The following is a 55,368-nucleotide window of genomic DNA, read 5'->3' on the forward strand; positions in this document are numbered from 1 at the left end:
CGCCGTCGGCGTAGCGGGCCGAGATCGCCAACCCGTCGATCTTCGGCTCGACCGTGTAGCCCGCCGCCGGCCGCCCGAGGATGCGGTCGAGCCGGGCCGCCCACTTGGTCAGCCCTTCGGCGTCGAAGACGTTGTCGAGGCTCAGCATCGGCGTGGTGTGCGGCACATCGCCGACCACGCCACCGCCGGCGCCGACAGTTTCCGTCGGCGACTCCGCGACCGTCCACTCCGGACTCGCGGCCTCGGTGGCGGCGACCCGGGCGATCAGGGCGTCGTAGGTGGCGTCGTCCATCGCCAGCGTCGAACCCGAGTAGTAGTCGCGAGCCGCCGCACGGATCTGCTCGACCGCGGCCGTGTAGTCGGCGCGCGAGTCGAAGGCCGCAGCGTGCGCGGGATCGACGGTCGTGGACATCTTGGCCCCCATGAGCAGCATCGGACGAACACCACGACCCTAGCGGGCGGGTACGACAAGACGGCGTCAGCCGGCCGCCGTCCGACGAGCGGCGTACGCGCGCAGGGCTCGCAGAAAATCGATCTTGCGGAAGCCGGGCCAGTAGACGTCGCAGAAATACAGCGAGGAGAACGCCGACTGCCAGAGCAGAAACCCCGACATCCGTTGCTCGCCACTCGTCCGGATGACCAGGTCAGGGTCCGGCAGCCCGCTCGTGTCGAGATGCGCGTCGATGTCAGATGGTGCGAAACGGTCTGCCAGCGCGAGCGGCGACTCTCCGGACGCCGCCGCCGCGACCAGACCCCGCCGAACCGCCTCGACCACCTCCGACCGGCCGTCATAGCCGATGGCCACCGTCAAGGTCCACGGCCGGTCCCGGGTCGCCAGAACCGCGTCCGAGAGCGCCAGCCGAGTCGAGGACGGTAACAACGAGACCTGCCCGGCGACCCGCACCCGCCACGGGCTCGACGGGCGGGCCAGCCGCTCACGGCACGCGTCCTCGATCAGCCGCAGCAGGTGGTCGACCTCGCCCGCCGAGCGCTTGCGCAGGTTGTCGGCCGACGCGGCATAGACCGTGACGCAGCCGATGCCGAGTTCACCGCACCAGCCGAGGACCCGGTCGAGGTGCTCCGCGCCGTGCCGATGTCCGTCGCCGGATGAGGCGTACCCCATCTGCTTCGCCCATCGGCGATTGCCGTCCGTGACGATCGCGACGTGCCGCGGCACCGAGGTCAACGTGCGTCGAAGTCTTCGCGCATAGGCGCGCTCGGCGAGCGCTCGCACCGACGTGATCATGCCCGATCAAACCACGAAGGCCGTCCGAGAGGGGGAAAATCAATCCCGGAGACGGGGGGTACGCGCATGCGCGTGGCAGTCATCGGCGGCACCGGACTGGTCGGGCGCCAGACCGTGGCGGCGCTCGAGGCCAGGGGTCACGACCCGGTCGTGGTGTCGCGGAGCACGGGCGTCGACGTGATCACCGGTGACGGGCTCGAGGCCGCGCTCGACGGGGTGGGCGCCGTCATCGACGTGATCAGCTTCGAGTCGGCCGACCGGGCCGAGGCGGAGAGCTTCTTCGCGACGGAGACCGAGAACCTGCAGGCCGCCGAGCAGCGCGCGGGCGTCGGCCACCACGTGCTGTTGTCGATCGTCGGGGTCGACAACGTCGAGGGCAACGCGCACTACGCCGGCAAACGCATCCAGCAAGCCATGGTCAGCGACGGCGCGACCCCGTGGACCATCGTCGCCGCGACCGAGTTCTTCGACTTCGCCGCGATGGTCGTCGGGTGGACCCGCACCGGCGACACCGCGGTCGTCCCGCCGCTGTTGGTGCAGCCCATCGCGGTCGCCGACGTGGCCGACGTCCTGGCCGAGGTGGCGGTGGGAAAGCCGTTGGGCCGCACCATCGAGATCGCCGGCCCGGACACCCACGACCTGGTCGACATGGCCCGCCGCACCCTGACCGCGCGGGGCGAGGCCCTCAGGCTGGTCGCGAGCTGGCGGGACAGCCCGCTCGGCGTCGAGATGGCGGGCGACGTGCGCCTGCCCGGCGACGGCGCCCGCATCGCGCCGACCACCTTCGAGACCTGGCTGGCGGCCGAGAGCAGGGGCTGACGAACACGCCACCCTGCTGCCATCCTGAGGCGTGACCACCGCGCGCACGACCACAGTGGACCGCCGACCGGAGCTCGACGCGATCCGCACGCTGGTGGTCGTCGGCCTGGTGTTCTTCCACTCCGCGCTGGTGTTCGACGAGAACGACGACTTCTACGTCAAGAACGCCGACACGACCAGCATCACCACCGTGCTCGCCGGTTTCGCGGTCCTGTGGGCGATGCCGGCGCTGTTCCTCATCGCGGGCTTCGGCTCGTGGCACTCGATGGACCGGCGCGGCCCGGGCGGCTTCGCGCGCGAGCGCCTCCAACGCCTCGGCGTGCCACTGCTCTTCGCGATCCTCACCTTCCTGCCGGTGCCACCGTGGCTGCGACTCAAGGCGGTCGACCCCGGCTACCACGAGAGCTACCTGGCGTTCCTGCCGAAGTTCTACACCGTGCACCTCGACCTCGCGGACTTCCCGTTCGTCCTGGGCGGCGACTACTTCGAGACCGGCCACCTCTGGTTCGTCGTCCTGCTGCTCACCTTCGCGCTGCTGCTCGCGGCCGCGAGCAGGTGGGCGCCACGGGCGGGCGAGGCCAAGGAGGCGCTGGCCCGCGCGGTCGGCCGGCGCGGGGTGGTGCTGCTGCCCGCGGTCGTGATGTCGGCGATCTGTGCCTTTGTCGGCATGGAGGAGGCGTTCGCCGGCTGGAGCCGCTGGGCGTACCTGCTGTTCTTCCTCAGCGGTTTCCTGCTCGCCTCCGACGACCGCTTCCGGGTGGCGATGCGGCGAGACGCCGTGCCCGCCGCCATCACAGCGGCCGCCGTCTTCGCGGTGACCGGCCCGGTCCTGCTGACCGCCGGCGACGACCCCTTCACGGCGATGACCGCGCACGCGATCGTCGCCCGGGCGCTGTTCGGCTTCGCCGGCTGGTGCGCGGTGGTGGCGATCCTGGGCCTGCTCGACCGCCGCAACACTACGCGCACACCAAGAGAGCCCAGCCGCGCCTACCTCTACCTCGCCGTCGCCGCGCTCCCGATCTACGTGCTGCACCAGCCGATCGTCGTCGCTGTCGCCTACGGGGTCGTGCGCTGGGACGCGCCCATCATCGTCAAATATCTGGCGATCGTCACCGCCGCCCTGACGTTGACCCTGGCCGCGTACGAGTTCCTGGTCCGCCGCACCAGGCTCACCCGCTACCTGTTCGGCATGCGCCTACGATGAGCCGAATGAGTGACAACCGAAGGGCCCTCGTGGTCCGCGGCGGCTGGGACGGACACGTACCGGTCGAAGCGACCGACGGGTTCGTGCCGTTCCTCCGCGAACAGGGCTTCCAGGTCGACATCAGCGAAACCCTCGACGTGTACGCCGACCCGACCGCGCTGACCGGCCTCGACCTGATCGTCCAGTGCTGGACGATGGGCACGGCGACCGACGCCCAGATCGACGGCCTGATCGGTGCGGTGCGCTCCGGCACCGGTTTCGCCGGCTGGCACGGCGGCATCGTCGACTCGTTCCGGTCGTCGACCCGCTACCTGCAGATGACCGGCGGCCAGTTCGCCGAGCACCCGGACAACTTCGTCGACTACGAGGTCGAAGTCGTGCCGGAGCGCGCCGAACATCCGATCGTCGTCGGGCTGCCGGCCAAGTGGTCGCTGCACACCGAGCAGTACTGGATGCTCACCGACGAGCTGTCCGACGTTCTGGCCACCACCCGGTTCCGGGCGACGGCGGACACCGCCTGGCGCGATGACGTGGTGGTGCCGGCGGTCTGGACCCGCCAATGGGGCCAGGGCAGGATCTTCGTGTCCACGGTCGGGCACAAGCTCGAGGACCTGGACCACCCGGACGTACGCACGCTGACCGAACGCGGCCTGCTCTGGGCGGCGCGCCAGGCCTAGGGGCAGTCGGGCGCCTTGCACCCTCGGCGGGCTTTGGCATGCAGTTCGAAGTCGTGGTGGCTGATCCGCACCAGGCTCAGCCGGGGGCGCATCGGGCCGCGGGCCCAGTAGGACCGCACCCGATCCAGCTCGCGTAGGGCCGCGGCCTCATCCGACCGCGGACAGCCGAACTCATGGTCTCCGGCGGGCCACTCCAGGCGGACCGCCCACAGCGCGTTCCTCCGCAACACAGTCTTCCCCTTCGATGCATCCAGCGTGCCTGGCCGGCCGAGGGGGAAGTCACCGGCGTCCATGATTTTACCCGTTACACGGCTCCGGAAACTGTCGTGAAGTAGTGCGAGAGAAACGCGTCCGGGTGGACTTGCGACGCGACCTCGTGCGGGCCGTGGGCGTCGGGTCGCCACCGGGTGCCGCCGTCGGTGGTGTCCACGGTCACCTCGCCACGGGTGAAATCGCACAGCTCGGGCGCGAAGATCGTGGCGGCCGCGAGCGGGTCGTGGAAGGTCACCTGCGGGCGCTCGGCGAACCACGACCCCGCCAGGTCCGCCACGGGGTGGAGCAGTGGGTGGTCGCAGCGGGCCAGGAAGTCGCCGGCGTCCATCCGTACGCGCCGGGTGACGTCGAGGCCGACCGAGCGGTGCACGCGGGCGGAGGCCGCGTAGACGCGGGCCGCGGCGTAGGGGTCGTTGCGGATGTTCCACTCCGGACCGCCCTGCCCGAGGAACGCCCCGCCCATCAACACCAGCCCGCGCAGCAACGACGGGACGGCCGGGTCGACCGCGAACAGCAGCGCCACGTTGGTCAGCGGGCCGATGGCGAGCAGGGTGACCTCGCCCGGGTGGGCGTGGATCGTGCGGCGCAGGAACTCGACCGCCTCGCCGATCGGGAACACCTCGTCGTGCGGCCACCGCTCCAACGCCGCGGCCTGCGGTGGCGGCTTCTGCAAGGGTGGTCCCACCAGCGGGACCCCGGCGCCGGGCAGGATGGGCACGTCGCGCCCGGCGACCCGGCACAGCACGCTGGCCAGCGATGCGCGGTCGACCGGAGCCGCGGTCACCGTGGTGATCCCGAGCAGCTCGCACTTTGGCTGCGCGAGCAGGTACGCCAGGCAGACGGCATCGTCGATGTCGTTGCCGATGTCGGTGTCCAGCAGCACTAGCTCGGCCATGGCACCAGGATGTCAGGACACCTCGGCCAACCGCTCGGCCAGGATGATTCGGGAAGCGGCCTGGATCAACGCCAGATGTGAGAACGCCTGTGGGAAGTTGCCCAGGTGCCGCCCGGTCTTCACCTCGAACTCCTCGGCGTACAGGTTGAGCGGTGAGCCGACCTTGAGCAGCCGCTCCATCAGTTGGACCGCGCGCTCCACCTCGCCGATCGCGGTCAGTGCGGACACCATCCAGAACGAGCAGATCAGGAACGAGCCCTCCTTGCCGGACAGGCCGTCGTCGGTCTGGTCGGTGTGGTAGCGCAGCACGAACCCGTCCTCGGTGAGGTCCTTGGCGATCGCCTCGACCGTCTTGCGCATCCGCTCGTCGCTCGACGGCAGGAAGTTGTAGAGCACGGCGAGCAGCGTGGAGGCGTCCAGCGCGTCCGTGTCGTAGTGCTGGCGCAGCACACCGTCGTCCCGTACACCGTGGGCCAGGATGTCGTCGTGTATCTCCTTGGCCGATGCCGCGAGGCGCTCCGCCGAGTCCTTGTGCCCGCGGATCTCGGACAGCCGGGACGCCCGGTCCATCGCGATCCAGCACATCAGCTTCGAGGAGACGTAGTGCTGCGGGTCGCCGCGGGCCTCCCAGATGCCCTGGTCCGGGTTGCGCCAGACCTTCTCGGCCGACTCCGCCTGGCTGGCCACGATCGGCCAGAGCCGCCGGGGCATCCGTTGGCTGCGCCTGGTGTGCAGGAGCACCGAGTCGAGCACCGCGCCGAACACGTCGTTCTGCCGCTGGCTGTAGGCGCTGTTGCCGATCCGCACCGGCCGCGCGCCGTCGTACCCGGAAAGGTCGTCACGCAGCTTCTCGGTGAGGTCGCGGCGCCCGTCGATGCCGTACATGATCTGCAATGTGCCGTCGTGGTTGGGCTCGATGTCCGCGACGAACTGCATGAACTCGTCGGCTTCCCAGTCCAGGTTCAGATAGTGCAGCGCCTGCATGGTGAACGAGCTGTCGCGCATCCAGGTGTACCGGTAGTCCCAGTTGCGTTCCCCGCCCGGCGTCTCCGGCAGGGAGGTGGTCAGGGCCGCCACGGTCGCACCGGTCGGCATGTACGTCAGCCCCTTGACCGCGAGCGCGGATCGCTGCAGGGCGTCCCGCCAGCGGTGGTCCGGGATCCGGGCGCCGGCCAGCCAGTTGCGCCAGTAGGCCGTGGTGTTGTCGATGCAGGCCATCGCCTCGGCGAAGGTGCCCGGGGTGGCGAGCTGGTCGGCCCAGGACAGCACGCAGTACGCGTGGTCACCGCGGTTGAGCCGGCGCCGGCCACGGATCCGGTTGCCCTCGATGCCCATCGCCATGTCGGACCGCAGGCGCACGGTGACCCCGGCCCCGGTGCCGTCGGCCACGTGCTGGTCGTTATCTACAAAGGACCAACTGGCCGGGGTGCGTCCGTAGTCGAACGCCGGCTCGCAGATCAGCTCGATGTCGACGTGCCCGTCTAGGCATTCGACGGTACGCACGAAGAGGTGGTCGGCGTCCTCGTCGTACGGCGGCCGGCTGTGCGGGGTGACCAGGTCCGGCCCGTTCGACGGACCGATGGTCAGCGCGTCGCGGACCTGGATCCAGCCGGTCAACGTGCGCCAGGTGGTGACCAGCACGTTGGTGCCCGGCTCGTAGTCGCGCGCGGTGAAATGGTTGATCCCGTAGGGACCGAGCCGGAACATCCCGGACTCGCGGTCGAGCACGCTGCCGAAGATGGCAGGTGAGTCGAACCGGGGGACGCACAGCCAGTCGACCGAACCGTCGGGCGCGACCAGCGCGCCGGTGTGGCAGTTGGAGAGGAAGGCGTAGCTCTCGATCGGCGGGAACGGCGAGCGGACCGGGGTACTCGTGACCCAGCCGCTCGCCGCCCGCACGTTCCGCCCGCCCGCCGCGACCAGCCCACCGGCACCGGAGATCGCGGCGGCCGCTTCGGCATTGTCCGGGTTGCTGGTCATGGCGTCACATCACCGCATCGGAGCGGTGCCGGTGCGGGGCAGGTCGCCGGTGTCGTCGCGCATGGCGTGCGTGCCCATGGTCTGCGGCTTCCAGACGGCCAGCGCCCAGATCACGAACACCGCCATCGCGATCTCCAGCAGCGACCAGAACGGGTAGTAGGGAATGAAGAAGAAGTTGGCCGTGGCGGACAGCACGGCGAAGAAGATGCCGAGCCCCCGAGCCCAGGCGGCGCCGGTGAACAGCGCCAGACCAGCGAGCGCGGCCAGCGCGCCCAGCACGATGTGCAGGATGCCCCAGCCCGTGGTGCTGAACGAGTAGAGGTAGTTCTGCGTCACGACGAAGAAGGAACCCCTGACGACCGCGACGATTCCCATCACGAGCTGCCAGAGACCCATCATCAGCAGAACCACCGCGGCGAAGATCGCACCGCTCGCCGCCCACAACTGCCTGCTCGACGTATCCCGCGTCATCGCGTACCTCCGATGCTCGGACGTGTGGCTTCCCCATCGTGGCAGAAGTTTCCGAATCGCGAAGTAAGTTCTTATTTTGGGTGGTCTTGAAGCTGTGCCAGAAGTGTCGCCAGCCGATCCCGCCCGGCGGTGTCAGCCGGATCCTTGATCCGTGCCACCAACACCACCTCGGCGCCGTCGAGCGTCACGGTGAGCGCGAGATGCCGCAACAACTCCTGCTCGGTAGCCAACCGCGCCACCGCGCCCACGATCCCGAACCCAGCGGGCCAACGAACCTCAGCGGCGACCTCGGTCCGATGCGCCAACCGCCCGCCGGTGGGCCGCACGATGGCGGCAGGCCCCCCGCCCCACGGCGTAGGCGGCGGCAACCGATGCGTGGGAATCCGCATGACGACCTCCCAACCCCACCCCACCGTCCCAGACCCGACCCAGCGCCCGGACCGCTTTCCCGACGCCCAAACCCCCAGTCCTCATTGGCGTGTCACCACCCAGGGCGTGTCACCCGCCGAGCAGCGGTATCTCCCGGGAGGTCAGTCGGCGGCGAGGATGGTGGATCGGGTGGGGATCGGGCCTACCGCGCCGTGGCCCTGGGTGGTTAGGGCTCCGGCTACTGCGGCGTAGTGGGCTGCTTCCGCTGGGGTGGCGCCGGCTGTCAGGTGGGCCATGAAGGCGCCGTCGAAGGCGTCGCCGGCGCCTGTGCTGTCCAGCGGAGTTACTGGGTGTGGCTTGATCTCTGTCAGGGTGGCCTCGTGCCAGAGCAGGGCTCCGTCCGCGCCCAGCTTGAGGACTACCGTGCGGGGGCCTCGGGCGGCGTACCAGTCGATCACCGCTGTTGGGTCTGTCGCGCCGGTCAGTAGGCGGCCTTCCTCGATGTTGGGGAAGACCACGTCGCTGAGCTCGATGCTGCGGGCGACCACCGCGCGGGCGCGTTCCAGGGGCCAGAGTTGCGGGCGGTAGTTCGGGTCGTAGCTGACCAGCGTGCCGGCGGCGCGGGCCACGGTCATCGCGTGGAAGGCCGCGTCGCACGCCGAGACGCTGATCGCCTGGGTTATCCCGGATACGTGCAGGGCGCGGGCGGACGCTACCGCCGGCTCGGGTACGTCCGCGGGGGACAGTCGGCTCGCGGCCGAGTCCGCCCGGTAGTAGGTGAACACGCTGCGGGCCGGGTCGCGGGAGATGAAGTAGACGCCTGTGCGCTCGCCGTCGGCTCGTACCACGTGGGTCGTGTCGATTCCTTCCGCTTCCCAGAGGCGCAGGAACGCGTCGCCGAACGGGTCGGTGCCGACTCGGGTCACGTAGCCCGTGCGGGCGCCCGAGCGGGCGGCGGCCACGAGGAAGTTGGAGGTGTCGCCGCCGAAGCCGGTGGCGAACTGGCCGGCGGTGTCGAGCGCCGCGTGGCCGATGGTGCTGAACTCCAGGAGCGGTTCACCGATCGCGATGATGTCCATGGCGAGTGACAGTATGCGAGGGTCACCTTCGATGCCTTCGAGGAGCTGCAGATGACGTCGAACGCCCGGGACCTGCTCGCGATCAGTCCGGTGATCCCGGTCGTGGTGGTCGAGGACGCGGCTAGCGCGGTGCCCCTGGCCGAGGCGCTGCTGCGTGGTGGGGTCGGGATCATCGAGATCACCCTGCGTACGCCGGACGCTCTTGCCGCATTGGCGGCGGTGGCCAAGGCGGTGCCGGAGATGCGGGTCGGCGCCGGCACCGTGGTCACGCCCGGGCAGGTCGAGGCAGCCCGGGACGCGGGCGCCACGTTCCTCGTGAGCCCGGGTGCGACCGACGCCCTGGTCGACGCGGCCCGCACGTCCGGCCTTCCGTTCCTGCCCGGTGCCGGCACGGTGAGCGAGATGCTGGCGTTGCGCGAGCGGGGGCTCGACACGCTCAAGTTCTTCCCGGCCGAGGCGAGCGGCGGGCGTGGCTACCTGTCCTCGGTGCACGGGCCGCTGCCGGACCTGGCCTTCTGCCCGACGGGCGGGGTCACCGCCGGCACCGCCGCCGACTGGCTGGCGCTGCCCAACGTCGGCTGTGTCGGTGGGTCCTGGCTGACGCCGGCCGACGCGGTGCGCGCCCACGACTGGGAGCGCGTCGAGCGCCTCGCGCGGGAGTCGACCAGCTTGCGGCTGTAAACCTGTCGCACGCATGGTGGAGAGTAGAAGCGTGCAGATCGGGATTCTCGGGCCGTTGGCGGTCACCGCCGAGGGGCGGCCCGTCGAGGTGGGCGGCGCGCGACTGCGGGCGCTGCTGACCCGGCTCGCCCTCGATCCGGGCCGGCCGGTCGGCACCGAGGCGCTGGCCGACGCGGTCTGGGGCGACGCACAGCCCGCCGACCTCGCCAACGCATTGCAATCACTGGTGTCACGGCTGCGTCGCACGGTGCCGGGGATTCCGGTGTTGCTGGGGCCGGGCGGCTACCGGCTCGACCTGCCCGCCGACGCGATCGACGCCGAACGCTTCGTCATCCTGGCCCGTGACGGGCGCGACGCGCTGGGTGGCGGCGACCCCGAGAAGGCGGTCGGCCTGCTCCGCGACGCCCTCGCGCTCTGGCGTGGGCCAGCCCTGGCCGATGTCGCCGACGCCGGGTTCGCCGCGGCGCCCGTCGCCCGCCTCGACGAGGTGCGACTGGCGGCGGTCGAGGACCGCATCGACGCCGAGCTGCGCCTGGCCGGGCCGGCCCACCTGGTCGCCGAGCTCGACGAGCTGGCGACGGCCCACCCGCTGCGGGAGCGGGTCTGGGTGCTGCGACTACGGGCGCTGGCCGCGGCCGGGCGGCCCGCCGAGGCGCTGGCCGCCTACGACGAGTTCCGGCGGCGGCTGGCCGACGAGCTGGGCGCCGATCCGTCGGCCGAGCTGCGCGAGGCACATCTGGCCGTGCTCCGTGGTGAGGGTCAGCCGCGGCGCACCATGCGGGGCAACCTGCGGGCCGCACTGACCAGCTTCGTGGGGCGCGACACCGAGCTCCACCGGGTCGAGCGGCTGCTGGCCGAGGGGCGGCTGGTCACCCTCGTCGGCCCGGGCGGCGCGGGCAAGACCCGGCTGGGCACGGTGGCCGCGGCCGCGCTGGCGGCGGGGAGCGTCGACGAGACCTGGATGGTCGAGCTGGCTCCGGTCACCGACCCCGCCGACGTGCCGCAGGCCGCGCTGGTCGCCATCGACGGCCGGGCCGCCGGGTTCACCGAGCCCGGGCGCCGCCAGGCCAACCGCGACGCGATCACCCGGCTGGTCGAGGCGCTCGCCTCGATCGACGCGCTGATCGTCCTCGACAACTGCGAGCACGTGATCGACGCGGCCGCCCGGCTGGCCGACGAGCTGCTCGCCCGCTGCCCGCGACTACGCATCCTGGCGACCTCCCGCGAGCCGCTCGGCATCACCGGCGAGGCGCTGTGCCCGCTGCCGCCGCTGGGCCTGCCGGCCCAGGATGAGGACGACGTCGCCGCGTACCCGTCGATCCAGCTCTTCCGTGACCGCGCCGCGGCCGTCCGGCCGGGGTTCGAGGTGACCGTGGACAACGCCGCCGACGTCGTGGAGATCTGCCGGCGGCTCGACGGGCTTCCGCTGGCGATCGAGCTCGCCGCGGCCCGCCTGCGCACCATGTCGACGGCGCAGGTCGCGGCTCGGCTCGACGACCGGTTCCGGCTGCTGACCGGGGGCAGCCGCACCGCGCTCGAGCGGCACCGCACGCTGCGCGCGGTCGTCGCGTGGAGCTGGGAGCTGCTCACCGACGACGAGCGCCGGCTGGCCGAGCGGCTCGCGGTGTTCCCGTCGACGATCACCGCCGAGAGTGCCGCCGGCGTCGCCGCGCCCGACGCCTCGCTCGACGCGGTCGCCGACCTGCTGGCCGCGCTCGTCGACAAGTCGCTGCTGCAACTGGTCGCCGACGGGCGTTTCCGGATGCTCGAGACCATCAGGGAATACGGGCTGGAGCAGCTCGTCGCCGCCGGTGAGGCGACCCGGCTGCGGGCCGCGCACGCGGCCTACTTCCTGGCCTGCGCCGAGCGGATGGAGCCCCGGCTGCGCACCAGTGACCAGCTCCGCTGGCTCGACGAGTTCGACGCGGACCGGGCCAACATGATCGGCGCGCTGCACTACGCCGCGGAGACCGACGACGCGTCCACGGCGATCCGGCTGGCGGCCGCGCTGACCATGCCGCTGACCATCCGGGGCGACCACGAGCAGACGGTGGCCCTGCTCGGCCGGGCGCTGGCGGCCCGGGGCCCGGCGCCGCTCGGGCATCGGGCGGTGGTCGCCGCCATCCACCTGCTCAACCAGATCTTCACCGGCACCTGGCCCGGTGACGTGGCCCTCGCCGAGTTGCAGGCGCTGGTCGCGGCGGCATCTCCCCGGTCACACCCGTTCCTGCCGGTGATCGAACCGATGATGACCATGTTCACCGACGACACCGAGCGTGGGCTGGCGGCGGTCAACAAGGGTCTGGAAGGCGCCGACCCGTTCACTCGCGGCCTGCTGCTCTCGTTGAGCGGCAGCATCAAGGAGAACGACGGCGACGCCGACGGCATGCTCGCCGACCTGACCGCCGCGGCCGAGATCCAGCGCGCTCTGGGGGAGCGGTGGAGCCTCGGCATGACGCTCGGATCGCTCGCCGACGCGCTGTCCAAACGGGGCGACCTGGCCGGAGCGACCGCCGCGCTCGAGGAGGCGTCCCGGCTGGCCGTCGAGCTCAACGCCCGGGAGGACATCGGCTACCAGCGGGTCTGGCAGGCCAACCTGCGGGCCCAGGCCGGCGATCTCGAGTGGGCGCGGGCCGACCTCGAGCGGTTCCTGGTCGAGTCGTCGCGGGACGGGTCCGCCAACCGCACGGCGGCGTTCGTGGTGATGATGCTCGGCGAATACGACCGCCAGGAGGGCAAGCTCGACAGCGCGCGCGAGCGCTACCGGCAGGCCGAGGAACTGCAGACGCTGGAGCACATGGTGGCGCCCCAGTTCCGGGGCATGCTGTTCGGGTTCGAGGCGCACGTCGCGATCGCTGAGGGCCGCCTCGCCGACGCGCGGGCGCTGGCCACCGAGGGCATCGAGCGGGCGATGCTGGGCAAGGACATGCCGGTGATCGCGCTGATCGCGACGGCCACCGTGTCGCTGCGGTCCGCGCTGGGCGAGTCGGAGCGGGCGGCCGAGACACTCGGCGCCGCCGACTCGTTGCGCGGCAGCCCTGACCTGTCCAACTACGACGCCCAACTGCTGACGGAGACGCTCCGGGGCCGGTTGGGCGATGAGGCCTTCGACGCCGCGTACGCCCGGGGACGCGCGTTGAGCCGGGCCGACGCACTCGCGTTCGTCGACCCGGCCCAGGACACCGACCTTTGACCTCACACCCGGCGGCGGTAGAACCTGACCGCGAGGGGTGCGAACACCACGATGATGCCCACCGACCAGAGCAGTGACTTGGTGACCGTGTCGCCGACGGGGCCGCCGGTGAGCAGTGCTCGGGCGGCGTCCATCACGTCCGACACCGGGTTGATCTTCACCCAGGCTTGCAGCCAGCCCGGGAGGGTGTCGGTCGGCACCATCATGTTGGTGCCGAAGGTGAGCGGGAAGAGCACCAGGAACGCCGTGCCCTGCACCGCGCCCGGCTCGCGCATGATCACGCCGAGCAGGACGAAGATCCAGGTGATCGCCGAGGCGAAGAAGATCACCAGTAGGCAACCGGCCAGGGCGGTCAGCGGGTTCGTGCCGATCCGGAAGCCGATCGCGTAGCCGAAGCCGAGCAGCACCACGATCGAGACCACGAACCGCGCAAGGTCGCCCATCACCGAGCCGATCAGGGGCGCGGACCGGGCGATCGGCAGGCTACGGAACCGGTCGAAGACGCCCTTCTTCACGTCGGTGTTGAGGGAGAAGCCCGTCGCCACCGCTGCGAACATCACCGACTGCACCATGATCGCCGGCAGTAGATACTTCAGGTACACGGTCTGGGAGCCGGAGATGGCGCCGCCGAGCAGGTACACGAAGATCACGACGAACATCACCGGTTGGAGCGTCACGTCCAACAACTGCTCGGGCGTGCGCAGCGTCTTGATCAGGCTGCGCCGGGCCAGGGCCAGGCTGTGCCGGGCGATCCGGAACGTCCGGGCCGGCGGCTGGCCTGCGGGGCCGGCACCGGTGATCGGCGACGTCGCCGGAGAGCGCTCAAGTGTCGCGGTCATGCCGCCACCCCCACCTTGCTGTCGTCGTCCGCGGTTGCCGGCTTGCCGGTCAGCGTGAAGAACACCTCGTCCAGGCTCGGCAAGCGGAGCGACAGCTCCATGACGCCGATCCCGGCCTCTTCGATCCGGCGTACGACGGTCGGGAACGCCCGGTCGTCGTCGATCGGCACGGTCAGCACACCGCGTCCGGGCGACTCCGGCTCGCGCTGCGCGACGGCGGTGAGGATGCTGCCCACGTCGGCCAGCCGCGCCGGGTCGGTCGGCCGGACCAGGATGGTCTGGCCGCCGGCGATCTGCTTGAGCTGGGCCGGCGTACCGTGCGCGATGACCTTGCCGTGGTCGATCACCGAGATCTCGTCGGCGAGCGCGTCCGCCTCGTCGAGGTACTGCGTGGTGAGCAGGACCGTCGAGCCGTCGTCGACCAGCGAGCGGACGACACCCCACATGTCTTCCCGCTTCGTCGGGTCGAGACCCGTGGTCGGCTCGTCGAGATAGATCACGGCCGGCCGGCCGACCAGGCTGGCGGCCAGGTCGAGCCGGCGGCGCATGCCCCCCGAGTACGTCTTCGCCTGCCGGTTGGCCGCCTCCGTGAGGTCGAACCACTCCAGCAGCTCGGCGGCCCGCACCTTGGCGTCGCGGCGCCGCAGGTCGAGCAGCTCGCCGATGAGCACCAGATTCTGCGTGCCGGTCAGGTCCTCGTCGACCGACGCGTACTGCCCGGTCAACCCGATCAGCCGGCGCACCGCCCCGGCGTCCTTGACCACGTCGTGCCCGCCCACCGTGGCCCGCCCCGAGTCGGGCCTCAGCAGCGTGGCCAGGATGCGCACCGCCGTGGTCTTCCCGGCCCCGTTCGGCCCGAGCACACCCAGCACGCTGCCCTGTTCGGCGGCCAGATCGATGCCGGCCAGGGCCGTGGTCTTACCGAAGCGCTTGACCAGACCCTCCGCCTGGAAAGCGAGGCTCATCGTGTTCCCCCTTGGTCGTCTTTCACGTGACCAAGATGCCGGGCACCGCTGGCAGCGCGCGCACACGCGGCTGGCACGGCCCTGCCAGGCCCGCGTGCGACGTTCGGTCGGCTTTCGGTCGCGGCTGGTCACATGGACGCACCGACAACCGGAGGAGTTGCGATGAAGAAGCGGATCATGCTGGGTGTCGCCGTGGCCGCCGCGGCGGCGGGAGCGGCGCTGGCCGGCACCGCGGCCTGGGCGGCGGACGACGGTGCCGACGGCGCCGACCTGCGGATCAGTTACGAGCAGGTGGCCGGCACGGACTGCCCGAAGGGCGCCGACAGCGCGCCGGAGGCCGACCTGTGACCCAGGCGCACCCGGAGCTCGAAGAGGTGTTGTTCGCGGTCAAGCGGGTGATCGTGGGGCAGGACCGGCTGGTGGAACGCCTGGTGGTGGCGTTGCTGGCCGACGGCCACTGTCTGTTGGAAGGCGTGCCGGGCGTGGCCAAGACGCTGGCGGCGCAGACCCTGGCCGAGACGGTCGGCGGGACGTTCTCGCGGATCCAGTTCACGCCTGACCTGGTGCCCTCGGACATCGTGGGTACGCGGATCTACCGCTCGTCGACGGAGTCGTTCGACGTGGAGCTTGGCCCGGTGATGGCGAATCTGTTGCTGGCCGACGAGATCAACCGGGCTCCGGCCAAGGTGCAGTCGGCCCTGTTGGAGGCGATGGCCGAGCGGCAGGTGTCGATCGGCGGCAAGTCGTGGCCTGTGCCCGACCCGTTCCTCGTGCTGGCGACCCAGAACCCGATCGAGTCCGAAGGCGTCTACCACCTGCCCGAGGCGCAGCGGGACCGGTTCCTGATGCGGGTGGTCGTCGCCTACCCGACCGACCAGGAGGAGCTGGGCATCCTCTACCGGATGAGCACGGACAGGCCAGAGCCAAAGCGGGTGCTGGACCCCACCCGGGTACGCGATCTGCGCGCCGCGGCCCGCGACGTCTTCGTGCACCACGCACTGGCCGAGTACGTGGTCCGCCTGGTCGTGGCGACCCGCGACCCGGCCCGGTTCGGTGCCCCGGACGCCGCAGCCAGCCTGGCGTACGGCGCGAGCCCGCGCGCCACGCTGGGCCTGGTGGCCGCCGCTCGCGCGCTGGCCCTGTTGCGGGGCCGCGACTATGTCCTGCCGGCCGACGTCACGGACCTGGCGGTGGACGTGCTGGCGCACCGCCTGGTGCTGTCCTTCGACGCGGTGGCCGACGAGGTCACCGCCGAGTCCATCGTGGAGCGCCTCCTGGTCGCGGTCCCAGCGCCCCGGATCGCGCCCTACGAGGCCGAGCGGGCGGCGGCATGACGGCGACCGTCAGCCAACTCGCGCCCGAACGGCGGCTGCGGCGGCTGGAGCTGCTCGTCACCCGTCGGCTCGACGGCCTCCTCCAGGGCCAGCACCTGGGCCTGCTCCCCGGGCCGGGGTCGGAGTTCGCGGGCTCGCGCGAGTACCGGCCGGGTGAGGACGAGGTGCGCCGGATGGACTGGGCGGTCACCGCCCGCACCAACGTGCCGCACGTACGCGAGGTGGACGCGGACCGCGAGCTGACCACCTGGGTGCTGGTCGACGGCTCGGCCAGCATGGACTTCGGCACCGCCGAGATCGAGAAGCGTGAGCTGGCGGTCGCGGCGGTGGCAGCGGTCGGCTTCCTGACCGCAGGCGCGGGAAACCGCCTCGGCGCACGGCTGGCAGGCGGGACCCGGCGCGCGTTCCCGGCCCGGACCGGGCGCACCCACCTGCGTGCCGTGCTGCGCGCTCTGCTCGACGCGCCACGCGTGCCGACCGGCTCAGCACCACCGCCGCTCGCGTCCGCGATCAACGATGTGGCCCGTGCGGCCCGGCGGCGCGGTCTCGTCGTGGTGGTCTCCGACTTCCTCGACGACTCCGACTGGGCGACCGCGCTGCGCCGCCTCGCCGCCCGGCACCAGGTGCTGGCGGTCGAGGTCGCGGACCCGCGCGAGCTCGAGCTTCCCGACGTCGGCCTGATCACGCTGGTCGACACCGAGACCGGCCGGCGCCGGGAGGTGTCCACCGCGAGCCGTCGCCTGCGAAAGGACTACGCCGAGGCCGCGGCGGCGCAGCGGGCCGCGGTCCGGACCGCGATCCGCGGTGCCAGCGCGGTTCACCTTCCACTGCGGACGGACCGCGACTGGGTGGCCGACATCGTGCGGCATGTGCTCCTTCAACGCCGGCTCGCCGCCACCGCGCCGCGACGCGAAGGAGGTGGGGCATGACGTTCCAGAGCCCGTGGCGGCTCCTGCTGCTGGTCGGCGTGGCCGCCCTGCTGGCCGCCTACGTCCTGCTGCGGCGCCGGCGCAGCCGGTACGCCGTGCGGTTCACCAACCTGCGGCTGCTCGACAAGGTCGCCCCGGACCGGCCCGCCTGGCGCCGCCACGTGCCGGCCGGACTGTTCCTGGCGATGCTCGCGCTGCTGACGGTCGGGTTCGCCCGGCCGACCGACGAGGTGCGCGTGCCCCGCGAGCGCGCGGTCGTCATGGTCGCCGTCGACATCTCGCTGTCGATGACGGCGACCGACGTGGCGCCCGACCGGCTCGCGGCGGCCAAGGAGGCGGCCAGCGGGTTCGTGGCCGGACTCCCGGACACGTTCAGCGTCGGGCTGGTCGGTTTCGCGGGCAGCGCCACGGTCACGGTGGCCCCGGTCACGGACCGGCAAACGCTCGCAGCCGGCATCGAACGGTTGGCCGAGGGCAACACCGGCCGGCAGGGCACCGCGATCGGCGAGGCCATCTACGCCGCACTGGACGCGGCCGCCGGCGTCGACCCCGAGAACCCGCCGCCGGCCCGGATCGTGGTGCTGTCGGACGGCTCCAACACCGCGGGCCGCGATCCCGGCGAGGCCGCGGCCACGGCGCTCGCGGCCGGCGTGCCGGTCGACACGATCGCGTTCGGCACGACCGACGGCGTCATCGAGATGCAGGGCCGCGGCCAGTCGGTGCCGGTCGACGGCGAGACCCTGCGCGCGGTCGCGGAGGCGACGGCCGGGAGCTACCACGAGGCCGGCAGCGCCGACGAGTTGCGCGCCGTCTACGACGACATCAACACCACGGTCGGCTACACCACGCAGACCCAGGACGTGTCGGCCCGGTTCATCGGCATCGCGCTGGTCCTCGCGGCACTCGCGGCGATCGCCTCGATGGTCTGGTTCGCCCGCCTTCCTTAGCGCTAAGGAGCAGCAATGAGCGGCCTCGGCACCACCCCACGCGGCCCCGGGTTCGTGTCCCCCCACATCGAGCCCGGGGTCCCCACGGACCCTCCCGCCACCGCCGGTCCGGCGGGAGGGTCCGGCCGGGGACGGCCACGGTGGCTGGTCGCCGGCCTGGCGACGGTCGGCGTCTCGGCGGTGACGGGCGCGCTGGCCGGAGGTTGGGCAGGCGGCGGCGACGGCAACCAAGGCCAAACAGCCCAGGCCCCGCCCCCCGCCACCGCCACGCCCGCGCCCGCCGGCGGAATGCCCGGTGACCTGGTCGGGGCGGCCGCCGCCGCGCTGCCGGGCGTCGTCTCGGTGCGGGCGGGCACGTCCGGCGGCTCCGGCTTCGTCACCAACCAAAGTGGACACGTCATCACCAACAACCACGTGGTCGCCGGAGCGTCGACCGTGTCGGTGGTCGGCGCCGACGGCCGGCGGCGCACGGCCGAGGTGATCGGTCGCGACCCGGGCAACGACATCGCCGTGCTGCGGGTCGCGACGCCGGCCGGGCTGCGCCCGCTGGCGTTCGCGGCCGCGGCACCCCGGGTCGGCGAGCCCGTCCTGGCGGTCGGCTCGCCGCTCGGCCTCTCCGGCACGGTCACCGCCGGCATCGTCAGCGCCCTCGATCGGCAGGTCCGGCTCGGCGCGGGCGTGCGGCGGACCGCGATCCAGACCGACGCGTCGATCAACCCCGGCAACTCGGGTGGCCCGCTGGTCAACGCCCGTGGCGAGGTGGTTGGGGTGAACACCGCGATCGCCACACTGGAGGGTGGCGGCAGCATCGGCATCGGCTTCGCGATCCCGGTCGAGCAGGCCCGCGCCGCGGCACAGCGAATCATCAGCAGCGGTGGATAGCGTGAAGTGATGCGGTTGCTCGTGGTGGAAGACGAGGAGGATCTCGCGGCGGCGGTGCGGCTCGGCCTGACCCGGGCGGGCTACGCGGTCGACGTCGCGACCGACGCGGGTCAGGCGTACGACCGGCTCTCCTACACGGCGTACGACCTGCTGCTGCTCGACGTCAACCTGCCGGACGGCGACGGCTTCGCGATGTGCCGGGCGATCCGCCGGGGCGAGGTGCCGGTGGCGGGCGGCGGTGACCTGCGGGTGTTGATGCTGACCGCGCGCGGCGCCCTGCGCGACCGGGTGCGCGGCCTCGACGAGGGCGCCGACGACTACGTGGTCAAGCCGTTCGCGCTGGCCGAGCTGCTGGCCCGGGTGCGGGCACTGCTGCGGCGCGACACGGGTGGCCCGCACGCGGTGCTCACCGTCGGCCCGTTCACGCTCGACGCGGCCCGGTTCGAGGCCGCCCGCGGCGGGACGCCGCTCGCGCTGACCAACAAGGAGTTCGGCGTCCTGGAGTACCTGATGACCCGACCGGGGCGCGTCGTGCCGGCCGAGGAGCTGCTCGAGCATGTCTGGGACGAGAACGCCGACCCGTTCACGCAGACCGTGCGGGTCACGGTCGGCACGCTGCGCCGCAAGCTCGGTGGCGAGGCGATCGAGACGGTGGTCGGGCGGGGCTACCGGCTGCGGGAGGCGCCGTGCGACGGCTGACCCAGTCGATCAGGTTCCGGCTGACGGTCCTCTACTCGACGCTGCTCTTCGCGCTCGCCGGGACGGCGCTCGGCGTCACCTACGTGGCCGTCGAGCGGGCCACCGACCCCAAGCCGGTCACCAAGCAGTACCAGGCCGGGGTCTTCAAGCAGGGGAGACCCGTCGGCACGATCGAGGTGGCCGAGGTCGACCAGATCGAGTCGGCCGTCAACTTCGGCACCCTCCAGACGTTGCGCAACTATTCGCTGTACGCGCTGGCCGGCCTGTTCGTGGCCAGCCTGGGCATCGGGTGGGTGCTGTCCGGCCGTGCCCTGCGTCCGGTCGGCGCGATCGTCCGCACCACCCGCGAGATCCAGGCGACCGACCTGTCCCGGCGGATCCGCCTCGGCGGCGCCCGCGACGAGCTTCGGGACCTGGCCGACACGATCGACGACATGCTCGACCGACTCGACGACGCCTTCCGCGGCCAGCGCGAGCTGATCGACGACGCCTCGCACGAACTGCGCAACCCGCTCGCGGTGATCCGGGCCAACCTGGACGCGTCGCTGGTCGAGGCGCCCGAGGCGACCGAGGCGGAGCGGATCCGCGCCGTCGCGGTGATCGACCGCGCCGCCAACCGCATGTCCCGGCTGGTCGAGGACCTGCTGGCCACCGCGCGCCGGGACGCGGGCGGGCTCGCCGACACGGATGTCGACCTCGGTGCCGTGGTCCGCGAGGCAGGGGAGGAGTACACCGCCGTCGCCGCCGCCAGCCAGGTCTTCCTGGCGTACGACATCCGGCCGGGCCTGACCTATGTCGGCGACCACGACGCGCTGCGGCGCGCGGTCGGCAACCTGCTGTCCAACGCGGTGCGGCTCTCGCCGGAGGGCGGCACGGTCACCGTGGCGGCCGGGTCGGCACCGGGCTGGCGCTGGATCGCCGTCGCCGACCACGGTCCGGGCATCGCGGCCGGTGACCAAGGCCGGGTCTTCGACCGCTTCTGGCGTACGCCGGACACCCCGGCCGGACGGGATCGGCGCACCGGGCTCGGCCTCGCGATCGTGCGCCAGATCGTCGAGTCGCACGGTGGCCAGGCGGCCCTGCACTCGACACCCGGCCGAGGCAGCACGTTCGCGCTCTGGCTCCCGCTGCCGAACGCCGACGGCCCCCCGCCGGCCGAGTCACCCATCTAGGAGCTGTCCCGCACCACCAGCGTCGGGTTGAAGATCACTGTGCGGGGTGACCGGTGCGGTTCGCGGAGGCCGGCCAGCAGCAGCCGGGCCATCTCGGCGGCCATCTCCTCGACCGGCTGGCGGACCGTGGTCAACTGCGGATGTGCCTCGAGCGCCGCGCTGCTGTCGTCGAAGCCGACCACCGAGACGTCACCGGGAACGTCCCGACCCGCCTCCTGGAGCGCCCGCACGGCACCCTCGGCCATCAGGTCGTTGGCCACGAAGAGGCCGTCGATCCGCGGGTGCTCGGCGATCAGGGCACGGGCGGCCGCCTCGCCGCTGGCCCGGGTGAAGTCGCCCTCGACCACGGGCGGCGCGGGCAGGCCGTGGCGGGCCAGCGCGTCGCGGAAGGCCGACAGCCGGCCCTGACCGGCCGGCATGTCCTGCGGACCGGCGATCGTCGCGAGCCGCCGCCGGCCCCGGGAAACCAGGTGGTCCGCGGCGAGCGCGACCCCGGCCGGCTGGTCGACGTCGACATAGCTGAGCGGCACCGGCCGGCCGGGCCGGGCGGAGAGCACGGTGACCACACCCATCTCGGCGAGCTGGCCGGGGAACGGGTCGGCGGCGTGGCTGGAGATCAGCAGGACGCCGTCGACGTGGCCCTGGCGGAGGTAGCGCAGCACCTGGTCGTGCGCCGGCGGGTCGGCCGGGATGATCACGAGGTGGATGCCGTCGGAGCGGAGCACCTCCTGGGCGCCGGCGGTGATCCGGCCGAAGTACGGGTCGGTGAAGACCCGGTTCAGGAAGGTCGCCGCGTACTCCCGGTGGTTCGGCGGCTCACTGATCACCAGGGCGACGGAGTCCGTCCGGCGGGTGACCAGCGACCGGGCCGCCAGGTTGGGCACGTAGCCGGTCTCCTGGATGGCCCGCTCGACGACCGCCCGCAACCGCGGGTCGACGGTCGGCACGTCGTTGATCACGCGGGACACGGTGGCCCGGGACACGCCGGCCGCGACGGCCACCTCGTCCAACGTCGGTGGACGCGGCAGCTCCGCGCGAGGGGTGGTCACGCGACCAGTTATAGCACCGGAACCAGTTCCGGAACTTCCAGTATTAGCGGACCCCGCCGGCCCTGGAGTGGGCCGACGGGGTCGATGAGTACGAGTCACGGTGTGCCGTTGACGCCGCACTTGATGACGGGCCGGATGCAGTCCCGTACCCGGCGGTCCATCTCCGCCACGGGCCAGGCGTTGAAGAAGTCGCCGTGCATGGTGAACCCGCGACCCGACGCGAGCCGGATCCGGGCCGGGTCACCGTTGACCGGATACCTCAGCACCTGGCGCAGCTTCGGCACCGGCACCGGGTGGGTGCTCGGGCAGTCGTTGTTGACCGGGTACGCCATGTGGCTCTTGTGGTTCGGCGAGTCCAGGTCGACCCCGTTCCAGCACTGTGGGAAGTCCAGATAGGACTCCAACATGCTGCCGGCCGGGCAGTTGATGAAGTCCTTGCCCGCCCCGGCCTCGTTGTGGTGCAGGCACGACCACCGGGAGATGGTGGTCGCGTCCGGCGCGGTCGCCTGCGCGTTGCCGGCGACGATCCGCAGGCCGAGCGGCAGCGACTGGATCCGGGCGGTCACGTCGGGCCGCACGCCCTCACCGAGGTAGTAGAAGATCCCGGTGACCGGCTCGACCGGCTGGTTGTCGTAGTACAGGGTAGGCACCCAGTACGACGACAGGTCGATGCTCGGGTTGCAGTTGCTGGTGCCCGACTGCAGGCTGCCGAGGTTGGTGTACGCGTTGACGTTGCGCGCCCCGAAGAAGCTGTGCATGTGCGAGGCGCCGGGCAGACCCGGGTAGATGATCGGGTCGTCCGGGAGCCGGTGCGAGAACGGGCAGTCCGCGAGGAACTCGGACACCCGCACGATCGGCCCGGTCGGCGGCGGCGGCTGCGTGGATCCGCCGACTCCGTACACCTGGAACTCCCAGAGCGAGACACCCCACTGGGTGGCCCGCCGGGTGGTGTTGATCCGCACGTAGCGGCCGCTGCCGGAGACGGTGAGGTCCTGGTTGCCGCCGGTCGCGGTGGTCGTGCTGTAGATGGTCGTCCAGCTGGTGCCGTTGGTCGAGGTCGCGATGGTGTACGCCGAGGCGTAAGCGCCCTCCCAGCGGAGCACGACCCGGCTGATCGTGGCACTGGCGCCGAGGTCGACCTGCAGCCACTGCGGGTCACTGAACGCGCTCGACCACCGCGTGCCGTTGTTGCCATCGACGGCGTTGCTGGCGGGGCTTCCGCCGTTCTCCGTCGACGAGGCGGTGGCCGTGCGGCCCTGTGAGATGAGCGGGTCGGCCGCGACGGCGTCGCCGGCGGCGGCCACCAGGTAGCCACCGAGCAGCAGAACCAGCACGGCGGCGAAGCTTCCTGTTCGTCGCATGGGAACTCCTAGGGGACTAGTTCTGGTAGACCCGGACGTAGTCGACGAGCATCCGGGACGGGAACGGGGTGGTGCCGTCCACGGGGCCGGGGAAGTCGCCGCCGACCGCGAGGTTGAGGATCACGTAGAACGGGTGGTCGTAGACCCAGGGACCGCGGGTCGCCTCGACGGTGGCCTTGCTGGCCACGAAGACCGTGGTGCCGTCGAGCTTGAAGGTCATGCCCTTGCTGTCCCACTCGACTGCCCAGACGTGGTAGTCGTTGGCCAGGTCGGCGCCGCCGGGAGCGGTGTACTTCAGGCCGTAGCCGCCACCGCCGTTGTAGGCCGGCGCGTGCAGGGTCGAGTAGCCCTCCAGCGTGTTGCGGCCGAGGACCTCCATGATGTCGATCTCGCCGTTGTAGGGCCACGGGCGACCGGTCAGGAAGTCGGCGCCCATCATCCAGAACGCCGGCCACAGGCCGTTGCCCTTGGGCACCTTGACCCGCGCCTCGATCCGGCCGTACTGGACGTGGAACTTGTTGCCGGTGTTCATCCGGTGCGAGGTGTAGTCGCGACCACCTGCGGTCTCCCGGCGGGCCTCGATGACCAGTGAGCCGGCGCCGTCCATGTTGGCGTTGTTGTTGTTCGTGTAGTACTGGATCTCGTTGTTCTGCCCGGTGCCCGGATCGATCGTCCACTTAGCGGGGTCCGGCTTCGATCCGGCGGCGCCGTTGAACTCGTCACTCCACACCAGACGGTTGGCGGGGAAGGTCGGGTCCGCCGGCATGGCCGGTGGCGTGGTCGGGTTGCCGCCGGTGCCGTACACCTTGAACTCCCAGAGCGAGTAGCCGTAGGGCGTTCCCCGCGCGGTCCCGTACATCCGGACGTAGCGGCCCGTGCCGGTGGCGTTGATGGTCTCCTTGAACCCGGCGCCGGTCGTGGTGGAGTAGATGGTCGTCCAGGTTGTTGCGTTCGGTGATACCTGGATCTGGTACGAGCGCGCGAACGCCGGATCCCACTGGAGCACCACCTGGGTGATGCCGGCGGTGGCGCCGAGGTCGACGTAGATCCAGCCGGGGTCGACCCAACCGGTGGTGCTGCTGGTCGCCCAGCGGCTGGCCGGGTCGTTGTCGAACGCGCGCGCCGGCGTGCACTCGAAGCAGTTGCCGTCGCTCTGGCTGGTGCTGGCCACGGCCGGCTTGTTGTACGAGAGCAGCCGGGCCGTGCCGCCGGGCGGCGGGTCGGTGGGCGGGGGATCGGTGGGCGGGTTGGTCGGGCCGCCGCTACCGGTACGGATCTGGAACTCCCAGAGCGAATAGCCGTACGCGGTGCCTCGCGCGGTGCCGTAGACCCGCACGTAACGGCCGGTGCCGCTGACCGTCAGCACCTGGGTGCCGCCGGCGCCGGTGGTGGTCGAGTAGACGGACGTCCAGGTCGCGGCGTCGGTCGAGACCTGCACCTGGAACGAGCGCCCGAAGGCGGCTTCCCATTGCAGCGTCACGCCGCAGATCGACTGCGCCGAGCCGAGGTCGACCTGCAACCACTGCGGGTCGGTGGCCGCGCTGGACCAGCGGGTGCCGGCGCTGCCGTCGACCGCGGAGCTCGCCGGGAACACCGTGCTCTGTACCGACGACGCGGTGGCGGGACGGCCCAACGCGGCGTTGGCGGTGCCGCAGCCACCGGTGCCACCGGTGCTGCCGTACACCTGGAACTCCCAGAGCGAGACGCCGTAGCCGGTCGCCTTGGCGGTGGCGTTGACCCGCACGTAGCGGCCGCTGCCACTGACCGTGAGGTCCTGCACGCCGCCCGTGCCGTTGGTGGTGGTGTGGACGGTGGTCCAGGTCGTGCCGTTGGCCGAGGTCTGGACCGTGAAGGCGGTCGCGTACGCGGCCTCCCAGTTGAGCACGACCCGGCTGATCGTGGCCGTGTCGCCGAGGTCGACCTGCAGCCACTGCGGCACGCTGAACGCGCTCGACCAGCGGGTGCCGGCGTTGCCGTCGACGGCGGCGGAGGCCGGCGTGCCGGCGTTCTCGGTGGAGGATGCGGTCGCGGTGCGACCCTGTGAGATCAGCGGATCGGCCGCCGCGGCGGTCACTGTGGTGGCCACCAGCAAGCCGGCGAGCAGCGCCAGCACGGCGCCGCCGAGCACGGCCAGGCGCCATCGTCGGCCGGGTAGAACCCGACTCATATGGATCTCCTTTACGTGGGACGGGACGTAAAGAGAGCGCTCTCTTCCGCGCCACTCTGACGGCTAGCCCAATCCCTGTCAATGGCTGACGTGCGTCGATGTCTTGGGGTGCCAAACGCGCTCGCAAACAGGTGCGATTGGCGGATCTCGATCGCTTGACGCGGCGTCCGGCATGTTGCACCGTTGAGGAAGCGCTCTCCCAACCCGGTCTTGCAGCATGTAACGAAACCGCAACAGCTCCTTGACATGGCGCTCACGGTCCTCGATGGTCGGGAACCAAGTGAGAGCGCTCTCTCTCATCCGGCGTCACGCACCCCCCGCACCACACCACGTCCCAGACTCAGATCCGAACTGTGACCGCCGATCGCAGCACCTGCCGTGGAGAGCGCTCTCCAAGCCCTGCCCATTCAACCGATCGCCTGGAGGAGTCCATGCGCAGGTTCACCGCGGTCGTCCCGATCGCCATCGCGGCAATGCTCGCGACGGCGGCATGCGGGAGCGACGACGGCGACAACCAAGCTGCCGACGACGGTCCGGTATCCCTTACGGTCGCGACGTTCGGCGAGTTCGGATACAAGGAGCTGTACGACGAGTACATGAAGCTCCACCCCAACGTGAAGATCACCGAGCGGATCACCAAGACCGAGGACCACCACAAGAACCTGGCCGCGCACCTCGCGACCAACACCGGCGCCGCCGACATCGAGGCGCTGGAAGAGGGCTGGATCGGCCAGTTCACCGCGCAGCCGTCGAAGTTCGTCGACCTCACCGAGTACGGCGCCAACGACATCAAGGCCCAGTGGCCCGAGTGGAAGTGGAACGTCGGCGCGTCGAAGGACGGCAAGGTGATCGGCCTCGGCACCGACGCGGGCGGCATGGCCATGTGCTACCGGTCGGACCTGTTCAAGAAGGCCGGCCTGCCGACCGACCGCGCCGAGGTCTCGAAGCTCTGGCCGACGTGGGAGCAGTACATCGAGACCGGCAAGAAGTTCGAGGCGGCCAAGGTGGCCGGCGCCCACTTCTTCGACGGCCCGACGGTCATGTACCGGTCGATCCTCGGCCAGGCCCCGGTCGGCCTCTACGACGGCGACAACGTCGTGGTCGACAGCAACCCCGACGTGAAGAAGGCGTTCGACCTCTCCGCGCAGGCGGTGACCTCAGGTCTGTCGGCTCGCGCCGAGGCGTGGACGCCGGCCTGGAACGCCGGTTTCGCGAAGGGCACGTTCGCCACGCTGGCCTGCCCGTCGTGGATGATGGCCTACATCCAGACCCAGGCCAAGGACGCCTCCGGCAAGTGGGACATCGCTGACGTCCCCGGTGGTGGCGGCAACTGGGGCGGCTCCTGGCTGACCGTTCCGAAGCAGGGCAAGCACACCAAGGCGGCGTACGAGCTCGCCAAGTGGCTGACCGCTCCGGAGCAGGAGGTCAAGGTCTTCCAGAAGTACGGCAACTTCCCGTCGACCCTCACCCTGTACGAGGACCCGGCGATCAAGGACTTCGTGAACCCGTACTTCAACAACGCACCGGTTGGCCAGATCTTCTCCAAGTCGGTGACGACGATGAAGCCGCAGTACCTCGGCCCCAAGGCCGGTGACATCAACACCCAGATCATCAACGGCCTCACCCGGATCGAGCAGGGCAAGCAGACGCCCGACCAGTCCTGGCAGCAGGTTCTGACCGACGTCAAGGCCCTTCTCTAAGACGATCCCCGCTCGCCTGGTCCCGGTGCGCTGACCGCGCCCGGGACCACGGCGCGCACCGACAACCGGAGGTGGCTGGGATGACCCAGTTGGCGACGGAGGAGCGGGCGGGGCCACGCCGCGGCCTGCTGCACCGCCTCGACGTCAAGGGCTCGCCCTACCTGTACATCGCGCCGTTCTTCATCCTGTTCCTGGGGTTCGGCGTCTTTCCACTGATCTTCACGGCCTGGGTGTCACTGCACGAGTGGAGCCTGCTGTCCGAAGAGCACACCTGGATCGGCTTCGGCAACTACACCAAGCTCTTCGACGACCCGGCGTTCTGGAACGCGCTCTGGAACACGGTCTCGATCTGGGTGATCTCCACCGTGCCGCAGCTCGTGCTGGCGCTCGTGCTGGCGCACATCCTCAACCAGCGACTGCGCGGGCAGACGTTCTGGCGGATGAGCGCGCTGATCCCCAACATCACCAGCGTCGCCGCCGTGGCGATCATCTTCAGCCAGCTCTTCGGCCGCGACTACGGTCTCTTCAACTGGGTGCTCGGCCTCTTCGGCATCGACAAGATCGACTGGACCGCCAACACCTGGAGCTCGCACGTCGCGGTGTCCACGATGATCATTTGGCGGTGGACCGGCTACAACGCGCTGATCTACCTGGCGGCGATGCAGGCGGTGCCCAAGGAGTTGTACGACTCGGCCTCGCTCGACGGTGCCAGCAGCTTCCAGCAGCTCCGCAAGATCACCGTGCCGGCGATCCGGCCGACCATCATCTTCACCGTGATCATCTCCACGATCGGTGGCATGCAGGTCCTCGCCGAGCCGCTGCTGTTCGGCGGCAACGGGTTGACCGGCGGCTCCGACCGGCAGTTCCAGACCCTCGCGCTCTACCTCTACGAGGTCGCCTTCGGCCGGTTCGACTTCGGCTACGCGTCGGCGAGCTCGTGGGTCATGTTCTTGATCATCGTTATCGTCGCGGCGATCAACTTCGGGATTATCAGCCGGCTTCGGAGGAGCTGATGGCAACTACCCTCGCCCCACCGCCCCGGCACGTCAGCCCGCCGCCGACCGCCCGCCGCCGGATTCGCCGTGCGCTGCGTCGTCGACCCGGCAAGCTCACCTACCTGATGTTGACGGCGATCGCGTTCTTCTCGTTCTTCCCGCTCTACTGGTCGGTGGTCGTCGCCTCACAGGACAACAGTGCCCTGGGCAAGATTCCGCCGCCGGTCCTGTTGGGGAGCAACCTCTGGTTCAACCTCAAGCGGGCGTTCACGATGGTCCCGTTCGAGAAGGCTCTGATCAACTCGTTCCTGGTGGCCGGTGCCATCACCGTGAGCGTGGTGCTCTTCTCCACGCTGGCCGGCTTCGCCTTCGCGAAACTGCGCTTCCGCGGCCGCAACATCCTGCTGCTGAGCATCATCGGGACGATGATGGTGCCGACCACGCTCGGCATCATCCCGCTCTACATGTTGATGGCGAAGATCCAGTGGACCGGCACGATCTACGCGGTCATCGTCCCCGCGATGGTCAACGGTTTCGGCGTCTTCTTCATGACGCAGTACCTCACCGAGGCGGTGCCGACCGAGCTCCTGGAGGCGGGCCGGGTCGACGGCTGCTCGACCATCCGGCTGTTCTGGCACGTCGTGCTGCCGGCCGCCCGGCCGGCGGCCGCGGTGCTCGGCATGCTGACGTTCCTGACCGCGTGGAACGACTTCTTCTGGCCGTTGGTCGTGCTGACACCGGAGGATCCGACCGTCCAGGTCGTGCTCTCCACCCTGTCGGCCGGCCGGATCACCGACTACTCGTTGGCCCTGACCGGTGCGCTGATCGCGATCCTGCCGCTGCTCATCGTCTTCGTGGTGCTCGGCAAACAGATCATCGGAGGAATCATGCAAGGAGCCGTCAAGGGATGACCATCGTCGAGGAAGCCACCGACGCCCGTCCGCTGCGGTTCCCGGAGGGGTTCCGGTGGGGGGCGGCCACCGCGTCGTACCAGATCGAGGGTGCGGCGCAGACCGACGGCCGGTCACCGTCCATCTGGGACACGTTCGCGCGTACGCCGGGCAAGGTCGACGGCGGACACACCGGCGACGTGGCCTGCGACCACTACCACCGGTTCGCGCAGGACGTGGCGCTGATGGCCGACCTGGGCCTCGGCACGTACCGGTTCTCGGTCGCCTGGCCGCGGATCAAGCCGGACGGCAGCGGCCCGGTCAACCCCAGCGGCCTGGACTTCTACGACCGGCTGGTGGACGCGCTGCTGGCTGCCGGCATCGAGCCGATGGCCACGCTCTACCACTGGGACCTGCCCCAGGCGCTGGAGGACCGGGGCGGCTGGACCAACCGGGACACCGCGTACGCGTTCGCCGACCTGGCCGCCGCCACGGTGGCCCGGCTCGGCGACCGGGTGCCGACCTGGACCACGCTGAACGAGCCGTGGTGCTCGGCGTTCCTGGGTTACGCCAGCGGGGCGCACGCGCCCGGCCGGCGGGACCCGCGGGCCGCCTTCGAGGCGGCGCACCACCTGCTGCTGGCGCACGGGCTGGGCGTCTCGGCGCTGCGCGCGGGGGGAGCGCGGGAGGTCTCGCTCACCCTCAACCTGACGCGGGTGACGCCGCACGACCCGGTCGACCCGCACGACCGAGCGGCCGCGACCCTGGTCGACGGCCTGCAGAACCGGATCTTCCTGGACCCGGTGCTCAAGGGCGCTTATCCGCAGGACATGCGCGACCTGTTCGACCGGTTCGGCGCCGCCGGCGTCATCCACGACGGCGACCTGGCCGCCATCGCGGCGCCGATCGACCTGCTGGGCGTCAACTACTACCAGCCCTCGCTGGTCGCCGCCCAGGTCGGTGCCCCGCCCAACCCGTGCTACCCGGGCAGCGAGGGGATCGTTTACCCGTCCCAGGAAACGCCGGTCACGGCGATGGACTGGCCGGTCGACCCGACCGGGCTGGGCGACCTGCTGGTCCGGCTCTCGGTCGACTACCCGGGCACGCCGCTGATCGTCACCGAGAACGGCGCGTCGTATGTCGACACATTGGTCGACGGGCGGGTCGCCGACGTGGCGCGGATCGAGTACCTCGACGGCCACGTGCGGGCGGTGCACGACGCGATCCGCCGGGGAGCCGACATGCGCGGCTACTTCGCGTGGTCGCTGCTCGACAACTTCGAGTGGGCGTACGGGTACGACAAGCGGTTCGGCCTGGTCTACGTCGACTACGCCACGCAGCACCGCGTGCCCAAGGACAGCGCGCTCTGGTTCCGTGACGTGATCCGCCGCAACGCGATCTAGATCAGGGGACGGTCCGGTCGATCGCGGCCGGGCCGTCCTTGTCCAGTTCCGCCTTGGCCCGCGCGACGTTCTCTGGTGTCGGGTCCTTGCCCTCCGCCTCGGCCAGGTCCTCCGGGTCCCAGGGCTGGTCGGAGCCGGTGCGCGGCTGCCAGCCCGGCTCGCGGAAGACCGGGTTGTCGGTGTCGGGCTCGCCGCCGGTCTCGAACTCCGAGATCGCGGTCTCGTCCTCGGCGGCGTCCGCCACCTCTTGCGACTCTTCCAGAGGCCGTTCATCGCTCATGGCCGCCCACATACCCGGCTGGCGCCCCGGTATGCCCAGCGGCCCCGGCGTTGTACTGTCGTGCCTCGTTCCGACAAGACTGGGGCCGGAGTGAAACGAGGGAAGCCTGCGGTGCGCCTGCTGGTGGCGTGTCTGCTGCTCACGCTGGGCGGATGCTCCGCGCCGCGGGTCGAGGTCGTGTCCCGGTCCCCGGTGTGGCTGTCCGCCGACGCCATCTACTTCTTGCGCGCCTCGGGCGCCGACCCGGCGGAGCTCTGGGTGCGCCACCCGGCGTCGGGTGACGAGCAGTCGGTGGGCGCCGGCGTTCCGGACCCGTGCGGCCCGCTGGACCACCTGTTCCGGGTGCCGGACGGCCGGCTCGGTGTCGCGCTGCGGTGCGGGCAGACCGGCCGGCTCATGGCCTTCGACCCCGGGTCAGGCTCGTTCGAGCGGCTGGGTGACCTGGCCTCGTGGGCGGCCCAGGTGACGCTGGCCGCCGACCTGCGCGGCGGCTACACCGCCGGCGCCAGCGACCGGTGCTGGTCGCTGTCCAACATGGCACTTCCGCGGGGCGAGCTGAGCCCGACGCTTCCGGAGCTCACCTGCGCGGCCGGCGCGTCCGCGCGTTCGCCGGCCCTGACCAGGTGGGGCGGCCTCGTGTTCGCCGCTACCCGCGATGCCCCGCCGGCTGGTGACAAGCGCCGCTGGTCGGTGCACCTGGCCGGCTTCCAGGGCGTCCCGTACAAGGGGATCGGCCCGACGTTCGAAGGGCTGCCGGATCTCGACCTGTCGCCGGACGAGTCCACCGCCGTCGTGACGGCCACCCGGTTCGGACGCTCGCGGCTGATCCTCGTCAGCCTGCGCGACGGCGAGAGCCAGGAACTGCTCTCGTCGACCGAGAGCTTCTCCGATCCGACCTTCGCACCCGACGGCGCGCAGGTCGCCTACAGCGACCTGCGCGCCATCAAGGTCATCTCCGTGCCGAGCTGAGGTCTGAAAGGAAGGGACCCTTATTAACGCTATGCGTTAATAAGGGTCCCTTCCTTTCGGTTCAGCCTCGGGTGATGCGGACGTCGTCCACACCGGCCTCGACCAGGCTGGCGGTGCTCGCGTCGACCGCGCGGAACACGATCCGGACCGATTGCCCGGCGTACGCGGTCAGGCTCGCCGTCCGGGTGGCCCAGGCGCCGTTGCGGTTGCTGGCCGCGCCGGCCTGGGTGAACAGCGTGGTCGTGCCGCCGCTGTGCACGACGGCCGCCGAGAACGAGTCGGCGCTGCTGGAGTTGCTGCCGTGCGCCAGGTACCAGGAGAACGACAGGTTCAGCGGGCCGGTCGCCGGCAGGGTGATCGCGGGGGACTGGATCGTCGTGGTGCCGCCGTCGACGTCGAAGTCGCCCGCGGCGGTGCCGGCCGACGCGCCGGTGACCAGGTCGTTGGTGCCGCTGACGGTGGTGCCGAGCTGCTTGGCACCGCTCGACGTGGTGGCTGCCGGGTCACCGCGCACCCACTGGCCCAGGGTCGCCGTGTCGGTGCCGGCCGGGTTGGCGGTCCAGCCGGTCGCCGTCTCGAACGTGTCGCTGTAGACGGTGGCCGGCGGTGCGGGCGGGCTGACCGCGACGTTCCAGACCGCGTACGCGATCGCGTCGGCGTTGCGGTCCAGGGCGGTGTCGTTGATGTTCGTGGTGGTGTCGCAGGACCGGTGGTAGCAGACGTCGTACGCGACGCCGGACGAGCCGCCCCACTTGCTCGCCTGTGCCGCCGTCTTGCGCCCCTCGGCGCCGGTGAACGTGCCGCCGGCCGGGATGCCCGCCGCGATGAACGGCCCGTAGTCGCTGCGGCCGTCGAAGTCGGTCCCCTCGGTCGGCACGCCGATGCTGGTGAAGTACTCGGCGAGGACCGCTTCGAGCTGCGCGGAGCCGGCCGGGCCGGGACCCGCGCCGGTGCCGTCGGAGTTGTCGCCGTCGTACAGGAAATAGCCGGGGTTGGGCGAGCCGACCATGTCGAAGTTGTAGTAGGCCTCGATGTTGGCCCGGGCCGCCGCGTTCAGGCTGTCGACGTAGAAGTCCGAGCCGATCAGCCCGCGCTCCTCGGCGCCCCACCAGGCGAACCGCAGGTGCCGGGTCGGCGTGATGCCCTGCCGGGCCACCTCCAGCGCGACCTCGAGGATCGCCGCCGAGCCGGAGCCGTTGTCGTTGATGCCCGGGCCGGCGGCCACGCTGTCGAGGTGCGCGCCGACGATCACGGTGTTGGTGGTGTCGCCGCCCGGCCAGTCGGCGATCAGGTTGTAGCCGGTCGCGCCGCCGTAGCTGAACGACTGGACCGCGGTCGTGTAGCCGGCCGCGTCGAGCCGGCCGCGCACGTAGTTGACCGAGGCCAGGTAGCCCGGCTGGCCGTGCGCCCGGTTGCCGCCGTTGGCGGTGGCGATGCTCTGTAGCTGGGTCAGGTGCGCCTTGACGTTGGTCAGCGGGATGTTGGGTCCCGGCACGGCGGCCACGGCCGGACCCGCGCCGGTGGTCGCGGTCAGCGCGGCCGTGACGACGGCGGTCAGCAGAATGGGGATGATTCGGGGAATCCGCATGTCGCTCCCTTGTGGGTGAACGGGCATGTGCCGGCCGTATGGTCGCGACGAGTGCGGATACGGACAAGATATCGATGGGTTTCTTTCCCGGGTACGCTGAAAGTGACCTGTGAGCTGAAACACCATCCTTGCCGGGAATGGGCCGTCGTCCGGCGGATTTGCAGGCAGTGTGATCGATCCGCCCGTGCTACCCGGTGAGCTGATGAGCCTCCGGCAACGTGTCCGTCTCGTCGTCGTGCTCGGTTCCCTGATCGCGATCGGTCCACTGACCATCGACATGTACCTGCCGGCCCTGCCGTCGATCACCGACGATCTGGGCACCACCTCGACCGCCGTGCAGCTCACGCTGACCGGCACGCTGGCCGGGCTCGCGCTCGGCCAGTTGGTGATCGGTCCGCTCGCCGACGCGTTCGGCCGCCGCCGGCCCCTGCTGGCCGGCCTGGCTCTGCACGTGCTGGCTTCGGTGCTGTGCGTCGTCGCACCGACGATCGGGGTCCTCGGCACCCTGCGGGTCGTGCAGGGGCTCGGCGTCGCGGCCACCTCGGTCGTCGCGATGGCCGTGGTCCGCGACCTGTTCAGCGGCAGCGCCTTCGCCCGGCTCTTCTCCCGGCTGATGCTGGTGATGGGGCTCGCGCCGATCCTGGCGCCGACGCTGGGCAGCGCGGTGCTGGAGGCGACCAACTGGCGCGGCGTCTTCGTCGTGCTCGCCGGCTTCGGCGTGCTGCTCACGCTGACGGCGTTGCTCGCGCTCCGGGAGACACTGCCGCCGGAGCGCCGTCGCCGGGGTGGGGTGGCCGACACGGTGCGCACCTACGGCGCGCTGCTGCGCGACCGGGTGTTCGTCGGGATGGTGTTGGTCGCCGGGTTCGCGATGGCGGCGCTGTTCGCCTACGTCGCGGGTTCGAGCTTCGTCTTCCAGGACCAGTACGGCCTGGACGAGCGCCAGTTCGGCATCGCGTTCGGCGCCGGCGCGGTCGGCCTGATCACGGCGACCCAGCTCAACGTTCGTCTACTGCGCCGCTGGACGCCGCAGCGCGTCCTCGTTGCCGCGCTGACCTTGGGCACCACCGCCGGTGGCCTGCTGATCGTCTTCGCCGCGACCGGCTTCGGTGGCCTGGCCTCCCTGCTCGCCGCGCTCTGGCTGGTGCTGTTCTCGGGCGGCCTGGCCATGCCGAACTCGGCCGCGGTGGCGATGACGCGGCACGGCGAGGCCGCCGGCACCGCGGCCGCGCTGCTGGGCGCGGTGCAGTTCGGCACCGGTGCGATCGCCGCGCCGCTGGTCGGGGTGCTCGGCAACGACGGTCTCGCGATGGCCACCGTGGTCGCGGGTGGCATGGTCGCCGCGACGCTGGCCCTGGTGCTGGTCGCTCGCCCGCACCGGATGACCGACCCGGAGATCACCCCCGCCGCGATTCCCGAGCCGGCCGTCGCCTAGCAGTCTGGCATTACCGGCCAGTAGCCCGCGGTGAGCGTGTTTCGCTGGGTGAATGGCCGGATCCATCAACCCCGCCCGATCGGAATGGGACGTCATCGTCGTAGGCGGTGCGCCGCCCGGCGAGACGATCTCGCTCTACAGCAGCGAGGCCGGCCTGTCGGTGGCCCTGGTCGAGCAGGACCGGGTCGGTGGCGAGTGCCTGTTCTGGGCGTGCATGCCGAGCAAGGCGCTGCTCCTGCCGGTGCAGACCCGAAACCTCGCCATCGACACTCCGGGCATGCGGCAGCTCGTCAACGGCCGCCGGGTCGACGCCGCGGCTGTCCTGGCGCGCCGCGACGAGATCACCTTCAACCATGACGACAAGGTTCCCGTCGACCTCATGCTGCGCAACGACGTGGACGTGATCAGGGGCCGCGGCCGGCTCGCCGGCCCCCGTACGGTCGAGGTCAGCGACGACGGGCGGACCCGGGAGATCACCGCGCGCCGGGCGGTCGTGCTGTCGCCCGGCACGGACGCGGCGGTGCCGCCGATCCCCGGGCTGGCCGAGGCCAAGCCATGGCGGTCCCGGGACGTGACCAACATGCACGAGGTGCCGCGCCGGGTCGTCGTGATCGGCGGCGGCGTGGTGGCCTGCGAGGCGGCGACCTGGCTGCGCGGGCTGGGCGTCGAGGAGCTGACGCTGGTGTTCCCCGGCGAGCGCCTGCTGGGCATGAAGGAGCCGTTCGTCGGTGAGCTCGTGCTGGCCACGTTCGAGGCCGACGGCATCACCGTCCGGACCGGCACACCGGTCGACGGGGTCAGCCGGGAACGGGTCGACGACCGGGGCATCGGGCGCCGCCACGGCGGCGAGGTCACCGTGACCGTCGGGGGAGGCGAGCAGATCGTCGCGGACGAGGTGCTGGTCGCGACCGGCCGCGTGCCGAACAGCCGGGACATCGGGTTGGAGACCGTCGGTGTGGAGACCACGGACCGCGGCTTCGTCGAGGTGGACGACCACATGACGGTGCCGGGGACCGACTGGCTCTACGTGCTCGGTGACCTCAACGGCCGGGCGCTGCTGACGCACATGGGCAAGTACCACGCCCGGATCGCCGGCGAGGTGATCGCGGCGCGGGCCGCCGGGCAGCCCTTGGACGAGCGGCCCTACAACGCGTACACGGACCATGCCGACCGGGACGGCGCGCCGCAGGTGATCTTCTGCGACCCGGAGGTCGCCTCGGTCGGCCTGACCGAGGCGGAGGCGCTCGACCGGGAGCTCCCGGTCGAGGTGGTGGAGCGTGACTTCGCCGGCATCGACGGCGCCCGGCTGGCCCGCGAGCACTATGTCGGCCGGGCCAAGCTGGTCGTCGACAACGTCAACGACAGGCTCGTCGGTGCCACCTTCGTGGGGCCCGGGGTCAGCGAGCTGTTGCACGCCGCGACCGTCGCGGTGACCGGCAAGGTGCCGGTGCCCGCGCTGCGGCACGCGGTGGCCAGCTTCCCGACGATCAGCGAGATCTGGCTCTACCTGCTGGAGCAGCTCCGTCAGCAGCGCGCGGCGGCGTAGCGGAGCCGGATCCCGCTGAAGCCGAGCGTGCTGCCGACGACCTGGTCCCAGAAGGGCCACAGGTTGGGCAGCACGCGGAGCTGGATGCCGGCGGCCTCGTGCAGCGCGAACAGGTCGCCGACCGGCTCCGGTGGCCCCAGCGGTGCGACCGGCTCGGTCGCCACGAGCGCGTGCTCGGCCGCGCCGATCGGGCGGAACGGCGCGGCCGGCAGGCGGTAGCCGTAGAGCGTCACGGCGCGCATCTGTTCCAGCGCGCCGTATTCGACGGCGTGCACCCGGTCGCCGGAGCCCGCACCGATGATCCGGTCGCGGTCCTCCGGCGTCGTTTCGGGTCGCACCCAGGCCATCGCCCGCGGTGTGTCGCGCGGGAACCAGTAGTCGGGCGCGCGGTCGTGGCCGACGGCCCAGACGTACGCCTCGGTCTCCGCCGACGTCGCCGCCACGTGCGGCACGAACAGGGTGATCGTCGGGTCCTCGGAGAAATGCATGACCTCGTCGTCGGCCGGGCGCATCCGGCCAGTCTCTCAACCGGTGCGCAGTTCCTCCACCGCCGTGCTGCTGCGCAGGAACAGCAACCCGACGCCGACGGTGACGATCACCGCGCCGACCGCCAGGGCGCCGTACGCCGCGAGGCTGTCGTAGGCGTGGACGAACGGTGCGGAGAGCCCGTAGTTGCTCACCTCGTCGCCCGTCACCGGAGCGATCAGCGACGTGCCGACGACGAGCGCGAGCACGACCGACGGGACGATCGGGACGAGCGAGTGCCACAGGATCGAGCGCGCGAGCACGGCGCGTGGCACACCGGAGGCGACCAGCGCGGCGTACGCCTGCCGGCGCGAGACGATCCCTTCGCCGACCGAGACGACCAGCCCGGTCGCGGCGATTACCACGGCGACCACGATCGCGAGGTCGACGAGGTCGATGGTGTTCAGATAGAACCCGTCGCCGCTGTCGAGGCCGTAGTTCGCGCCCTCCGCCGAGGCCGTCTCGAGGTCGCGCATGATCCGGAAGAAGGAGCGCATCTCGGCTGCGCCGGCGCCCACGAACACGCAGGCGAGCAGAGCGGCGAACGTGCGCGCCCCGTGCCACGGGTCGTTGGTCAGCCGGCGCGCGGCGAGTAGAGCCGAGGGCCACCGCGAGAATCGGTGCAGGAGGCGGCCGGCGGCGTACGAGATCCAGCCGGTGCCGAGGATGACGCCCAGCGTCGCGGCAAGGGCGCCACCCGCGCCCATCGTGTTGAGCAGCCAGTCCGGCGCTGACCGCTCGCGGTCTGAGAACCACCTGAGCACTGGGGCGATGCTGCCGAAAGTGACCAGGCCGAGCACGATCAGCGCGCCCGGCCAGGGGAGTGGAGCCCGGTTACGCCGGGCCCGGCGGACCACCCCCAGCGGTCCGACCACGACCCGGCGCAGCAGCAGGGCGGCGGCGAGCGCGGCGACCAGCGGCAGTGCCACGGCGGTGACCGCGACCTGCCACAGCGGGGGCAACACGTCCGTCGGCAGCGCGCGCAGGCCGTCGGAGCCCGGTCCGTCGAGCAGCGGGCGGGCCGCGAAGAAGACACCCAACCCGGCGGCGACGCCGAGCACCGCGGCAACCCCGGTCTCGGCCACCGCCACCAGCGTCGCCTGGCCGGGTGTGGCGCCGGCGAGGCGGAGCCCGGCAAGTCGCCGATCCCTGGCTGGGGCGCCGAGCCGCGAGCACTGCCCGGCCAGCGCGAGGATCGGGATGGTCAACAGCAGCAGCGTGAAGACGGTGCCGCCGCGCAGACCGGGCTCGTCGAGCAGGGCGTTGCGGTAGCGCCCGTTGTTCTCGTACGCGCCCAGCTCGGGAATCGCGATGACGGTGAGGGCCGACAGGATGGCGAGGGCGGCCAGCACCACGCTGAACGCGGTGAGCGCCACCCGCACTCCGTCGGTGCGGCTGCCGGCCAGGGCCAGGCGCGCCACGGTGCCCGGCTTCATCGCCCGTGCCTGCCCTGTGCCGCGGTCAGGCCGAGCCCGGTCGGGTCGACCAGGCCGTCGCGCAACGCCACCTCGCGGTCCGCGTACGCGGCGACCTGTGCGTCGTGCGTGACCAGCAGCACGGTGGTGCGCTGCTCGTGCGCCAGCCGGACCAGCTCGCCGAGCAGCGCCTCGCTGGTGCGCGAGTCGAGCGCGCCGGTGGGCTCGTCGGCGAATAGCACCCGTGGCTCGGTGACCAGTGCCCGCGCCGCCGCGCAGCGCTGCTGCTGGCCGCCGGACATCTCGCCCGGCCGGACGTCGGCGACGTCGGCGACGCCCAGCCGGTCGAGCCACCCCACCGCGGCAGTCCGTGCCTCTCGCCGCCCCGTGCCGGCGAGCAGCAACGGCAATGCCACGTTCTCCGCCGCGGTCAGCTCGGCCACCAACTGTCCGAACTGGAACAGGACGCCGAACTCGGTGCGCCGCAGGCGCGACCGCATCTTCTCCGACCAGGTGTCGATCTGGTGCTCGCCATAGGTGATCTCACCGGCGTCCGGCCGCAGGATGCCGGCCAGACAGTGCAGCAGCGTCGACTTGCCACAGCCGCTGGGTCCGGTGATGGCGAGGATCTCGCCCTCGGCGACGGCGAGGTCGACCAGCCGCAGGGCGGGCGTCGGCCCGTAGGACTTCACCACGCTTCTGGCGCGCAGAATCGTCATGGGTGCACCTCCCGATGCAGGTCGGCGACGCGTTCCAGGGTGTTGGCAACCCAGCGCAGGTCGGCGTCGAGATGGAGAATCGCGAAGTCGGCGGCTACCACGTCGCCGAGCGAGCTGTCCGGGTCGGTCTTGACCGCGGTCAGCGACCGAAGTCGCTCCATGTGCGCGGCCCGCTGGGCGACGAGATAGTCGCGGGCCCGATCGGCGCCGCTGACCAGCACCGCGACGGCGACCTTGGCGAACAGCACGCTCGTCACGTACGGCGCCGGCGGCTCGATCTCGCCCAGCCAGTCGTCGAGCCGCTTGCGCCCGGCCTCGGTGATCTCGAAGCTGGTGCGCTCCGGCCCACCCTCCTGGTCGTGCCCGGCGGTGGTCACCAGCCCGTCGCGCTGCAACCGGCCGATCGTGGCGTAGACCTGGCCGAAGGCCACCGGCTTGGCCTGTGGCAGCCGTTGGTCGTGCGACCGCTTGAGCTCGTAGCCGTGCATGGGACCGCCGGTCAGCAGCCCGAGGAGCACGTGCGCGGTCGACATGACGCACACTATTCATTGAGCGAATAGTGTGCGTCAAGTCTTCGTGCGCTTAGAGCATTTTGTCCAAAGTGATCGGTAGGTCGCGGATCCGCCGTCCGGTGGCGTGGTAGACCGCGTTGGCGATGGCGGGCGCGATGCTGACGATGCCGATCTCGCCGAGACCCTTGCTGCCGGTCGGGTTGAACGTGTCGGGCTCACCGACGAAGGTGATGTCCAGGTCGGGCACGTCGCGGTTGACCGGCACCAGGTAGTCGCCGAAGGTGCCGTTGGCGACCCGGCCGGTGTTCGGGTCGTACGCCAGCTCCTCCAGCATGGCCATGCCGATGCCCATCACGGCGCCGCCGATCGCCTGGCTGCGGGCCGTCTTCGCGTTGAAGACCCGGCCGCCGTCGATCACCGAGACCAGCCGGCGGACCCGGATGAGCCCGAGGTCCTCGTCGACGCCGACCTCGGCGAACGCGGCGGCGAACGCGCCGGCCGGCGCCACGTCGGCGTGCGTGGCCGCACCGGCCAGGTCGGAGTATCCCGTCACCTCGAGCTCGTCGAGACCGTGCCGGTCGAGCAGGGAGGCGAACGACTCGCCCGGGTGGCCGTCCAGCCGGGCGAGCTGGTCGGCCAGCTCACTCGCGGCGTCCTGGATCGCCGCACCCAGCGCGCCGGCCAGCCCGGAACCGCCCGACTGCGGCGCCGGCGGTTGGTCGGTGTCGCCGATCACGACCCGGACCTGGTCGACGTCGATGCCGAGCAGCTCGGCGGTGAGCTGGGCGGTGATGGTGTAGGTCCCGGTGCCGATGTCGGTGCCCGCCGTGCGCACCGTCGCGTTGCCGCGGCGGTCGACGACGAGCCGGACCGTGCAGGGCAGGGCGTAGAACTCAAAGGTGGCGCTGGCCATGCCCTGGCCGACCAACTGGTCGCCGTCGTGCGTCGACCGGGGTGCCGGGTCGCGGCCGGGCCAGCCGAACCGCTCGGAGCCGACCTCCAGGCAGTCGCGGAGTGCCTTGCTGGACCAGGGCTTTCCGGACACCGGGTGCACCTCGGCGTAGTTGCGCAGCCGCAGCTCGACCGGGTCGACGCCGGTCTGGTCCGCCAGCTCGTCGAGCGCCGACTCGAGCGCGAAGTGCGCCTCGATCGCGCCCGGAGCGCGCATGAACCCCGTGAACGGGATGTTCAGGTGCGCCCGCCGTTCGTGGGTGGCGACGTTGTCGCAGGCGTACGTCGACGGCGTGACGGCCACGATGGGCGAGGGCAGATGGTCACCGAGCCCGTTCGCGGCGATCGCGTCGTGGTCGATCGCGGTCAGCCGGCCGTCGCGGTCAGCGCCTAGCTGGACACGTTGGCGGCTGGCGGCGCGGTGCCCGACCGAGTGGAACATCTGGGGCCGGCTGAGCACGAGCTTGACCGGCCTGTCCAGCACGCGGGCGGCCAGCGTGGTCAGCACCGTATGGCTCCACAGCCGCAGCCCGGCGCCGAACCCGCCGCCGAGGAACGGGATCAGCACCCGGACGTTCTCCTCCGGCACCTCGAACATGACCGCCAACGCGACGCGCAGGAACGACGGCGCCTGGGTGGTGTCGTGCACGACCAGCCGGCCGCCCTGCCAGCTCGCCACGGTGGTGAACAGGCCCATCGGGCTGTTGGCCTCGGCACCGATCGTGTACGTCCCGTCCACCGTGACGTCGGCCGCCGCGAGCGCCGCCGGCACGTCGCCGCGGCTGCTCGCCATGCCGAACGGGTTGTCCTCGACGGCGGCCCGCGGGTCGTCGATGTCGAGCACGGGCTCCTCTTCGGCGTACTCGATCTCGACCAGCCGTGCCGCGGCCACTGCTTGCGCACGGGTGTTGGCCACCACGATGCCGATGTGCTGTCCGTAGTGCAGGATCCGGTCGTCCCGCAGCGGCCGCCGCATGGTCGAGCCCAGCGCGTTCTGCGGTGGGTCGGTCAGCGTCGGCGCGTTGTCGTAGGTCAGCACCCTCAGCACGCCCGGCGCGGCCTCGGCCTTGCTCCGGTCGATCCGCGTGATCCGTCCCGCCGCGATCGTCGACGAGACCAGCGCGGCGTGGACCTGACCGGGAAGATCGAAGTCGGACGGGTACGGCGCCGCGCCCGCCACCTTGCGCCTCCCGTCGATCCGGTCGATCGGCCGTCCGATCACGTTCTCCTTGGCCAGGGTCGCGGTCATGAGGTCACCGTCCGCAGGATTCGTACGATCGTGCGCTTGGCCAGCTCGACCTTGAACGCGGTGCCGGGCACCGTGAACGGGTCGCGGATGGCCGCCTCGGCCGCGGCGCGGAACGTGCGCTCGCTGGCCGGCGCGCCGACCAGCACCGACTCGGCCTCCCAGGCCCGCCAGGGCATCGTGCCGACCCCGCCCAGCCCCAGCTTGGCCCAGGTGATCGTGCCGTCCTCGACCGTGACGGCGGCGCCGGCCGAGGTGGTCGCGAACTCGTACGACGTGCGGTCGCGCACCTTGAGGTAGCCGGACCGGGCGCCGTCCGGCAGCAGCGGCACCTGGACGTGGGTGACCAGCTCACCGTGGCGCAGGACGTTCTCCACGTCGGGCCGGTCGCCCGGGGTGCGGTAGAACTCCGTCAACGGGACCGTCCGGGTGCCGTCGGCGTCGAGGAGCTCGACCTCCGCGTCCATCGCCACCAGCGGCACGCACAGGTCCGACGCGTGCAGCGCGATGCACGACGGCCCCGCCCCGAGGATCGCGTGCATCCGGGCGACGCCCTCGATCGCGGCGCAGCCCGAGCCAGGATCGCGCTTGTTGCAGGCGCCCACGTCGGGGTCGCGGAAGTAGCGGCACCTCGTGCGCTGCAGAAGGTTCCCGCCGATGGTTGCCATGTTGCGCAACTGGGTGGAGGCGCCGAGCAGCAGGGCCTCCCGCACGAAGGGCAGCCGCTCCCGCACGGTCGGGTCGGCGGCCAGCTCCTCCATCGTGGTCAGCGCGGCGACCCGCAGCCGGTCGCCGTCGCGGGTGACCCCGCGCAGCGGCAACCGTCCGATGTCAACGAACCGGCTCGGGTGCACGACCTGGTCCTTGAGCGCCAGGTCGAGCTCGGTGGTCCCACCGGCGAGGAACACCGCGTCGGGATCCTCGGCGACCAGCGCCAGCGCGCTGCCCTGGTCCGCGGCACGCACGTACTCGATGTCGGTCATGAGTCCGCCACCTCGCGGATCGCGGCGACGATGTTCGGGTAGGCCGCGCAGCGGCACAGGTTGCCGCTCATGAACTCGCGGATCTCGTCGTCACTGCCGGTCCGGCCCTCGCGCAGCAGCGCCACCGCTGACATCACCTGTCCGGTGGTGCAGTAGCCGCACTGGAGAGCGTCGTGCCGCACGAACGCCTCCTGCATCGGGTGCGGGTGACCGTCCTCGGCCAGCCCCTCGATCGTCGTGATCTCACTGCCGTCGCACTGCGCCGCCAGCGCCAGGCAGGAGACGATCCGCTTGCCGTCGCGCAGCACGGTGCACGCGCCACAGGCGCCCTGGTCGCACCCCTTCTTGGTGCCAGTCAGATGAAGCTCGTCGCGCAGGGCGTCGAGCAGGGTGGTGGTGCTGTCCAACCGGACGGGATAAGTGCGTCCGTTGACCCGCAGTTCGACGGTGACCTGCGTCGAGCGGGCGGTGGTTGCCGAAGACATAGGGGCTCCTCGTGGCCGGCGGCCGCTTTCGGGCGACGCTACCGGCGCGCCCGAGCGCGGGTGGCGCTTCGGGAACCTTTGCCGGATGCGCAAAGGTCGATGCGCGACACTGGCCCCGTGACGGACACGATCTGGGCTTTGGTGCCGGCCGCGACCCGCTGGCTCGACGCGGCCAACGGGACGGACGACGCCGAGCTGGGCTGTCGGATGCTGAAGGTGACCGAGGAGGCCGGCGAGGTGGCCAGCGCCTGGATCGGGATGCGTGGGCAGAACCCACGCAAGGGCGTCACCCACACCAGGGATGACGTCGCCGCGGAGCTCGCCGACGTGGTGATCACGGCGCTGGTGGCGATCGAGAGCCTCGGCCTGGACGCCCGCGCGACGCTCGAGGCGACCGCCGCGAAGGTGCACGCCCGCATCGACGCCTAGAGCAGACCCGCCTCGCGCATCAGCCGCGAGAGACCGGCGCCGTCCGGAGCCCACAGCCAGCGCTGCGCCCCGGTGCCCCGTGAGCGTGGGCTGTTGTCGTGGATGGGCAGGGCGCCGGCCAGCACCGCCTGGGCCGGCGACAGCCGGCGGATGGCGACCGCGGCCACGTTCTCCGGGTGGTCCCGGGCGAACTCGGCGTAGATCTCCGGGTCGTGCTGGCCGTCGTCGCCGATCAGCAGCCACTTCACGGTGGGGAACTCGGCCGCGAGTCGGCGCAGGCTGGCCCGCTTGTGGTCCTGGCCGCTGCGGAACCAGCGGTCCCGCTGCGGACCCCAGTCGGTGAGCAACAGCGGACCGGCCGGGTAGAGGTGCCGGGACAGGAACCGGGTCAGGGTTGGCGCGACGTTCCAGGCGCCGGTGGACAGATAGAGCACCGGCGCGCCGGGGTGCGCGGTGACCAGCCGTTCGTAGAGGACGGCCATCCCGGGCACGGCGGCCCGGGCGTGCTCGTCGAGCACGAAGGTGTTCCACGCCGCGAGCAACGGGCGGGGCAGCGCGGTGACCATGACCGTGTCGTCGATGTCGGAGACGACCCCGAAGGTCACCGCCGGGTCGACGATCCGCACCGGCACCTGGACCGGCTTCGCGCCCGGGGTGCGGATCAGCACGGTCTGCCAGCCGGGCGGCAGGTCGACCTCGACCCGCGCGTCGATGAAGCCGCCCCGGTCGGTGCGCAGCACCCGGCGCCGGTCGCCGGCCTCGATCTCCACCTCGGCGGCGTTGACGGCCACCGTGGCGAAGCTGCGCCAGCCCCGCACGATCTTGGCTTTCTTGTTGGGCGCGGCGGTCGTCGTCTCCGGCCCGGGCGGCGGTGCGTCGCCCGGCCCGGGGCGGCTGAGCAGCACCCGGCCCATCACCCGCACCCAGCCCGGCGCGCCGTAGCCGGTGTAGGGCACGATCGTCGCCCGCCATCCCCGCCGGCGCATGCGACGTTCGAGCATGCCGCGGACGGCGTCTTCGGCGCGGGCGGCCCGGTGCAGGACCGGGGCGGCAGGCGGCAGCGACACGCACCCACCCTGCCATAACCGGCTGAACGCGGCGCGGCGGTGGTGGATCTTGAACGTCTCATGACCGGAATTCCGGACAGGGGAGCCGGGACACATCAGAGGCAAAGCTTTTCCGCAGAATGCAGTGATCAAGAACGTACGCGAGGGATAGTTGATATATGGCGGGCACGGCGCCAGCGCGGCCCGACGGCAACGGTTGCCGGCGGCGGGCCTCCGCGCGCCCGTCAGAGCTGTGCGCGACCCTCGTCGAAGAACGCCACGATCGCGTCCGCGTTCGGCAGCTCCTCGATCGACCGGGCCGCACCGAACGGCGCGTTCCAGAACTCGCCCTGTCGCGCCGTCCACGGTCCGACATACGCGTACGGCTCGTTGTGCCACGCGTCGCCGGGGGAGATCCCGTAGTTGACCTCGTTCTCGGTGACCGAGACGTCGAAGTGCTCCGGCCACAGCACGGGCATCTGGCTGGGCACCGCCCGACGCAGCGCCGCCTCACCCTCGGTGAACCACGCGCCCAGATAGGCCGCGATCGCCACGTCGACGACCAGCGCCTCGTCTTCCCGCACGCCCGAATGGTCGTCGTAGATGTCGGGCACCCCGGCCTCGATGTCGGCCGCCGCCGCGAGCCCCGCCGGCGTGTTGCCGGGCAGCGCCAGCCGCTGTTCGCCCACGACGAGGTCAGCACCCTCGACCCGCAGCTCTGGTGTCTTGGTGGTCGCGAAGCCGCCAGGCACCACGCGCAGCCGGATGGTGCCGCTGTCGCGATACTGCGGCCCCGCCAGCAGGAGCTCGGCCACGCCGTGCCAGGCACGGCGGGTCTCAGCGAGACGGCGTCCGGTCACGCCGCCAAGGCTACCGGCGACACCCAGTCGTCCGGCCCCAACGCACCACAACCCGCCGTAGTGAACCCCGGAGGTGCTAATGCAAGTCCCCGCTCCGTTCGCCTATGAACGGGCGACGAGTGTCGAGCATGCGATCGCGTTGCTCGGTGAACTGGGCCCTGAGGCCCGGGTCGTCGCCGGTGGTCACAGCCTTATCCCCATGATGAAGCTCCGGCTCGCCCGCCCTGACGCGTTGGTCGACATCAACGGTCTGGGCGCCGAGCTGGCGCAGATCCGGGTCGACGGTGACGAGCTCGTCATCGGCTCCCTGGCCCGGCACGCCGACCTGCTCGGCTCGGCCGTCGCCGGTGAGCATTTCCCGATCTTCCACGACGCCGAGAAGGTGATCGCCGACCCGGTGGTGCGCAACTTCGGCACCGTCGGCGGCTCGCTCTGCCAGGCCGACCCGGCGGAGGACCTGGCCGCCGTGTTCGCCGCGCTCGACGGCGTAGCGACCGTGCGCGGCCCGGCCGGTGTCCGCCAGGTGCGGGTCCGCGAGCTGCACGTCGGTCCCTACGAGACGGTGCTCGCGCCCGACGAGCTGATGCTGGAGCTGCGGGTGGCGATCCGGCCCGGCGGCGGCAGTGCCTACGAGAAGGTCGAGCGCCGCGTGGGCGACTACCCCGTGGCCGCGGCCGGCGCGGTCATCTGGCTCGACGGTGACACGGTCCGGGACGTCGGCATCGGGCTCACCGCGGTCGGCGCCGCGCACTTCGCGGCCCCCGAGGCCGAGGCCGCGCTGCGCGGGCAACCGGCCACGGAGGAGTCCTTCCGCGCGGCCGCCCAGCTCGCCGCCGAGCACTGCAACCCCAGCGCCGACCAGCGCGGTCCCGTCGACTACAAGCGACACCTCGCCGCCGAGCTCACCACCCGCGCGTTGCGCCGGGCGGCGGCTCGCGCCCGAGGCCAGGAGGCATGACGATGGAAGTCACGATCAACCTCAACGGCACGCCGGAGACCCACGAGGTGGAGCCGCGGCTGCTGCTCGTGCACTTCATCCGGGAGAAGGCCGGGCTGCGCGGCACGCACTGGGGCTGCGACACGTCCAACTGCGGCACGTGCGTGGTCTGGCTCGACGGCAAGCCGGTCAAGTCGTGCACGGTGCTCGCCGCGATGGCCGACGGCCGTTCCGTGCGCACCGTCGAGGGGCTGGAGCAGGGCGGCCAGCTCGACCCCGTGCAGGAAGGCTTCATGGAGTGCCACGGGTTGCAGTGCGGGTTCTGCACCCCCGGCATGCTGATGACCGCGCGGGCGCTGCTCGACGACAACCCTGACCCCACGGAGACCGAGATCCGCGAGGCGATCTCCGGTCAGCTCTGTCGGTGCACGGGCTACGAGAACATCGTGCGCTCGGTCCGCTGGGCGGCCGAGAAGGAGCAGGGCGGCCCGGTCACCGAGTCCGAGACCCCCGCGGAGGTGACGGCATGACCACGGTAGAGGAGCGGCCGCACACCGGGTTCGGTCGGACGCTGCGCAAGGAAGACGTGCGGCTGGTCCGGGGCAAGGGCAACTACGTCGACGACGTGCGCCTGCCCGGCATGCTGCACGGCGCACTGCTGCGCAGCCCGTACGCGCACGCGAAGATCAACTCGATCGACACGTCGGCGGCCGAGGCGCACCCGAAGGTGCTCGCGGTGATCACCGGCGAGACGCTCAAGGGTCTGGGCCTGGCCTGGATGCCCACGCTGTCGTACGACGTGCAGGCGGTGCTGGCCACCGACAAGGTCCGCTACCAGGGCCAGGAAGTGGCCTTCGTGATCGCCGAGGACCACTACTCGGCGCGCGACGCGGTCGAGCTGATCGAGGTCGACTACGAGCCGCTGCCGGTGGTCGCCGACGCGAAGAAGGCGATGGACGCCGACGCGCCGGTGATCCGTGACGACAAGGAAGGCCAGACCAACAACCACATCTTCGACTGGGAGTCCGGCGACCAGGCGGAGACCGACGCGGTGTTCGCCAACGCCGAGGTGGTCGTCGCCGAGGACATCCTCTACCCGCGCGTGCACCCCGCACCGCTGGAGACCTGCGGCTCGGTCGCCGACATGGACCCGGTGACCGGCAAGCTCACGCTCTACACCACGAGCCAGGCCCCGCACGCGCACCGCACGGTGTACGCGCTGGTCGCCGGGCTGCCCGAGCACAAGATCCGGGTGATCGCGCCGGACATCGGCGGTGGCTTCGGCAACAAGGTCGGCATCTACCCCGGCTACGTGATGTCGATCGTCGGCTCGATCGTCACGGGCAAGCCGGTCAAGTGGGTCGAGGACCGCGCCGAGCACCTGATGAGCACGGCGTTCGCCCGCGACTACCACATGCGCGGCGAGATCGCGGCGACCAAGGACGGCAAGATCCTGGGCCTGCGGGTCAAGGTGCTCGCCGACCACGGCGCGTTCAACGCGACCGCACAGCCGACCAAGTTCCCGGCCGGCTTCTTCCACGTGTTCACCGGTTCTTACGACCTGCAGGCCGCGCACTGCACGGTCACCGGCGTCTACACCAACAAGGCGCCCGGCGGTGTCGCGTACGCCTGCTCGTTCCGCATCACCGAGGCGGTCTACCTGGTCGAGCGGATGGTCGACGTGCTCGCCTACGAGCTCAAGGCCGACCCCGCCGAGCTGCGCATGAAGAACCTGATCCAGCCGGAGCAGTTCCCCTACACGACCAAGACCGGCTGGGAGTACGACTCGGGCGACTACCCGAAGGCCCTCCAGCTCGCCATGGACATGGCGGGTTACGACGAGCTGCGCAAGGAACAGGCGGAGAAGCGCGAGCGCGGCGAGCTGATGGGCATCGGCGTGGCCTTCTTCACCGAGGCGGTCGGTGCGGGCCCGCGCAAGCACATGGACATCCTCGGGCTCGGCATGGCGGACGGCGCCGAGCTGCGGATCCACCCGACCGGCAAGGCGGTGCTGCGGATCTCGGTGAAGACCCAGGGCCAGGGGCACGAGACGACGTTCGCCCAGATCGTCGGCAACGAGCTCGGGCTGCCCACGGCCGACATCGACGTGGTGCACGGCGACACCGACCAGACGCCGTTCGGCCTGGGCACCTACGGGTCCCGGTCGACGCCGGTGTCCGGTGCCGCGACCGCGCTGGTGGCTCGGAAGATCCGCGACAAGGCACGGATCGTCGCCTCCGCGATGCTGGAGGTCTCGCCCGACGACCTCGAGTGGGAGGGCAACCGCTGGCAGGTCAAGGGTGATCCGGAGCAGGGCAAGACGATCCAGGAGATCGCCATGGCCGCGCACTCCAGCCTGGAGCTGCCGGAGGGCGTCGAGGGGCACCTCGACGCGACGACCGTCTACAACCCGCCGAACCTGACGTACCCGTTCGGCGCGTACATCTGCGTCGTCGACGTCGACAAGGGCACCGGCGGGGTCAAGGTGCGGCGGTTCATCGCGGTCGACGACTGCGGCGTGCGGATCAACCCGATGATCGTCGAGGGCCAGGTGCACGGCGGCCTCGCCGATGGCGTGGGCATGGCGCTGATGCAGGTGATCGCGTTCGACGAGGAGGGCAACCACCTCGGGGCGTCCTTCATGGACTATCTCCTGCCGACCTCGCTGGAATGCCCGTCGTGGGAGCTCGGCGAGACGGTCACGCCGTCGCCGCACCACCCGATCGGCGCCAAGGGCGTCGGTGAGTCGGCCACGGTCGGCTCGCCGTGCGCGGTGGTCAACGCGGTGCTGGACGCCATCAAGCCCTACGGCGTGCGGCACGCGGACATGCCGCTCACACCGGCCGCGGTGTGGGGCGCCATGAACGGCCGGCCGATCCGGACGGACCTCGCGATCCCGTGATGTCCCCGACTGAGGTGAGGGCGAACGAGCTGCGCCAGGCGCGCAGCCCGTTCGTCCTCGCGGTCGTGGTCCGCGCCGAGCGGCCCACCTCCGCGAAGCCGGGCGACCGGGCGATCATCCATCCCGACGGCACGATCGAGGGCTTCGTCGGCGGCTCCTGCGCCGAGTCGACCGTGCGGATCCAGAGCCTGCGCCAGCTCGCGGCCGGCGAGTCGACGCTGCTGCGGATCACGCCGGGCGGCGATGCCACCGGGCCACGCGACCTGCCCGGTCTCGTGGTCACCGACAACACCTGCCTGTCCGGTGGCACCATCGACGTGTTCCTGGAGGTGGTCGTGCCGGCGCCGCTGTTGCAGGTCTACGGCGACACCCCGATCGCGCGGGCCCTGGTCTCGGTGGGGTCGGCGGCCGGCTACGAAGTGCGGATCGCGCCGGCTCCCGGGCCGGTGCCCGCCGACGCCCTCGCGGTCGTGGTCGCCTCGCACGGGCACGACGAGACCGGCCTACTGACAGAGGCCGTCACCGCCGGGGTTCCGTACATCGCGCTGGTCGCCTCGCCGAAACGGGGTGCGGCGGTGCTCGCCGAATCCGGCGTGCCGGCGGGGCGGGTCAAGACGCCGGCGGGGCTCGACCTCGGCGCCCGTACCCCCGGTGATGTGGCCATCTCGATCCTGGCCGAGGTGGTCGCGGCCCGGACGGTCGCCAAGCCCGCACCGGCGCCGCGCACGGCGTCCGCCCTGCTCCAGATCGGCCTCGGCGTGCCCACCTCGCCGGAGATCGCCATCGACCCGATCTGCGAGATGGAGGTCGTCGTGGAACCCGGTGCGCTGTCCTACGAGCACGACGGGCGCACCTGGTACTTCTGCGCTCCCGGCTGCCGGAAGAAGTTCGCCGCCGACCCCGCCCGGTGGGGCGGATGAGCGGCGACCTGCCCGCCGACATCGGTGGGCTGACGGCCGCGCTCGACCGCACCGGCTACCTCGCGGACGAGCCCCTGGCCACGGCCATGTTCCTGGCCACCCGGATGCCGGCGCCGATCCTGCTCGAAGGCGAGCCCGGCGTCGGCAAGACCGAGGCGGCCAAGGCGCTCGCGACCGCGCTGGACACCCCGCTGGTGCGGCTCCAGTGCTACGAGGGGCTGACCGTCTCGGAGGCGCTGTACGAGTGGAACTACCCGCGCCAGCTCCTCGCGATCCGGCTGGCCGAGGCGTCCGGCGAGACGTTGGCCTCGGCCGACCTGTTCACGCCCGAGTTCCTGTTGCGCCGCCCGCTGCTGTCCGCGCTGGAGCATCCGGGGCCGCGGCCGGCGGTGCTGCTGCTCGACGAGGTCGACCGGGCCGACGACGAGTTCGAGGCGTTCCTGCTGGAGCTCCTGGCGGAGGCGACGGTCACCATCCCGGAGCTGGGCACCCGGCGCGCGGTGCTGCCGCCGATCGTGGTGCTCACCTCCAACCGCACCCGCGACCTGCACGACGCGCTCAAGCGCCGCTGCCTCTACCACTGGATCCCGTACCCGGCCGCGGACCGGGTGGCGGCGATCGTCCGTCGCCGGGTGCCCGGCATCGGCGACCCGCTCGCCGACCAGGTCGCCGCGGCGGTCCAGCGGCTGCGTGGGCTCGAGCTCTACAAGCCGCCGGGAGTGGCCGAGGCGGTCGACTGGGCCACCGCGCTGCGGGTGCTGGGCGTCGACTCGCTGACCCCGGCGGCCGCCACGCGGACGTTCGCGGCCGTCGTGAAATACGACGAAGATCTGGCCACGGTACGCGGCAGCGGGCTGTTCGATGCCTGATTCGTCCACCGTGGACCTGGCCACCGTGGTGGCCCGGTTCGGTGCGCTGCTGCACGACTCCGGCGTGGCGGTCGGGCCGGACCGCAGCGAGCGGTTCGCGCGGGCGGTGCTGCTCACCCGCCCGGCCACCACCCGCGCGCTCTACTGGTGCGCCGCCGCCACGCTGCTGGCCGACCCCGCCGACCGCCCCGCCTTCGACCGCGCCTTCGATCTGGTGTTCGGCGGAATGGTCGACGACGCGTCCAACCGGGGCGGTGAAGGGGGCTCGACGTCGTCGAGCTCGAATGTGCCGCCCCGGCCCGGTCGCGCCGACGGCGGGCAGCCGGGTATCGGCGACCGGTCACCGGGTTCGCCTCCTTCGGCGAACGGGACACGTAGCCCGTATCCGGTGATAGCGACGGCGACCGAACGACTCGGTGGTCGCGACTTCGCGAAGCTTTCCCCCTCTGAGCTCGCGGAGCTTGCCGTCGCCATGCGGCGGCTCCGTCTTGCCACCCCGCCGCGGCGCAGCCGGCGCACCGTTGTCGGACGGCGTGGACCCTCGGTCGACCTCCGCGAGAGCTTGCGTGCCGCGCGGCGGACCGGCGGCCATCCGGTGCGACTGAGCCGACGTCGACCGCGCACCAAGCCACGCCGGCTCGTCGTGCTCTGCGACATCTCGGGCTCGATGGCGCCCTATGCCCGGGCGTTGCTGCAACTCGTCTACTGTGCGGCCGAGGGCCAACGCGCCGAGGTCTTCACCTTCGCCACCCGGCTGACCCGGCTCACCCGGGTGCTGCATCGAGTGCCGCCCGCGGTGGCCCTGGAACGGGCGGGACGCGCGGCACCGGACTGGTCGGGCGGCACACGAATCGGCGCGGCGTTGCGGACGTTCATCGACGAACACGGCGCCCGCGGTATGGCCCGCGGTGCGGTGGTCCTGATCCTGAGCGATGGTTGGGACACAGGTGAAGCAGCGGAGCTGGAACGGCAGATGATCCGCTTGTCACGGCTGGCTTATCGAGTGGTTTGGGCGAACCCGCGCACGCAAAGCGCGAAGTTCCGACCGCTGACGGGGGGAATGGCCGCCGCGTGGCCGCATTGCGACGCGGTGGTGAGCGCGCACCGACTGGACGCGCTCGACGAACTGTTAGCGGCTCTGGCGGCGGGGAACAGGACCGACCATAGTGATAGCTGGGGGCGATGATCGTGCGGGACGTGCTCGCTGACCTTTCACGCTGGTGGCGTGACGGTCGACCAGTGGGGATGGCCACGGTGGTTGGCACCTGGAAGAGTGCCCCGCGGCCACCCGGAGCCACCATGCTCGTCGGCCCCGACCAGACCGCCGTGGGCAGCGTGTCCGGCGGCTGCGTCGAGGCCGCCGTCTACGAGTTGGGCTTGACCGCGATCGAGACCGGCCAGCCGCATCTCCAGCGCTACGGGGTCAGCGACGACGACGCGTTCTCCGTCGGCCTGACCTGCGGCGGCATCATCGACATCTTCGTCGAGCGGATCGACCCGGCGTCGTTCCCACAGCTCGGTGAAGTCGTCGCGGCGATCGAGGCGGAGTCGCCGGTCGCGGTGGCCACGGTGATCAGCGATCCCGGCGGCCGGGTGGGCCGGCGGGTGCTCGTCTGGCCGGACCGCGTCGACGGCTCGCTCGGCTCGGCGCATTTCGACGACGCGCTGACCGGGGACGTACGCGGGATGCTGGCCTCGGGGCTGACCGGGCCGCTGCGCTACGGCCTCGACGGCGAGCGGCTCGGCGACGAGGTGACGGTGTTCGTCTCGTCGTACGCACCGCCGCCGCGGATGCTGGTCTTCGGCGCGATCGACTTCGCATCCGCGCTGGCCAAGCAGGGCGCGTTCCTCGGCTACCGGGTCACGGTCTGCGACGCCCGGCCGGTGTTCGCCACCAACCGCCGCTTCCCGGGCGTCGAGGTCGTCGTCGACTGGCCGCACCGCTACCTCGCGGCCGAGATCGAGGCCGGCCGGGTCGACGGGCGCACCGTGGTCTGCGTGCTCACCCACGACCCGAAGTTCGACCTGCCGGTGCTCCAGCTCGCCCTGGAGCGGGAGTTCGCCTATGTCGGTGCGATGGGCTCCCGGCGGACCCACGACGACCGGGTCACCGGCCTGCTCGAAGCCGGGGTGGCGGAGGCGCAGCTCAAGAAGCTGCACTCGCCGATCGGGCTGGCGCTGGGCGCGCGCACGCCGGAGGAGACCGCGGTGAGCATCACCGCCGAGATCATCGCCGACCGCTGGGGCGGTGGCGGACAGAAGCTGTCCACTCTGGACGGTAGCATCCACGAGAACCTCGACCGACGCTGACTGGGAGACCCTGCAATGGAGCTGGAACACGAGTTCACCGTGGCGGCACCCGTCGAGCGCGCCTGGGAGGTCCTGCTCGACCTCGACACGGTGGTGCCGTGCATGCCCGGCGCGGCGCTGACCGGCCAGGACGGTGACAACTTCGACGGCACGGTCAAGGTGAAGCTCGGCCCGGTCTCGATGACGTTCGCGGGCAAGGGCCGGTTCGTCGAGCGCGACGAGGCCAGCCGCACCGTGGTCGTCGAGGCCGCGGGGCGCGACTCCCGCGGCGGCGGCACGGCCAAGGCCACGGTCCGCGCGACGCTGACCCCGTCGGCCGACCCGTCTTCTACGGACGTGCACGTGCGCACTGACCTGGCCGTGACCGGCCGGATCGCCCAGTTCGGCCGCGGCATGATCGCCGACGTGAGCGGCCGGCTGCTCGGCCAGTTCACCGACTGCCTACAGGGCAAGCTGGCCGGTGGCGCGACGGTGCCCGCCGGCCAGACCGCGACCTCGGCCGGCGCCGCCGCCTCCGGTTCGGCTGCGGCGGGTGCCGCGGCGACCAACCCGCCGGTCGGCTCGGCCGCGTCGGGCGGTGGCGGTGCGCCCCCGAACGGCCGGGTGGCCGGCCGTCCGGAGGCATTCCACGGCACCACGCCGGCGGAGCGGGCCTTCCCGGGTCAGCTCGACTCCGAGGAGCGACAGGCGTTCACGGAGGAGCGCCAGGTGACGTTCACCGAGACCGAGGTCGAGCCCGTCGACCTGCTGGCGGTCACCGGCCTCGACACCGCGGCCCGGCGCGTCCTGCCGTACGCCCTGGCTGTCGTCGCGGGCATCGCGATCGGCGCGATCTTCTTCCGGCGGCGCGCGAAGAGCTAGATCTGGTTGCGGCCGCCGTCGACGAACAGCTCGATGCCCGTGATGAAGCTGCTCTGGTCGCTCGCGAGGAAGAGCACGGCGTTCGCCACCTCGTCCGGGCTGCCGACGCGGCCCATCGGAATCGTGCTGGCCAGGTGCGACTTGAGCTGCACGGCCTCCTCCTGAGAGGGGGCGAGACCGTCGATGCCCGGGGTGTCGATGGTGCCGGGGCTGACCGCGTTGACGCGGATCGAGCGTTCCTTCAGCTCGGCGGCCCAGGTGCGGGCGAACGAGCGCACGGCGGCCTTGGACGCCCCGTACACCCCGAACGCCGCGTTGCCGAGGCTGCCGGCGTTGGAGGACTGGAGGATGACCGACGCGCCGTCGTTCAGCAGCGGCAGCGCCTTCTGAACCGTGAACAGCATGCCCTTGGTGTTGGTGCCGAACGTCTCGTCGAAGTGCTTCTCGGTGACCTGCTCCAGGGTGGAGAACTCACCGCCGCCGGCGTTGGCGTAGAGCACGTCGACGCGCCGGTTATCGCCGGCCACGGTCGCGTAGAGCCGGTCCAGGTCGGCCAGGTCGGCGACGTTGCCCCGCACACCGGTCGCGTGGTGCCCGATCCTGGCCACCGCGGCGTCGAGCGCGTCCTGGCGCCGCCCGGTGATGTAGACGTGCGCGCCCTCGGCCGCGAACCGTTCCGCCGCCGCCAGGCCGATGCCGCTGGTGCCGCCGGTCACGATGGCCGTCTTGCCGTCAAGCTGCCCCATGTGCGGGTGCTCCTTCTGTGCCGTGTTTTTTATCGAACACTAAAAAACGTAGGCCGGCTTCTGACGAGTGTCAACTGGGTGTGACGGATCAGGCCCGCGACGGCCAGGCGGTCATGGCGGTGTCCACGATCTGGTGTAGCTGCTCGCGGGTCGCTCCGCCGGCGGCCTGCACGGCGATGCCCTGGTAGATGGTGGTGAAGTAGCGCGCGAGGCCCGCGGGGTCCGCGTCGGCCGGGAGCTCTTTGGTGTCCACTGCCCGTTCCAGTCGCGCGCGCAGACCCGCCTCACCGGCCGCTCGCCGCGCCGTCAGCTCCTCGCGAGCGGTCTGGGCGCCGGGGGAGCAGGCGAGGGCGCCCTGCACCGTGATGCAGCCGCGCGGGTGGTCAGGGTCCGTGGTCGCGTCGGCGGCGCCGTGCAGTAGGGCCTCCACCGCGCCCCGCGCCGTGGGCTGGTCGAACGCCTCGCGGATGTAGCGGGCCGGGCCGTCGGCGTACCGGTCGAGGACCTTGCTGAAGAGCTGTTCCTTGTTGCCGAAGGCGTTGTAGAGGCTGGGCGCGTTGTTGATGCCCATGGCCTTGGTGAGGTCGGAGATGGCGGTGCCCTCGTAACCCTGGC

General features: G+C 71.5%; 54 protein-coding genes (2 of these 54 running past the window's edge). 28 read left to right on the forward strand and 26 right to left on the reverse strand.

The features are described from left to right. Positions 1-433, reverse strand: partial view of an NAD-dependent DNA ligase LigA gene (gene ligA, locus BLV39_RS22280; RefSeq protein WP_239083784.1) — the 5' portion only. Its footprint begins 1,721 nt before the window's first position; the window shows 433 of its 2,154 coding nt (coding positions 1-433); it begins with the start codon at positions 431-433; its stop codon lies beyond the left edge, outside the window. Between the two features lie 45 nt (positions 434-478). Next, positions 479-1,234, reverse strand: coding sequence for a polyprenyl diphosphate synthase (gene uppS / locus BLV39_RS22285; RefSeq protein ID WP_239083783.1), 756 nt, complete (start codon positions 1,232-1,234; stop codon positions 479-481). 78 nt (positions 1,235-1,312) lie between these two features. On the opposite strand from uppS, the gene BLV39_RS22290 reads away from it, so the two are divergent. The 3 genes from BLV39_RS22290 to BLV39_RS22300 are packed head-to-tail and all read left to right on the forward strand — an operon-like array spanning position 1,313 to position 3,946. Next, the gene (locus BLV39_RS22290; RefSeq protein WP_090796018.1) at positions 1,313-2,065 is read left to right on the forward strand and encodes an SDR family oxidoreductase; all 753 of its coding nucleotides are present in this window, start codon (positions 1,313-1,315) and stop codon (positions 2,063-2,065) included. Between the two features lie 31 nt (positions 2,066-2,096). Further along, entirely contained in the window at positions 2,097-3,269 is a 1,173-nt protein-coding gene (locus BLV39_RS22295; RefSeq protein ID WP_090796022.1) for an acyltransferase family protein, read from the forward strand. Between the two features lie 5 nt (positions 3,270-3,274). Next, positions 3,275-3,946, forward strand: a complete 672-nt coding sequence (locus BLV39_RS22300; protein WP_204082825.1) for a ThuA domain-containing protein — start codon at positions 3,275-3,277, stop codon at positions 3,944-3,946. Here the strand turns inward: BLV39_RS22300 and BLV39_RS22305 are convergent. The 6 genes from BLV39_RS22305 to BLV39_RS22330 form a co-directional block, all read right to left on the reverse strand. Then, on the reverse strand, positions 3,943-4,176 hold the full coding sequence (locus BLV39_RS22305) for a hypothetical protein (RefSeq protein ID WP_143049843.1): 234 nt from the start codon (positions 4,174-4,176) through the stop codon (positions 3,943-3,945). The two genes, BLV39_RS22300 and BLV39_RS22305, sit on opposite strands and share 4 nt — an antisense overlap. Positions 4,177-4,250: 74 nt before the next feature. After that, positions 4,251-5,114, reverse strand: coding sequence for a nucleoside hydrolase (locus tag BLV39_RS22310; RefSeq protein ID WP_090796032.1), 864 nt, complete (start codon positions 5,112-5,114; stop codon positions 4,251-4,253). A 12-nt stretch (positions 5,115-5,126) separates the two neighbouring features. Further along, positions 5,127-7,094 carry a glycoside hydrolase family 15 protein gene (locus BLV39_RS22315; protein ID WP_090796036.1) on the reverse strand — a complete coding sequence of 656 codons (1,968 nt, stop codon included), beginning with the start codon at positions 7,092-7,094 and terminating at the stop codon, positions 5,127-5,129. A gap of 9 nt (positions 7,095-7,103) precedes the next feature. Continuing rightward, entirely contained in the window at positions 7,104-7,565 is a 462-nt protein-coding gene (locus BLV39_RS22320; RefSeq protein WP_176985013.1) for a DUF7144 family membrane protein, read from the reverse strand. Positions 7,566-7,636: 71 nt separating this feature from the next. Next, positions 7,637-7,813 carry a hypothetical protein gene (locus BLV39_RS43095; RefSeq protein ID WP_176985014.1) on the reverse strand — a complete coding sequence of 59 codons (177 nt, stop codon included), beginning with the start codon at positions 7,811-7,813 and terminating at the stop codon, positions 7,637-7,639. Positions 7,814-8,095: 282 nt separating this feature from the next. Further along, positions 8,096-9,013 (reverse strand): sugar kinase, encoded by a 918-nt coding sequence (locus BLV39_RS22330; protein WP_090796044.1) that lies wholly within the window; start codon positions 9,011-9,013, stop codon positions 8,096-8,098. A 51-nt stretch (positions 9,014-9,064) separates the two neighbouring features. On the opposite strand from BLV39_RS22330, the gene BLV39_RS22335 reads away from it, so the two are divergent. Together BLV39_RS22335 and BLV39_RS22340 are read left to right on the forward strand one after the other, a co-directional pair. After that, on the forward strand, positions 9,065-9,694 hold the full coding sequence (locus tag BLV39_RS22335) for a bifunctional 4-hydroxy-2-oxoglutarate aldolase/2-dehydro-3-deoxy-phosphogluconate aldolase (RefSeq protein ID WP_090796048.1): 630 nt from the start codon (positions 9,065-9,067) through the stop codon (positions 9,692-9,694). Positions 9,695-9,725: 31 nt separating this feature from the next. After that, a complete protein-coding gene (locus tag BLV39_RS22340) occupies positions 9,726-12,887 on the forward strand; it encodes an AfsR/SARP family transcriptional regulator (RefSeq protein WP_176985015.1) in 3,162 nt (1,053 codons plus the stop codon). A gap of 2 nt (positions 12,888-12,889) precedes the next feature. On the opposite strand, the gene BLV39_RS22345 is transcribed toward BLV39_RS22340, so the two are convergent. Both BLV39_RS22345 and BLV39_RS22350 read right to left on the reverse strand, forming a co-directional pair. Continuing rightward, a complete protein-coding gene (locus BLV39_RS22345) occupies positions 12,890-13,726 on the reverse strand; it encodes an ABC transporter permease (RefSeq protein ID WP_090796056.1) in 837 nt (278 codons plus the stop codon). Then, positions 13,723-14,691 carry an ATP-binding cassette domain-containing protein gene (locus tag BLV39_RS22350; protein WP_090796060.1) on the reverse strand — a complete coding sequence of 323 codons (969 nt, stop codon included), beginning with the start codon at positions 14,689-14,691 and terminating at the stop codon, positions 13,723-13,725. The genes BLV39_RS22345 and BLV39_RS22350 overlap by 4 nt, the downstream gene beginning before the upstream one ends. Before the next feature lie 162 nt (positions 14,692-14,853). On the opposite strand from BLV39_RS22350, the gene BLV39_RS43100 reads away from it, so the two are divergent. Genes BLV39_RS43100 through BLV39_RS22380 form a run of 7 tightly spaced genes read left to right on the forward strand, consistent with a single transcriptional unit; the run spans position 14,854 to position 20,654 of the window. Next, positions 14,854-15,039 carry a hypothetical protein gene (locus tag BLV39_RS43100; RefSeq protein WP_176984919.1) on the forward strand — a complete coding sequence of 62 codons (186 nt, stop codon included), beginning with the start codon at positions 14,854-14,856 and terminating at the stop codon, positions 15,037-15,039. After that, positions 15,036-16,025, forward strand: coding sequence for an AAA family ATPase (locus tag BLV39_RS22355; protein WP_308442716.1), 990 nt, complete (start codon positions 15,036-15,038; stop codon positions 16,023-16,025). The genes BLV39_RS43100 and BLV39_RS22355 overlap by 4 nt, the downstream gene beginning before the upstream one ends. Then, a complete protein-coding gene (locus BLV39_RS22360; protein ID WP_090796063.1) occupies positions 16,022-16,954 on the forward strand; it encodes a DUF58 domain-containing protein in 933 nt (310 codons plus the stop codon). Before BLV39_RS22355 ends, BLV39_RS22360 begins: the two co-directional genes overlap by 4 nt. Next, positions 16,951-17,901: a VWA domain-containing protein gene (locus BLV39_RS22365; RefSeq protein ID WP_090796066.1), complete on the forward strand. Its 951-nt coding sequence runs from the start codon at positions 16,951-16,953 to the stop codon at positions 17,899-17,901. The genes BLV39_RS22360 and BLV39_RS22365 overlap by 4 nt, the downstream gene beginning before the upstream one ends. 15 nt (positions 17,902-17,916) lie before the next feature. Then, positions 17,917-18,783 carry a S1C family serine protease gene (locus BLV39_RS22370; protein ID WP_090796070.1) on the forward strand — a complete coding sequence of 289 codons (867 nt, stop codon included), beginning with the start codon at positions 17,917-17,919 and terminating at the stop codon, positions 18,781-18,783. 9 nt (positions 18,784-18,792) lie between these two features. Continuing rightward, entirely contained in the window at positions 18,793-19,482 is a 690-nt protein-coding gene (locus BLV39_RS22375; protein ID WP_090796075.1) for a response regulator transcription factor, read from the forward strand. Next, positions 19,470-20,654, forward strand: coding sequence for a sensor histidine kinase (locus tag BLV39_RS22380; RefSeq protein WP_090796078.1), 1,185 nt, complete (start codon positions 19,470-19,472; stop codon positions 20,652-20,654). Before BLV39_RS22375 ends, BLV39_RS22380 begins: the two co-directional genes overlap by 13 nt. Here the strand turns inward: BLV39_RS22380 and BLV39_RS22385 are convergent. The 3 genes from BLV39_RS22385 to BLV39_RS22395 form a co-directional block, all read right to left on the reverse strand. Beyond that, positions 20,651-21,703 (reverse strand): LacI family DNA-binding transcriptional regulator, encoded by a 1,053-nt coding sequence (locus BLV39_RS22385; RefSeq protein ID WP_239083782.1) that lies wholly within the window; start codon positions 21,701-21,703, stop codon positions 20,651-20,653. The genes BLV39_RS22380 and BLV39_RS22385 overlap by 4 nt on opposite strands. A 95-nt stretch (positions 21,704-21,798) precedes the next feature. Next, entirely contained in the window at positions 21,799-23,064 is a 1,266-nt protein-coding gene (locus tag BLV39_RS22390) for a DUF1996 domain-containing protein (protein WP_090796086.1), read from the reverse strand. Positions 23,065-23,080: 16 nt separating this feature from the next. Next, on the reverse strand, positions 23,081-25,231 hold the full coding sequence (locus BLV39_RS22395) for a discoidin domain-containing protein (protein ID WP_176985016.1): 2,151 nt from the start codon (positions 25,229-25,231) through the stop codon (positions 23,081-23,083). Positions 25,232-25,662: 431 nt separating this feature from the next. On the opposite strand from BLV39_RS22395, the gene BLV39_RS22400 reads away from it, so the two are divergent. From BLV39_RS22400 to BLV39_RS22415, 4 genes are all read left to right on the forward strand, one after another. Beyond that, positions 25,663-26,931, forward strand: coding sequence for an ABC transporter substrate-binding protein (locus BLV39_RS22400; RefSeq protein ID WP_090796088.1), 1,269 nt, complete (start codon positions 25,663-25,665; stop codon positions 26,929-26,931). Positions 26,932-27,011: 80 nt separating this feature from the next. Next, complete coding sequence (locus tag BLV39_RS22405; RefSeq protein ID WP_090796092.1) at positions 27,012-27,944, forward strand: carbohydrate ABC transporter permease; 933 nt, start codon at positions 27,012-27,014, stop codon at positions 27,942-27,944. Between the two features lie 107 nt (positions 27,945-28,051). Further along, on the forward strand, positions 28,052-28,837 hold the full coding sequence (locus BLV39_RS22410) for a carbohydrate ABC transporter permease (RefSeq protein ID WP_204082845.1): 786 nt from the start codon (positions 28,052-28,054) through the stop codon (positions 28,835-28,837). After that, positions 28,834-30,219, forward strand: a complete 1,386-nt coding sequence (locus BLV39_RS22415) for a GH1 family beta-glucosidase (protein ID WP_090796101.1) — start codon at positions 28,834-28,836, stop codon at positions 30,217-30,219. Before BLV39_RS22410 ends, BLV39_RS22415 begins: the two co-directional genes overlap by 4 nt. Position 30,220: 1 nt before the next feature. Here the strand turns inward: BLV39_RS22415 and BLV39_RS22420 are convergent, their stop codons facing one another. Beyond that, positions 30,221-30,499 carry a hypothetical protein gene (locus BLV39_RS22420; RefSeq protein WP_090797693.1) on the reverse strand — a complete coding sequence of 93 codons (279 nt, stop codon included), beginning with the start codon at positions 30,497-30,499 and terminating at the stop codon, positions 30,221-30,223. A gap of 111 nt (positions 30,500-30,610) precedes the next feature. Here BLV39_RS22420 and BLV39_RS22425 point away from each other — a divergent pair, with 111 nt between their 5' ends. Beyond that, a complete protein-coding gene (locus tag BLV39_RS22425; protein ID WP_090796105.1) occupies positions 30,611-31,468 on the forward strand; it encodes a TolB-like translocation protein in 858 nt (285 codons plus the stop codon). 61 nt (positions 31,469-31,529) lie between these two features. On the opposite strand, the gene BLV39_RS22430 is transcribed toward BLV39_RS22425, so the two are convergent. After that, positions 31,530-33,056 (reverse strand): M20/M25/M40 family metallo-hydrolase, encoded by a 1,527-nt coding sequence (locus BLV39_RS22430; protein WP_090796108.1) that lies wholly within the window; start codon positions 33,054-33,056, stop codon positions 31,530-31,532. Between the two features lie 202 nt (positions 33,057-33,258). Between BLV39_RS22430 and BLV39_RS22435 the strand changes: the two genes are divergently transcribed. Both BLV39_RS22435 and BLV39_RS22440 read left to right on the forward strand, forming a co-directional pair. Next, positions 33,259-34,491, forward strand: coding sequence for a multidrug effflux MFS transporter (locus BLV39_RS22435; RefSeq protein WP_090797695.1), 1,233 nt, complete (start codon positions 33,259-33,261; stop codon positions 34,489-34,491). A 52-nt stretch (positions 34,492-34,543) separates the two neighbouring features. Next, positions 34,544-36,037, forward strand: coding sequence for a dihydrolipoyl dehydrogenase family protein (locus BLV39_RS22440; RefSeq protein ID WP_090796111.1), 1,494 nt, complete (start codon positions 34,544-34,546; stop codon positions 36,035-36,037). Here BLV39_RS22440 and BLV39_RS22445 read toward each other — a convergent pair. From BLV39_RS22445 to BLV39_RS22475, 7 genes are read right to left on the reverse strand one after another with little or no spacing between them, the layout of a single operon-like run. Further along, positions 36,016-36,549 carry a DUF6886 family protein gene (locus BLV39_RS22445; RefSeq protein ID WP_090796114.1) on the reverse strand — a complete coding sequence of 178 codons (534 nt, stop codon included), beginning with the start codon at positions 36,547-36,549 and terminating at the stop codon, positions 36,016-36,018. The two genes, BLV39_RS22440 and BLV39_RS22445, sit on opposite strands and share 22 nt — an antisense overlap. Positions 36,550-36,561: 12 nt before the next feature. Then, a complete protein-coding gene (locus BLV39_RS22450; protein ID WP_090796118.1) occupies positions 36,562-37,998 on the reverse strand; it encodes an FtsX-like permease family protein in 1,437 nt (478 codons plus the stop codon). Then, a complete protein-coding gene (locus BLV39_RS22455; protein WP_090796121.1) occupies positions 37,995-38,696 on the reverse strand; it encodes an ABC transporter ATP-binding protein in 702 nt (233 codons plus the stop codon). Before BLV39_RS22455 ends, BLV39_RS22450 begins: the two co-directional genes overlap by 4 nt. After that, positions 38,693-39,229: a PadR family transcriptional regulator gene (locus tag BLV39_RS22460; RefSeq protein ID WP_090796125.1), complete on the reverse strand. Its 537-nt coding sequence runs from the start codon at positions 39,227-39,229 to the stop codon at positions 38,693-38,695. The genes BLV39_RS22455 and BLV39_RS22460 overlap by 4 nt, the downstream gene beginning before the upstream one ends. Positions 39,230-39,278: 49 nt before the next feature. Further along, the gene (locus tag BLV39_RS22465) at positions 39,279-41,408 is read right to left on the reverse strand and encodes a xanthine dehydrogenase family protein molybdopterin-binding subunit (RefSeq protein ID WP_090796128.1); all 2,130 of its coding nucleotides are present in this window, start codon (positions 41,406-41,408) and stop codon (positions 39,279-39,281) included. Next, positions 41,405-42,388 carry an FAD binding domain-containing protein gene (locus tag BLV39_RS22470; protein ID WP_090796132.1) on the reverse strand — a complete coding sequence of 328 codons (984 nt, stop codon included), beginning with the start codon at positions 42,386-42,388 and terminating at the stop codon, positions 41,405-41,407. The genes BLV39_RS22465 and BLV39_RS22470 overlap by 4 nt, the downstream gene beginning before the upstream one ends. Then, positions 42,385-42,873 (reverse strand): (2Fe-2S)-binding protein, encoded by a 489-nt coding sequence (locus BLV39_RS22475; RefSeq protein WP_090796136.1) that lies wholly within the window; start codon positions 42,871-42,873, stop codon positions 42,385-42,387. Before BLV39_RS22475 ends, BLV39_RS22470 begins: the two co-directional genes overlap by 4 nt. A gap of 117 nt (positions 42,874-42,990) precedes the next feature. Between BLV39_RS22475 and BLV39_RS22480 the strand changes: the two genes are divergently transcribed. Further along, the gene (locus BLV39_RS22480; RefSeq protein ID WP_239083781.1) at positions 42,991-43,302 is read left to right on the forward strand and encodes a MazG-like family protein; all 312 of its coding nucleotides are present in this window, start codon (positions 42,991-42,993) and stop codon (positions 43,300-43,302) included. Here the strand turns inward: BLV39_RS22480 and BLV39_RS22485 are convergent. Next, a complete protein-coding gene (locus tag BLV39_RS22485; RefSeq protein WP_239083821.1) occupies positions 43,299-44,303 on the reverse strand; it encodes an App1 family protein phosphatidate phosphatase in 1,005 nt (334 codons plus the stop codon). The genes BLV39_RS22480 and BLV39_RS22485 overlap by 4 nt on opposite strands. Positions 44,304-44,593: 290 nt before the next feature. Next, positions 44,594-45,208 (reverse strand): hypothetical protein, encoded by a 615-nt coding sequence (locus BLV39_RS22490; protein WP_090796149.1) that lies wholly within the window; start codon positions 45,206-45,208, stop codon positions 44,594-44,596. Positions 45,209-45,287: 79 nt separating this feature from the next. On the opposite strand from BLV39_RS22490, the gene BLV39_RS22495 reads away from it, so the two are divergent. The 8 genes from BLV39_RS22495 to BLV39_RS22530 are packed head-to-tail and all read left to right on the forward strand — an operon-like array spanning position 45,288 to position 54,007. Further along, on the forward strand, positions 45,288-46,166 hold the full coding sequence (locus tag BLV39_RS22495; protein WP_090796153.1) for an FAD binding domain-containing protein: 879 nt from the start codon (positions 45,288-45,290) through the stop codon (positions 46,164-46,166). Positions 46,167-46,168: 2 nt separating this feature from the next. Beyond that, a complete protein-coding gene (locus BLV39_RS22500) occupies positions 46,169-46,675 on the forward strand; it encodes a (2Fe-2S)-binding protein (protein WP_090796157.1) in 507 nt (168 codons plus the stop codon). After that, on the forward strand, positions 46,672-49,047 hold the full coding sequence (locus BLV39_RS22505) for an aerobic carbon-monoxide dehydrogenase large subunit (RefSeq protein ID WP_090796161.1): 2,376 nt from the start codon (positions 46,672-46,674) through the stop codon (positions 49,045-49,047). Before BLV39_RS22500 ends, BLV39_RS22505 begins: the two co-directional genes overlap by 4 nt. A 14-nt stretch (positions 49,048-49,061) precedes the next feature. Then, a complete protein-coding gene (locus BLV39_RS22510) occupies positions 49,062-49,967 on the forward strand; it encodes an XdhC family protein (RefSeq protein ID WP_204082824.1) in 906 nt (301 codons plus the stop codon). Beyond that, positions 49,964-50,836, forward strand: coding sequence for an AAA family ATPase (locus BLV39_RS22515; RefSeq protein ID WP_090796165.1), 873 nt, complete (start codon positions 49,964-49,966; stop codon positions 50,834-50,836). The genes BLV39_RS22510 and BLV39_RS22515 overlap by 4 nt, the downstream gene beginning before the upstream one ends. After that, positions 50,829-52,022: a vWA domain-containing protein gene (locus BLV39_RS22520; RefSeq protein ID WP_090796169.1), complete on the forward strand. Its 1,194-nt coding sequence runs from the start codon at positions 50,829-50,831 to the stop codon at positions 52,020-52,022. Before BLV39_RS22515 ends, BLV39_RS22520 begins: the two co-directional genes overlap by 8 nt. Then, positions 52,019-53,146, forward strand: a complete 1,128-nt coding sequence (locus BLV39_RS22525; protein ID WP_204082823.1) for an XdhC family protein — start codon at positions 52,019-52,021, stop codon at positions 53,144-53,146. Before BLV39_RS22520 ends, BLV39_RS22525 begins: the two co-directional genes overlap by 4 nt. 15 nt (positions 53,147-53,161) lie before the next feature. Then, on the forward strand, positions 53,162-54,007 hold the full coding sequence (locus BLV39_RS22530) for an SRPBCC family protein (RefSeq protein ID WP_090796173.1): 846 nt from the start codon (positions 53,162-53,164) through the stop codon (positions 54,005-54,007). Here BLV39_RS22530 and BLV39_RS22535 read toward each other — a convergent pair. Beyond that, on the reverse strand, positions 54,004-54,753 hold the full coding sequence (locus BLV39_RS22535; RefSeq protein WP_090796179.1) for an SDR family NAD(P)-dependent oxidoreductase: 750 nt from the start codon (positions 54,751-54,753) through the stop codon (positions 54,004-54,006). The genes BLV39_RS22530 and BLV39_RS22535 overlap by 4 nt on opposite strands. A gap of 88 nt (positions 54,754-54,841) precedes the next feature. Beyond that, on the reverse strand, positions 54,842-55,368 hold the 3' portion of the coding sequence (locus BLV39_RS22540) for a TetR/AcrR family transcriptional regulator (RefSeq protein WP_090796183.1). The gene runs 70 nt beyond the window's last position; the window shows 527 of its 597 coding nt (coding positions 71-597); its start codon lies beyond the right edge, outside the window — the gene reads right to left on this strand; the stop codon is at positions 54,842-54,844.

This window comes from Asanoa ishikariensis (assembly GCF_900107455.1).
Lineage (GTDB): Bacteria > Actinomycetota > Actinomycetes > Mycobacteriales > Micromonosporaceae > Asanoa > Asanoa ishikariensis.

Bases quoted from the DNA above. Each gene is read 5' to 3' on its own strand.
- BLV39_RS22365 (WP_090796066.1), top strand. From the start codon at position 16,951: ATGACGTTCCAGAGCCCGTGGCGGCTCCTGCTGCTGGTCGGCGTGGCC.
- BLV39_RS22320 (WP_176985013.1), bottom strand. From the start codon at position 7,565: ATGACGCGGGATACGTCGAGCAGGCAGTTGTGGGCGGCGAGCGGTGCG.
- BLV39_RS22455 (WP_090796121.1), bottom strand. From the start codon at position 38,696: ATGACGATTCTGCGCGCCAGAAGCGTGGTGAAGTCCTACGGGCCGACG.
- BLV39_RS22470 (WP_090796132.1), bottom strand. From the start codon at position 42,388: ATGACCGACATCGAGTACGTGCGTGCCGCGGACCAGGGCAGCGCGCTG.
- BLV39_RS22405 (WP_090796092.1), top strand. From the start codon at position 27,012: ATGACCCAGTTGGCGACGGAGGAGCGGGCGGGGCCACGCCGCGGCCTG.
- BLV39_RS22445 (WP_090796114.1), bottom strand. From the start codon at position 36,549: ATGCGCCCGGCCGACGACGAGGTCATGCATTTCTCCGAGGACCCGACG.
- BLV39_RS22375 (WP_090796075.1), top strand. From the start codon at position 18,793: ATGCGGTTGCTCGTGGTGGAAGACGAGGAGGATCTCGCGGCGGCGGTG.
- BLV39_RS22310 (WP_090796032.1), bottom strand. From the start codon at position 5,114: ATGGCCGAGCTAGTGCTGCTGGACACCGACATCGGCAACGACATCGAC.
- BLV39_RS22525 (WP_204082823.1), top strand. From the start codon at position 52,019: ATGATCGTGCGGGACGTGCTCGCTGACCTTTCACGCTGGTGGCGTGAC.
- BLV39_RS22335 (WP_090796048.1), top strand. From the start codon at position 9,065: ATGACGTCGAACGCCCGGGACCTGCTCGCGATCAGTCCGGTGATCCCG.
- BLV39_RS22475 (WP_090796136.1), bottom strand. From the start codon at position 42,873: ATGTCTTCGGCAACCACCGCCCGCTCGACGCAGGTCACCGTCGAACTG.
- BLV39_RS22500 (WP_090796157.1), top strand. From the start codon at position 46,169: ATGGAAGTCACGATCAACCTCAACGGCACGCCGGAGACCCACGAGGTG.
- BLV39_RS22495 (WP_090796153.1), top strand. From the start codon at position 45,288: ATGCAAGTCCCCGCTCCGTTCGCCTATGAACGGGCGACGAGTGTCGAG.
- BLV39_RS22370 (WP_090796070.1), top strand. From the start codon at position 17,917: ATGAGCGGCCTCGGCACCACCCCACGCGGCCCCGGGTTCGTGTCCCCC.
- BLV39_RS22505 (WP_090796161.1), top strand. From the start codon at position 46,672: ATGACCACGGTAGAGGAGCGGCCGCACACCGGGTTCGGTCGGACGCTG.
- BLV39_RS22315 (WP_090796036.1), bottom strand. From the start codon at position 7,094: ATGACCAGCAACCCGGACAATGCCGAAGCGGCCGCCGCGATCTCCGGT.
- BLV39_RS22345 (WP_090796056.1), bottom strand. From the start codon at position 13,726: ATGACCGCGACACTTGAGCGCTCTCCGGCGACGTCGCCGATCACCGGT.
- BLV39_RS22290 (WP_090796018.1), top strand. From the start codon at position 1,313: ATGCGCGTGGCAGTCATCGGCGGCACCGGACTGGTCGGGCGCCAGACC.
- BLV39_RS22350 (WP_090796060.1), bottom strand. From the start codon at position 14,691: ATGAGCCTCGCTTTCCAGGCGGAGGGTCTGGTCAAGCGCTTCGGTAAG.
- BLV39_RS22410 (WP_204082845.1), top strand. From the start codon at position 28,052: ATGTTGACGGCGATCGCGTTCTTCTCGTTCTTCCCGCTCTACTGGTCG.
- BLV39_RS22535 (WP_090796179.1), bottom strand. From the start codon at position 54,753: ATGGGGCAGCTTGACGGCAAGACGGCCATCGTGACCGGCGGCACCAGC.
- BLV39_RS43100 (WP_176984919.1), top strand. From the start codon at position 14,854: ATGAAGAAGCGGATCATGCTGGGTGTCGCCGTGGCCGCCGCGGCGGCG.
- BLV39_RS22390 (WP_090796086.1), bottom strand. From the start codon at position 23,064: ATGCGACGAACAGGAAGCTTCGCCGCCGTGCTGGTTCTGCTGCTCGGT.
- BLV39_RS22485 (WP_239083821.1), bottom strand. From the start codon at position 44,303: ATGCTCGAACGTCGCATGCGCCGGCGGGGATGGCGGGCGACGATCGTG.
- BLV39_RS22435 (WP_090797695.1), top strand. From the start codon at position 33,259: ATGAGCCTCCGGCAACGTGTCCGTCTCGTCGTCGTGCTCGGTTCCCTG.
- BLV39_RS22330 (WP_090796044.1), bottom strand. From the start codon at position 9,013: ATGGACATCATCGCGATCGGTGAACCGCTCCTGGAGTTCAGCACCATC.
- BLV39_RS22415 (WP_090796101.1), top strand. From the start codon at position 28,834: ATGACCATCGTCGAGGAAGCCACCGACGCCCGTCCGCTGCGGTTCCCG.
- BLV39_RS22515 (WP_090796165.1), top strand. From the start codon at position 49,964: ATGAGCGGCGACCTGCCCGCCGACATCGGTGGGCTGACGGCCGCGCTC.
- BLV39_RS22530 (WP_090796173.1), top strand. From the start codon at position 53,162: ATGGAGCTGGAACACGAGTTCACCGTGGCGGCACCCGTCGAGCGCGCC.
- BLV39_RS22460 (WP_090796125.1), bottom strand. From the start codon at position 39,229: ATGTCGACCGCGCACGTGCTCCTCGGGCTGCTGACCGGCGGTCCCATG.
- BLV39_RS22400 (WP_090796088.1), top strand. From the start codon at position 25,663: ATGCGCAGGTTCACCGCGGTCGTCCCGATCGCCATCGCGGCAATGCTC.
- BLV39_RS22300 (WP_204082825.1), top strand. From the start codon at position 3,275: ATGAGTGACAACCGAAGGGCCCTCGTGGTCCGCGGCGGCTGGGACGGA.
- BLV39_RS22465 (WP_090796128.1), bottom strand. From the start codon at position 41,408: ATGACCGCGACCCTGGCCAAGGAGAACGTGATCGGACGGCCGATCGAC.
- BLV39_RS22395 (WP_176985016.1), bottom strand. From the start codon at position 25,231: ATGAGTCGGGTTCTACCCGGCCGACGATGGCGCCTGGCCGTGCTCGGC.
- BLV39_RS22520 (WP_090796169.1), top strand. From the start codon at position 50,829: ATGCCTGATTCGTCCACCGTGGACCTGGCCACCGTGGTGGCCCGGTTC.
- BLV39_RS22360 (WP_090796063.1), top strand. From the start codon at position 16,022: ATGACGGCGACCGTCAGCCAACTCGCGCCCGAACGGCGGCTGCGGCGG.
- BLV39_RS22420 (WP_090797693.1), bottom strand. From the start codon at position 30,499: ATGAGCGATGAACGGCCTCTGGAAGAGTCGCAAGAGGTGGCGGACGCC.
- BLV39_RS22430 (WP_090796108.1), bottom strand. From the start codon at position 33,056: ATGCGGATTCCCCGAATCATCCCCATTCTGCTGACCGCCGTCGTCACG.
- BLV39_RS22450 (WP_090796118.1), bottom strand. From the start codon at position 37,998: ATGAAGCCGGGCACCGTGGCGCGCCTGGCCCTGGCCGGCAGCCGCACC.
- BLV39_RS22440 (WP_090796111.1), top strand. From the start codon at position 34,544: ATGGCCGGATCCATCAACCCCGCCCGATCGGAATGGGACGTCATCGTC.